Origin of the sequence: Pseudarthrobacter albicanus (assembly GCF_018224015.1) — a bacterium.
GTDB classification, from domain to species: domain Bacteria; phylum Actinomycetota; class Actinomycetes; order Actinomycetales; family Micrococcaceae; genus Arthrobacter; species Arthrobacter albicanus.
Window position 1 is genome coordinate 1 of the sequence record NZ_JAGPOT010000045.1, and the last position, 50618, is coordinate 50618.

Here is a 50618-nt window from a genome sequence, read left to right on the forward strand (position 1 = left end):
TCCTCGGGCGCCAGCGTGACGGTGACCCCGTTGAGTTCCTCTCTGAAGCCGAGCTGGCAGGAAAGCCTTGAGCCGCATTCCTGGTAGCTTTCGGCCTCGACGAGAAGTTCCAGTTCGTCCTCGCTGCGTTCGGCCAGGGTGTCGAAGACTTCCTTCTCGAGGAAGACGTGGCATGTGGCGCAGGACGCGGTGCCGCCGCAGGAGGCCAGGACCGGCAGGTCATTGTCCCGGAGGGCCTCCATCATGGTCTGGTCCGGCTCCCATTCGAGGTCATGGCTCGCGCCGTCGCGGTCGATGACGAGGAGTTTGTTGTTGCTCATGGGAGTTCCTTTGCGTTCGGGGCTGCCGGGATCACGGCGTCAGCCAGGGCGGCGTCAGCCAAACCGGCGTCAGCCAAATCACAGTCAGCCAAAACACAGTCAGCCAGGGCGGTGCCGGGGTCGACGGCGAGCGAGGGGTCTATCCGCGCCCCCTGGGCGATCAGTTTCCTGGCCGGCCGGAAGTCGGACAGGCCTGCGATGGTGTCGACGGCGGCGAGCCGCCCGTTCCGGAGATAGACCACCGAGAACTTGCCGTCCTCCGGGGTGCCGCGGACGATGGCGTCGTCGTCGGGGTGGCGGACACCGGCGGTCTGCAGCCGGACGCCATGCTGCACGGTCCAGAACCAGGGGATTTCCGCCTCCGCGGGGGCCTGGCCGGTGATGTGTGCGGCGGCCCGGTCCGCCTGGGCCAGCGCGTTCTGGATGCATTCGAGGCGCTGGCTGGCGCCGTCGGTGGCGCTCGTGAAGCGGGTGACGTCGCCGGTGGCGTAGATTCCGGCACCGGAGGTCCGTCCGTCCCCGTCCACGAGGATCCCGTCCTGGCACTGGAGTCCGGCGCCGTCGGCCAGCTCCTGGTTGGGCACCACGCCGATCCCGGCCAGCACGACGTCGGCCGGGTGAACGGTGCCGTCGGCGGTGACGACGCGTTCGGCCCGTTCCGCTCCTTCGACGGCGGTGACCGCGGCGCCAAAGACGAAGCGGACCCCGTTCTGTTCATGGAGCTGTTCGAAGAAGCGGGACACCGGTTCCGAGGTCACGCGGCTCATCACGCGGTCCTGGAACTCGAGGACCGTGACCTCGCAACCCTTCGCGGCAGCGGCGGCCGCGACTTCCAGTCCGATGTACCCGGCCCCGATGATGACGACCCGGGCGCCGGGGACGAGGACGCGTTTGAGGTCGAGGGCATCGTCGCGGGTCCGCAGCGCCTGGACCCCGGGGAGGCCGGCGCCGGGAACGGTCAGGGCCCTGGCACGCGAACCGGTCGCGATCACGAGCCGGTGGTAGCCGTGGCGGCTGCCGTCGGACAGGAGCACCGTCCGGCCCGGCCGGTCGATGGCGTCGACGGTGAGACCGGCCAGCCGGTCAATGCGCTTGTCCTGGTAGAACTTCTCCTTGCGCAGCACGGTGGACTGGTCCGGCGCGCTGGCCTTCAGCAGTTCCTTGGACAGCGGCGGGCGTTCGTAGGGTGTCTCCTTCTCGGCCTCGAGCAGGAGAATGCCTCCCTCCCAGCCGCGGGTCCGCAGTCCCGCTGCGACGGCGACGCCGGAGTGGCCGGCACCGATGATGACGATCGGATGCTGGGCTTCCGTGGGCTGCTTCTCAGGCATTGAACTTCTCCAGTTCCACGTGCAGGTGTTCCGGTCCCGAGTTGGTCAGGTTGTTGCCGCGGACGTATTCGATCGGCTTGTCCGGGTGGAGGGTCAGGGAGCCCAGCTTGGCGGCGAGGAGTTCCACCGTGACTACAGTTTCGAGCCGGGCCAGCGGGGCGCCGAGGCAGCTGTGAACGCCGTGGCCGAAGCCGAGGTGTCCGTCGGTGTTCCGGTCGATGTCGAAGGTCTCGCCGTCGGGGTACTTGTTGCTGTCCCTGTTCGCGGCGGCGGGCAGCAGCCGGACGATGGCGCCGGCAGGAATTCCCACCCCGGCAACCTCGACTTCCTCGGTGGTTTTGCGGCTGACGCGCTGCACCGTGCCGCGGAAGCGGGCCAGTTCCTCGACGAAAAGGTTCGCGTCCGCCGGGTTCTGCCGGATCCGCTCCAGCAGTCCGGGCTGTTCGCTGAAGACGCGGAAGGCGTTGGCGAGCAGGATGGTGGTGGTGTCATGGCCGGCGACGAAAACGAAGGCGCACAGTTCCTTGGCTTCCTTCTCGCTGAGCAGGCCGTCCTTCCACATCCGGGCGATGTGGCCGCCCACGGACTCGTTTTCCTCGCGGTAGAGGCGCTCCATGTTGTCCAGCAGGTACGCGAAGAACTCGAAGGTGCTCTGTTCGTCGGTTCCCGTCCCCTGGGCGTTGCGGGCCAGCCTGCCGAAGTAGCTGAAGGTCTCGTCGGACCAGAACTTCATCTTTTCGAAGTCCGACGCCGGCACGTCGAGCAGGGCGCTGATGGTGGACATGCTCAGCGGAATGGCGTAGTCATCGACGGCGTCGCCGCCACCGGCCGCGATCATCGGGTCAAGGTACTTGTGGGCGTTTTCCCGGACCCGCTCCTCGAAGCGGGCGATCGCCTTCGGCGTGAAGGCCTGCGCGACGACCTGGCGAAGGCGGGTGTGGTTCGGGGCATCGAACAGGGTCAGGAAGGTCAGCGGCACCGGGTCCACCACCTGGGAGGAGAAGACCTTGGGGGCCCGCATGGCCTTGCGGACGTCGTCATAGCGGGAGATGAACCAGACATCCGATACCGGCGATGCGGCGCGCAGGACCGGGGCGTGTTCCCGCATCCATTCGTAGTGCGCGTACGGGTCGCCCTGCGTTCCGTCGTCGACGACCTTGAACGGCGCCATTCCCTCGGGCCAGGCCAGTTCATGGGAGTACGCGGGCAGCCCTACTGCCTGGGTCGGGCGTTCTGTGGTGGCGGCAGACATCATTGTCCTTCTTTCGGAGCACGGGGACGGTGGACAGGGATTGAGCGGAGGAGACAGATCCTCCGGCCCGGCGGGGTGGGAACTCCCGCCGGCCTGGACGGTGATCTATGTCTCAACCCAGAATGCCGGTTGCTCCCCTGCGGCCCCATAGGGCTTCCGTTCAACGGTTGTGAAAGTCCGGAGTGGGCCGTTGCGCACGTCGACGCCGGTACCGGCACGTGTCGACGCCGGTTATCGGCGGGGCACTGCCCCGGCGGCTTTGAGCGCCCGGGAGATGCCGTGGGCCGCGGTCAGCAGCGCCGGGACGGTGAAGGGCACGTCCGCTTCATCCCGCGGGACAATGGCGTTCAGGGCGGCGGCGATCGTATCCCCCGGGCCGAAGACCGGCACGGCGATCCCGGTCCATTCAGTGACGCCGATACCCGGGATGGCGACATAGCCGCGCTGCCGGATCTCCGCGAGGTGTTTCCGGATCAGCGCCGGATCCGTGATCGTGTCCGGCGCCACCTGCTCCAGGGGGCGGGAGAGAACCTGGTCCTGGAACCCGCGGGAAGAGAAGGCGAGCAGCACCAGCCCGGAGGATGCCGCATGGATCGGCATCCTCTGGGCGATGTGCGCCGCGTTCAGCCGGGAGTCCGGCGAAGACAGCCGCTCCACATAGAGCACCGTGCCGTGGTCCACCACGGCCAGCGTGGTGTGCTGGTGCACGGTGGCCTGGACGTCTTCCATATATGGCAGCGCCACTTCGCGGAGGTTCAGGGCCCTCGACCCCCGCGCGGCAAGTTCCCACATCCGCATCCCTGACCGCAGGTTCCCGTCCGGGAGCCGCTCGATCAGGCCATGCGCGACGAGGTCGTCCACCAGCCGGTGGGCGGTGGTCAGGGGGAGGTCCGCGCGCCGGGCGAGGCCGGAAAGCGTCATCGTGGGCAGGTCCCGGTCGAAGGCACTCATCAGCCGCACGACGCGGCTGATCACTGATTCACCCGTGGGGGAATTAGCCACGGTGACGCCCCCTGCGCTGCCTGCTCAGACGCCCGCCTCAGGCACCGGCCGCGCGCGTGATCCCGCGTTCGGCGGCGAGCCTGGCGACGTCGCGTCCGGCACGGTAGCCGAACACGAGGGCCGGGCCGATGTGTGAGCCGTAGCCCGGGTAGCCGCCGCCGAACACGCTGACGGCTGCCGCACCGACGGCAATCAGGCCGGGAACCGCGGCTCCCTCTTCGGTGATGACCTCGGAGCGTTCGTTGATGCCGATGCCGGCGAAGGTGCCCAGATCGCCCATCTGGATCTTCGCCGCGTAGTACGGGCCCGTGCCGACCGGGGCGAGGTTCGGGTTCGGCTTGTGCTCCATATCGCCGCGGAAGTGGTTGTACAGCGTGGAGCCGCGGCCGAAGGCCGGGTCCTCGCCGCGTTCGGCCGACGGGTTGAACCCGGCGACGGTCGCCTTAAGGCCCTCGGCGTCGATGCCGAGCTTGCCGGCGAGTTCCTCGAGGGTGTCCCCCTTGACGAGGTAGCCGGTCTTGTAGAAGTAGCCGCGCGGCATCGGCCAGGGCTTGGCATAGCCGATCCCGTACTTGTGCATCGTCCTGGCGTCGCCGATCACATACCCGAAGGTCTTGGCCTCGTCCTTGTTGTGCCCGATCATCGTCCCGCCGAAGTCGTGGTAGCTCAGGGCCTCGTTGCCGAATCGCCGGCCGTGGCGGTCGACGGCGATCAGGCCCGGAAGGCCGATGGCCCGCAGGTGCGGGAAGAGGCGCTGCTTGCCGTTGAGGTATTTGAAGACGGTCACCGGCGCCCAGGAACCCACGCTGAAGACCGAATTGTCGATGTGCCCGCCGGCGCTGATCGCCAGGTTGGCGGCGTCGCCGCCGTGGCCCAGCGTCGGGGTGAAGTGGTCGTCGCCGTCGGCGTCGTGCGGGAAGTACTGCTTCCGCAGTTCCTTGTTCCCGGAGAAACCGCCGGCGGCGAGGATGACGCCGAGGCGTGCCGTCACGGTGGCGGCATGGTCTCCCCCGATAACCGCCCCCGTGATGGTGCCGGCGTCGTCGCGGGTCAGCGACAGGGCCGGCGAGGAATTCCAGAGGCGCACACCCAGGTCGTCGGCACTCTTGACCATCCGGGTCATCAGCGCGTTGCCGTTGGAACGCAGCACGGGGCGCTGGTAGCGGGCCGCGTCGACCCACGTCCGGAGCAGCTTCCTGGCCACATAGACGAACGACTTGACCGACTGGTTGACATGGAAGAACTCGTTGATGTCCGGGCCGACCTGCGGCATGTAGCCGAAGACCGTGTAGGAGCTCATGTACGGCTGCATCAAAAGCCGCTTGTCCCCGAGCACCCGCGCGTCGACGTCCTGCGGCAGGATCGCCCGTCCCGAGAGCTTTGCCCCGGGCAGGTCCATCTTGTAGTCCGGCGACTTCTCCGGGTAGGTGAACTTCACCTCGGTCTCGTTTTCGAAGAAGGAGATGGCTTCCGGCACGGTGTCCAGGAAGTTCCGGACGCCGGCCTCGTTGAACGTCTCCGGGGCCAGGTTTTTCAGGTACGTTTCCGCTTCCTCGCGGGTATCGCCCTGCTCCACACCCTGCTTGTTGCCGGGGACCCAGGCCCAGCCGGCGGAAATCGCCGTCGTGCCGCCGAAGTACTGGTCCTTCTCGGCAACGATCACGCTCAATCCCTGCGAAGCGGCTTTCAACGCTGCGGCCATGCCGGCCACACCGGAACCGATGACGAGGACATCACAGACAGTCCCGCTCGTGGTCTTACTCATGCTTTTTGCTCCGTTCAGTCGGCCGCACGCATCAGCGCCGCAACCGGGGTGGAATGCTAAACCCCCAGTACAGCCGGTGACCGGGTCCGGCGTGAGCAGGATTACCATTGAGTGGGAATCCGGAGGAGGATGTTTGGCCAACTCTGCATCGGGCGAGTCGATCATCGGACGCTTCGTGAAAATCGTCAGCGCCTTCGATAACCGGCACAAGTCCATGAGCGTCGCCGAACTCGGCCGCCGCACGGGCCTTCCTGTCACCACCACGTACCGGCTGGTCAATGACCTGCTGCTCGAGCGCCTCCTCGAGCGCGAACCCGGCGGGGACGTGCACATCGGCACCCGGATGTGGGAGCTGGTGTCCCGCGGATCCAAGATGCTGGGCGTGCGGGAGGCCGCGCTGCCGTTCATGGAGGACGTCCAGGCCGTCGTGCAGCACTCCACCACCCTGGGCATCCTGGATTCCGATGAGGTCCTGTACATCGAGCGGATCGGCTCCGCCGGGACCATCGTGGACATCACCAAGATCGCCGGCCGCCTCCCGGTGCATGCGACATCCTCCGGCCTGGTGCTGCTGGCCAATTCCCCGGCGGCCTACCAGGAGATAATCCTGTCCCGGCCCCTGACGAAATACACGGAAACCACCCTGACCGATCCCGCCGTGCTGCGCCGCCACCTGGCCGAGATCAGGCAGCGGGGCTTCGCCGCCATGCCCGGGGTGATCGTGCCGGAATCCAGCGGCATTGCCGTGCCGGTCTTCGGTCCCGACAACACCGTCGTCGCGGCACTGAGTGTCGTGGTGCCGCGGAACGAGGACAACACTGCCGCCCGCGTGCCGGTCCTGATGGCGGCCGCCCGCGGTATCTCCAGGGCCCTGGGCTGGCGCGGCGAGCTCAAGGGCGCCCTCCGGCAGAGCCACTGAGAGTTTCTGTTCCCGTTCATCGGTAATCGTGTGTGACCGGTCACAGCTCCACTGCCACTCTGGCTAAGACGCAGCAACGGGCTGCAGGAGTCATGAGGAGCAGAGAACATGAACAACGCACACAGCCGGGTCGCCGGCAAGACCGCCGTCGTCACCGGCGGCCGGGGCGACCTCGGCAGTGCCACCGCAGCCCTGCTTGCCGAACACGGCGCAAAGGTCGCGAGTCTTGACGTGGCAGGCATTCCTGCCGCCGTCACCCACGGAAACATCAGCGAGTACGACGTCGATGTGACCAGCGAGGAGAGCGTCGCGGACGCCATCCGCCGTGTCACCGGCGACCTCGGCGCCCCCGACATCCTGGTCAACGCGGCCGGAATCATCGGCCCGGCCGGAGCCTCCCACACCGCCTCCGTCTCGGACTTCGACACGATCTTCAACGTCAACGTCAAGGGCGTCTGGCTGATGACCAAGTACGTCGTCCCCGGCATGATCGAGAAGGGCGCCGGCAGCATCGTCAACTTCTCCTCGATCCACGGAATCACGGGCGGCAGGAACGTCCCGCTCTACCACGCCACCAAGGGCGCCGTCCGGCTGCTGAGCAAATCGGATGCTGCGGCGTACGGCGCCCACGGCATCCGGGTGAACTCCATCCACCCCGGTTCCATGAACACCAGGATGAGCCGCCGCTCCGCAGAACAGTCCGACATCGGCTCCGATGAGTACTACAAGCAGCTCGTCGGCTCGAACCCGCTGCCCCGGCAGGGCGAACCGGACGAGATCGCCTACGGCGTGCTGTACCTGGCCTCGGACGAATCCCGCTTCACCACCGGCTCCGAACTCGTGATCGACGGCGGCTACACCGCCGTCTGATGCAGGCTGATCCAGCCCGCACAGCTGCAGCCGCACGGCGGACATGTCGAACGCACACTTCCTGAAAGGCAACACCTTGAAATTCGTTAATGGATCCGCATCCGGGAGCTACGACGTCGTCGTTGTCGGCTCCGGGGCAGGCGCCCTCACCGCGGCCGCCACCGCCGCGCGCGCCGGCAAGTCCGTCGTCGTCCTCGAGAAAAGCGGGCTGCTGGGCGGAACCTCGGCCGTCTCCGGCGGCATGCTGTGGGTGGCCGACAACCACCACGCCCGTGAAGCAGGAATCAGAGACTCGAAGGAAGCGGCCGCCGGATATGTGCGCGCCGTGGCCCGTGGCCGCGGCCGTGCGGAACTCCTCGACGCAGCCCTGGACTACGGGGACCAGATGCTCCGGTTCGTGGAAGAGGAATGCGGCGTCCGTTTCATCTTCCTGGACAACTTCCCGGACTACCGCCAGGACCTGCCGGGCGCCATGCAGGGCGGCCGCACGGTGGAACCCGAACTGTTCAACAGCAAGGAAGCCCTGGGCGGGCTCACTCCCCACGTCCGCACCGACGGCCGTGCCCCGTTCACCATGCAGGAATACGAGACCTGGGGCGCGTTCACCAAGTTCCCCTGGGATGATTTGAACCGGCGCCAGGCCGACGGTCTTGTGGCCAAGGGCCAGGCCCTCGTGTCCATGCTCCTGGCCAGCCTGGTCCGCGACGGCGCCGCCCTCGTCACCGGGGCACGCGGACACCGCCTCGTCACCAACGGGAGCCGGGTGGCCGGCGTCGAACTGGAAACCGGGGAGGTCATCCGGGCGAACGACGGCGTCGTGCTGGCCACCGGCGGCTTCGAATGGGACAAGGCACTCGCCGGCTCGCTGCTGGCGTCGCGGCTGTACACGATGTGCTCGCCGCCCTCGAACACCGGCGACGGGCTGCGGATGTCCCAGCGCATTGGCGGCCAGACCCGCGGCACCCGTGAAGCCTGGTGGGCCCCGATGTCCATCACCGGCGACACCCGCGACGGGCAGCCCGTGGGTACCCTGCTCCGCTTCGAGCGCCAGGGCCCGGGATCGCTGATGGTGAACCGGCACGGCCGGCGCTTCGCCAACGAATCGCAGAACTACAACGACCTGGCCCGCTCCCTGCAGTCCTGGGACTCCGCCGGGAACCAGACCCTGAACACGCCGGCCCACGTGATCGTCGACCACACCTACCTGGAGCGCTACGGCATCCTGGCCCACCGCGCCGGCCAGCCCACGCCCGGCTACCTGACTGAGGCGGCGACGCTTGAGGAGCTCGCCGCGAAGATTAATGTTCCCGCGGAGAACCTCGCCGCGACGGTGTCCCGGTTCAACGAGTTCGCGGTCAAGGGCGAGGATCCCGACTTCGGCCGCGGTGAAAGCGCGTACGACAAGTACTGGGGGGACGACGGGAACCCGTTCCCGAACCCGTCCCTGGGGCCGCTGCAGAGCGGGCCGTTCTACGCCATGGAGGTGGTCAACGGCGCGTTCGGAACCAACGGCGGCGTCGCCACTGACGGGCGCGCCCGCGTCCTGGACGTGGACAACCAGCCCATCGAAGGCCTCTACGCGGCCGGCAACACGACCGAGAACGCCTACGCCGCGGGGTACCCCGGCGCCGGCGCCACCCTCGGCCCCATCATGACCATGGGCTACCTCGCCGGACGCACCATCGCCGGCCAGGATCCGGCCTATGTCTCCGGCTCCGCGGCCGGCGCCCGGTCAGCCGAGTCAGACGCCGAACTGGTGGGTGCCTGAGATGATCCGCCACACCGTACTCTTCAAGTTCAAACCGGACTTCCCGCCCGCCGACAAGCAGGCCTGGATCGCCGGACTCAACAAAATGACCGGCAATATCCCCGGCATGGTCAACCTGACCCACGGCCCGGACGTCCTCGACACCGGGCGCTCCTTCGACTACGCCATCGTGGCGGACTTCGACAAGGTCGAGGACATCGCGGTGTACAACACGCACCCGCTGCACGAGCCGCTCAAGGCTTACTCATTCCCCAACAGCCAGCAGATCCTCTCGGTGGACTTCCACCTCCAGGCTCCGTAACCGGCTTCCACCAAGACACCGCAGTCTTAAGGAGAACCCCATGCAAAGCGCACTCAATGCCTCCGTGGCCCCGCGCAAGACTCCCGGGAAGGCAGCCCTGGCATCATTCCTGGGCAGCACCCTGGAATACTACGACTTCTTCATCTACGGAACCGCGGCCGCCCTCGTCTTCCCGCACCTGTTCTTCCCGTCCGCCGACCCCGCCATCGGCCTGATCGGCGCCTTTGCCACCTTCGGCGTCGCCTACGTGGCGCGGCCGGTCGGCGGGCTGGTCATGGGCCACTTCGGCGACAGGCTGGGCCGCAAGAAAATCCTCCTGCTCACGCTGGGCATCATGGGCCTGGCCTCACTCGGCATCGGCTTCCTGCCAAGCTACGGGCAGGTCGGTGTCTGGGCCCCGGTCCTGCTGGTGGCCGGCCGGCTGGCCCAGGGCTTCTCCGCCGGAGCCGAATCTGCCGGCGCCTCCACGCTCACCCTGGAGCACTCGCCCGAAGGCAGGCGCGGATTTTTCACCAGCTTCGTCATGACCGGCTACGCCTCCGGCATGGTCCTGGCCACTCTCGTCTTCATTCCGGTCACGGCCATGCCGCAGGAAGCCATGATGAGCTGGGGCTGGCGCATCCCGTTCTGGCTCTCCATCGTGGTCCTCGCCATCGCCTACTGGGTCCGGACCCACCTGGATGAAACCCCGGTCTTCGAGGAAGCCCAGGAGCGCCGGCAGGTCGCTCCGATGCCGGTCAAGGAAGTGCTCAAGTTCCAGGGCCCGGACGTGCTGCGCGTCGTGGGAACGTCCATCATGTCCGTGATGCAGACCATCTTCACCGTCTTCGGCCTGGCCTACGCCACGTCCACCGCAGGCTTTGACCGGGCTTCCATCCTGACCGTCAACGCCGTCGCGATCGGCCTGTCGATGTTCGCCATGCCGCTCGCCGCGAAGCTGTCGGACCGGATCGGCCGGCGTCCCGTGCTGCTGGCCTCCGCGATCGGCTGCTCCATCACGATCTTCCTGTACTTCCTGGCCCTGTCCTCGGGCAACATCATGCTCGTCTTCTTGGCCGCGTTCCTGAACATGACGGTGCTGTACTCGGGATTCAACGGCATCTGGCCCTCGTTCTTCGCCGAGCAGTTCGCCGCCCCGGTGCGCTACACCGGCATGGCGATGGGCAACCAGCTCGGTCTGGTCCTGGCCGGATTCGCCCCGTTGATCGCCGGCCTGCTGCTGGCCCCCGGTGTGACAGGCTGGATTCCCGTCGCAATCTTCGCCACGGTCTGCATGCTCATCGCAGCCGTATCGGTCTTCTACTCCCGGGAGACGTTCAAGACGCCGATCCAGGAACTGGGCGCACCGTATCTGGAAGGCACCGCCCGGCGCCGGAACCTGCTCGAAGAGCAAGAACGAGCGCAAGATCCAGAGCAAGAGCTGGCGCGGCCGGCCATCCAGCTTCCCTGAATCAGCCGGCCTATCGAAGGAGATGCACGTGTTCATGCCCAGCAGACCTCAGACCTCTTACCCTCGCCACTGGCCGATCCACGTGGCCGGCATGCAGGGGGCAGCAGTCTGCCAGCCCACGGCTGATCCTTCCGACGGCGGGGAACTGACCGCCTCGCCCTGGCTCGGCCTCCACTATGAGGCCGAAGGCGCCTGAGGCACACTGCCAAACTGCGCCAGGCTGCCCGACGGCGCCTGCCGCCCCCGACTCGCCCGGGTGCGGCCGGCGCCGTCGGCGTTTCCTCACGGCTCCGGTGCTCAGCAGCCGGTCAGATGCCGCTTGGGCCGCTCCTGCCGGTAGAGGTACCGGCCCGCTTCGCGGAACCCGGCCCGCGCGTACAGCTCCCGGGCACCGGCGCTGGAGGCCATCACCAGCAGCCAGTAGCCGGCCAGGCCGCGGACTGTGCCTGCGCGCAGCAGGGCCCCCATGACCCGGGCGGCGTAGCCCCGCCGCCGGGCATCCGGCCGGGTCGCCAGGCAGTACAGCCCGCCCCAGCCGGGCTCCATGGGGGGAAGAGCGAGCCGTGCGACGGCGGCCGGCACGCCGTCGTCGTCCCGGATCAGGGCGTACAGCGCGGGGCAGCCGGCCAGGATCCCGCGGGCGACGGCGAGCTCCGCGTCGCCGCCGCGGCCGTCGATGCTCCACCAGAGCCGCAGCCATTCCTCCGAAGGATGGTCGGAGACCTCAACGCCCCCGGCTGGTGCTTCCTCCGGAGCCGGTGCGGCGTCACGGACCAGCACCAGTGTTTCCGACTGCCGGGTGAACCCTTCCTCATCCAGGAGGGCATTCAGCGCTTCGTAGCGTGGGTCATCGAAGACCTGGAAGATCAGCGGAAGACGGCGGGTCCGGTACCAGAGCCGGGCGCCGCGCAGGGCAGCGTGCCGCCCGTGCGGGGCAGCTCCGGGCTCGTGGCGCGGCCACACCGAATTGGCGCGCTGCGTCACCCCGGAGGCGGCGCGGAGCACCCAGCCGCCGTCGTCCTGCCGCTCGGCGGCCGGCCAGGCGGCGTCCATCAGCGCCTCGAGGCCCGCTGCCGGATCCGCCATGTCATCCTTCCTTCCAACGCCGAAGGCTCCCCGGTTTCCCGGGCAGCCTCCTGGTGCCCAGCCGTGAGGGCTACTCGGCCTTCTGGACTGCCGGTTCGGCCTTCCTGGCTTCCGGTTTGAAGTCGACGCCGGCTTCCTTGCGCTGCTGGGCCGTGATCGGCGCCGGCGCCTGGGTCAGCGGGTCGTAGCCGCCGCCGGACTTCGGGAAGGCGATGACGTCGCGGATGGACTCGACACCGGCCAGCAGCGCGACCACGCGGTCCCAGCCGAAGGCGATGCCGCCGTGGGGAGGGGCGCCGAACTTGAAGCCTTCGAGGAGGAAGCCGAACTTGGTCTGGGCATCTGCCTTGTCCAGGCCCATCAGCTCGAAGACCCGCTCCTGGATCTCCCGCTCGTGGATACGGATGGAGCCGCCGCCGATTTCGTTGCCGTTGCAGACGATGTCGTAGGCGTAGGACAGCGCGGACTCGGGATCCTTGTCGAAGCTGTCCATGAACTCGGGCTTCGGCGAGGTGAACGCGTGGTGCACGGCGGTCCACTGGCCGGCGCCGACGGCGACGTCGCCGGACGCCACGGCTGCCGCAGCCGGTTCGAACATGGGCGCGTCCACGACCCACACGAAGGCCCAGTCCGCGGGGTTGATCAGGCCGGTGCGGTGGCCGATCTCGACGCGGGCGGCCCCCAGCAGGGCGCGGGAGGGGGACTTCTCGCCGGCGGCGAAGAAGATGCAGTCGCCCGGCTTGGCGCCGACGGCACCGGCCAGGCCGGCGCGCTCGGTGTCGGTCAGGTTCTTGGCCACGGGACCGGCCAGTTCGCCGTCTTCCTTGTACAGGACGTAGGCCAGGCCCTTGGCGCCGCGCTGCTTGGCCCATTCCTGCCAGGCGTCGAGGGCGCGGCGTGCCTGCGAGGCGCCGCCCGGCATGACGACGGCGCCGACGTAGGGTGCCTTGAAGACGCCGAAGTTGGTGTCCTTGAAGAATTCGGTGAGCTCGGTCAGCTCCAGGCCGAAGCGCAGGTCCGGCTTGTCCGAGCCGTAGCGGGCCATGGCGTCGGCGTAGGTGATGCGCTGGATCGGCGTCGGGATCTCGACGTCGATCAGCTTCCACAGCGCCTTGACGATGCTTTCGCCGAGGCGGATGATGTCGTCCTGCTCCACGAAGCTGGCTTCGATGTCGAGCTGGGTGAATTCCGGCTGGCGGTCGGCGCGGAAGTCCTCATCGCGGTAGCAGCGGGCGATCTGGTAGTACTTCTCGAAGCCGCCCACCTGCAGGAGCTGCTTGAACAGCTGTGGGGACTGCGGCAGCGCGTACCAGGAGCCGGGTGCGAGGCGTGCGGGAACGACGAAGTCACGGGCGCCTTCCGGCGTCGAACGCGTCAGCGTGGGGGTTTCGATTTCGACGAAACCGTCCTGGTGGAGCAGTTCGCGGGCCACCCGGTTGGCCTCGGAGCGCAGCCGCAGGTTGCGGGCGGGGCCGGGGCGGCGCAGGTCCAGGTAACGGTGCTTGAGGCGGGCTTCCTCGCCGACCTCAACGTGCTCGTCGATCTGGAACGGCAGCGGCTCGGAGGTGTTGAGGATGGTGACCTTCTCGGCCATGACCTCGATCTCGCCGGTGGCCAGCGCGGGGTTCCCGTTGCCCTCGGGGCGCCGGGAGACCGTGCCGATGACCTGCAGCACGTACTCGTTGCGCAGGCCGTGGAAGACTTCCTCTTCACGGACGACGACCTGGGCGACGCCGGAAGCGTCGCGGAGGTCAACGAATGCGACACCACCGTGGTCACGACGCCGGCCGACCCAGCCGGCGAGGGTTACGGTTTGTCCAATGTGCTCGGAGCGAAGGGATCCGAGGTCATGTGTGCGCAGCACAGCACGCCTTTCTGAAGAAGACAGAGGGAAATCAGAACTCATGTTCAATAGGATCGCTGCGGGAACGATCCCGTTCGAGTTTACCCGCTGGACAGGCCCCTCCCGCCTCCCCCGCCTCAGGCCTTCAGGACGCGGACGTGCAGGTCTTCCTCCGCGGGAGTCCAGCTGGCCGGATCGGCGTCGGTCTGCTCGCCCGAGCGGATGTCCTTGACCTGGTGCTTGCCGTCGTCGTCCGTGAACCAGACGAAGGGGATGCCCCGGCGGTCGGCGAACTTGATCTGCTTGCCGAACTTCTCCGCCTTGGCCGCGACCTCGGTGGCGATGCCCCGGCCGCGCAGCGCCGCCGCGACGTCCTGCGCGGCGCCCCAGCTGTCATCGTTGGTGAGCGCCACGAGCACGGCGGTGGGGACGGAGCGTGAGGCCGTGGCGAGGTCCTGGCTGAGGATCCGGGAGACCAGGCGGGTCACGCCGATCGAGAGTCCGACGCCGGGGAACTTGCGGCTGCCCTTGCTGGCCAGGGCGTCGTAGCGCCCGCCGGAGCAGATCGAGCCGAGCTGTTCGTGGCCCACCAGCACGGTTTCCACAACTGTTCCGGTGTAGTAGTCCAGGCCGCGGGCGATGCTCAGGTCCGCGACCACCTTGCCGGGGGCCCGTTGGACGGCCGCGGCGATGACCTGCTCCAGTTCGTTCAGGCCTTCCTCCAGCTGCCCGTTGCTGACGCCCAGGGCGCGGACCTGCGCCACGAAGGAGGTGTCCCCGGTGCGGATCGAGGCGAGCTTCAGTGCGGCCTGCGCCTGCTCGTCCGTGGCGCCCAGCTCGGACTTGAGCAGCTCGGCGACCCTGGCCGGGCCGATCTTCTCGAGCTTGTCGATGCTGCGCAGCACCCCGGCCGTGTCCGTGAGCCCGATGCCGGTATAGAACCCCTCGGCCAGTTTGCGGTTGTTGATCCGGAGCAGGAAGTCGGGGATCGGCAGGGCGTTCAGGGCTTCGGCGATCACGAGCGCAATCTCGACGTCGTAGCGGAACGGCAGTTCGCCGTCGCCGACGACGTCGATGTCCGCCTGGGTGAACTCGCGGGCGCGGCCCTCCTGCGGGCGCTCGCCGCGCCAGACTTTCTGGATCTGGTAGCGGCGGAACGGGAAGGCGAGGTAGCCCGCGTTCTCCACGACGTAGCGGGCGAACGGCACGGTGAGGTCGAAGTGCAGGGCCAGGGCGTGCGGATCGGCTTTCCCCCCCGTGCGTACATCGCCGGCCGCTTCCTCTTCGTCATCCTGGAGCCGGCTCAGCCCATAGACCTCTTTGTCGATTTCGCCCTTGCGCAGCAGCTGGCCCACCGTTTCCACGGCCCGGGTTTCGATCGAGGAGAAGCCATGGAGTTCAAAGATCCGACGCAGCGTGTCCAGCACATGCAGCTCCACCAGCCGTTCCTCGGGAAGCCACTCGGGGAATCCTGACAGTGAGGCTGTGCGTGCCATGGGGGATTTTCTCCTAAGGTAACAACGGCGGTTCCGGCTGCGTCCCGCACCGCACTCCTTCCGGCACGAAGTGTCGATAAAGAAGTGTCCGAAACGAAGCGTACGAAACGGAGACAGAACGGCGGCAGACCGGCCAGTCGTGCATAAACTGTGTGCGGCAGTCAGTTTATGCGTTCGGCGCCTGCATCTCTAATGCGGGGCCGCGCTGCGCTGCTGCCGGCAGCTATGCAGCTGTTCCGCGACGGCGCCCCCGGGCCCGCCACGGGTTCAGCCTTACAACCAGGAGGACTTTTGGCGGCCAGTTCAAGGAGCGCCCGCGACGCCAAGCGGCGCATCCAGCAGATGGAGGCAAAACGTGAGCTGCGCAAGGAGCAGGACAAACGCCGGAAGCGCGACAACGTCCTCGCCGCCGGCGCCGGCACGGCGGCCATAGCCCTCGCCCTCGTGCTCCAGCTGACGGTCTTCTCCGCCAACCCCACCGAAGAGCAATTCGCGGCCGCCCAGGCGGACCTGGCGGCCCCTTCCGCGTCGGCCACGCCGTCGGCCACCCCCGCGGCCGCCAACGGGGAGAACATCCCCAAGCCGGAAACCGCTGCGGGCAAGACGTTCACCGGCGAGCTCAGGCTGAACAGCGGGACGCTCGGCGTCGAACTGGACGGCACCAAGGCCCCGCAGGCAGCCGCCGTCTTCAAGTCCCTGGCGGACCAGAATTTCTACAACGGCGTCAGCTGCCACCGCCTGACCACGGCCGAGAACTTCGGCGTCCTGCAGTGCGGTTCCAAGGCCGGCGACGGCAGTTCCGATCCGTCCTACACCTGGGGTCCGCTGGAAAACACGCCGCCGGACAATAACTACCCGGCCGGAACCATCGCCGTCGCCAGGACCGGCGGAAACGCCAACGGCAACGGCACCCAGTTCTTCATCGTGTACAAGGACACCGTCATTCCGGCTGACGCGGCCGGCGGCTACACGGTGGTGGGCAAGGTCACGGCCGGGCTCGACGTCGTCACCGGTATCGCCGCGGCCGGCCTGAAGCCGGGCGGTAGCGCCACAGACGGCGCACCTGTGGAACCAGTCACGATAGACTCGTTCTCTCTGAAGTAACCAAACGGGGGCCCTGGTGGCCACGGTCCCGGTATTTCCCTCCAAGCGAAAGACTTCTAGCGGTGACAGACAGTCAGAAATCCGACGAAACATTGGCAGCAGCAGTTGCCAACGAGACCGAAGCCGACGTGGCGGCAGTCGAAGGCGAGGCCGCAGGCAGTGCCGCGGGCAGTGCAGCAGGCAGTGCAGCAGGCACACTTGCCGCCGCGGCGCCCACGGCGGCACCCGACGTCGCACCTGAGGGCGCACCTGCGGCCCAGGGCGGCGCCAGGGCTACGGCGGAGGCTGTGACAGCAGCGGCCGGGTCTCCCGAGCCGGCTGAACCGGCCGCAGAAGCGGCCCCCGCTCCCACGCCGGCGCCCGCCCCTGTACCGGCTCCCACTCCCGCGAGCCGCCCCGCGCCGTCACCGGCAGCCTTCGCGGCCCGGCCCAAGGCCGGCCCGTCAGCGGCCGCCCCGGCCCCGGCAACGGTGTCCTCCGCGGCCTCGCTGGCCGAAGCTGCCCGCTGGGGTCGCGTCGAAGGCGACGGCCACGTGTTCCTGACCGTTGACGGCACGGAGCACTCCGTCGGCCAGTACCCGGGCGTCAGCAATGACGAGGCCCTGGGCTACTTCGCCCGCAAGTACGACGACGTCGTCGCACAGATCGTCCTGCTCGAACAGCGCGTCAACTCCAAGGCGCCCACGACGGACATGCAGAAGACCGTCACGCACCTGCGCGAGCAGCTGGCCGAGCGGAACATAGTTGGCGATCTCCGCTCCGCTGAGGCCCGCCTCGATACGCTGGCCACGCAGGTCCGCGATCTTGAAAAAGCAGAAAAGGCCGAACACGACGCCGTCCGTGCCGCCGAACTTGCGGCCCGCGAGGCGATCGTGGCCGAGGCCGAGGAGATCGCCGGCCACGACCCGGCCCAGATCCAGTGGAAGACCTCCAGCGCCCGCATGAACGAGCTGTTCGAGAGCTGGAAGACCGCGCAGAAAAGCGGAGTCCGACTGGGCCGCAGCAACGAGGACACCCTCTGGAAGCGCTTCCGCGCCGCCCGCACGGTCTTCGACCGGCACCGCCGCGCGTATTTCTCGCAGCTGGACAGCAACAACTCGACAGCAAAGGCTGCCAAGGAGAAGCTGATCGCGGAGGCGGAGGCCCTGTCCGCCTCGACCGACTGGGGCTTCGCCGCCGGCGAGTACCGCCGCCTGATGGATGACTGGAAGGCCTCCCCCCGCGCCAGCCGCAAGGACGACGACGCCCTGTGGGCGCGTTTCCGGGCAGCCCAGGATGTCTTCTTCACCCACCGCCAGGCCGCCAACGACGAGATCGACCAGGAGTACGGTGCCAACCTGACGGTCAAGGAGGCCCTGCTGGTGGAAGCGAACGAACTGCTGCCCATCAAGGACCTCGCCGCCGCCAAGAAGGCCCTCCAGTCCATCCGCGACCGCTGGGAAGAAGCCGGGAAGGTTCCACGCGCCGACATGGGCCGGATCGAGGCCGGGCTGCGGAAGGTGGAGGACGCCGTCCGCCACGCCGAGGATGAAAACTGGAAGCGCTCGAACCCGGAGACGAAGGCCCGCACCAACAGCGCCCTGACGCAGCTGGAGTCGGCCATTGCCGGGCTCCAGGAGGACCTGGCCAAGGCCGAGAAGGCCGGCGACCAGCGCAAGATCAAGGCAGCCCAGGAAGCCCTTGAGGCACGCCAGGCCTGGCTGGAGCAGCTGGAGAAGTCGGCAAGCGAGCTCGCGTAGCGGGAAACAATCCGCAGGAACCAACAGCAGGCCCCGCCCCGGTTATCCACATGACCGGGGCGGGGCCTGTTCCCTTCTCCGGGGACGCGGCACGATGGCGGAATGGTCCTCCTGTCCGGCACACCTGCTCCCCGCACCCCTCCTCCGCGTGAATCTGTCCGGCCCGGGCCTGTTACGCTCACGCCGGTTCCGTCGCCGCCTGACCCGTCCCCGCACGAGCTCTACTCCCCCGGCGCGCTCTTCTCCTGGCCGGAGCTGCAGGCCATGGCGTCCGACGGCGTGCTGACGCAGCTGTATCAGCGCGGGTACCTGCCGCCCGGAACGCGCCCGACGCCGCAGCTCCGGGCCCGCGCCGCAGCCTGCGCCATTCCCGTGACCATCCGGCAGCGCATCGTGGCCGGAAGGATGACGGCTGCCTGGATCTACGGCTGCGCCCATGAGCCGGACCGCCTGGCCCTGCTGGTGGATGCCAACCGGAGGATTTCCAGCCTCAGGTCAACCCGCGGGTGCACCTTCCACGAGGTGCGGCTGGGGCCCTTCGACGTCGTGAGCCTGGGCGGACTGATGGTATCCAGCCCGCTGCGGACGGCGCTGGACATCGCCCTGCATGTGGAAGCCGAGCGTGCCCTGCCGGTGCTCGGTGCCATGCTCGCGAGGCCTGAGCTGGACGTGCGGGTGCGCCTGCTGCAGCTGGCCGTGGAGGCGAGCCCGCGGGTGCCGCACAAGAAAGCCGCGCTCGAGAAACTCGCCGCGCTGTTTCCGGGGGTCGAGGGCCATTCCGCGGAAAGTAGCGCTGAGGATCAATCGATCGCAACGATTGCCAGCGTCGATCGTTGAGAGAGCATGGCTGGTGAGCATTTAACGGCTCCCGAAGAGGCGGCGTACGGGCGGTATGCGCATGAAGCTCCGGACCGGCCGGTCCTGGCGCGGTTTTTCTTCCTCGATGATTTGGATCGCGAGCTGGTGGCGAACCGGAGGGGCGACCACAACCGGCTCGGGTTCGGACTCCAGCTTGTGACTGTTCGTCATCTGGGTGTTTTCCTGGATGATCCCGTGGATGTTCCAACCGCTGTGGTTTTTTGCGGTGCAGGTAGGTGTGGCGGATCCGTCGTGTGTGAAGCGGTACGTGGAACGGAAGCAGACTCGGTTCGAGCACCAGTGGGCGATCGCCGACGGCATCGGCGAGCCAGCCAGACGACGAGCGCCAGTACAGCGACGGCGCCGAGCGCGACAGGACCAAAACGGCGCACCAGTATCGGCCACACGGTCGAGCCAAGGTCCAATTCGGCCGACGGCGCGGACTGGGGTTTGAACGGAGGAATGACACCACCGGCGGGAACATGAGCTGGACCGGAGTCGCGCCCAGGGCCGCACGCACAGCCGCGTCGCCCACCGAAGCCACTGCGTCCGGCAGGGCCACGGTGGCGGGGAGTGGCCATCATGGTCAGGCTCAGCGTGAGCACGGCGGGCGGCACCACCAGTCCGATGGCGGTGTAGCAGGACGCGGCAGTCCGGCCGTTTGCAGTGGTCAGGCCGGTGGCTGCCAGGATGACGAGGCTGGCATCGAGCCCCATCCAGCCGACGCCGCCGGCGATGTGCAGGACCAGTACGGTCTTGCGCCAGATCGGGGTCAGCCGGGGAATCCTAGTCATTTCGCGCCGGTACCTTTGTGCCTTCGGCAGAGCTGCCCACGTTATGCTGCAGGACTGCCAGCAGCCGCCGCAGGGTGGCAATGTCGCCCTCATCCAGTCCGTCGCGCAGCCGCTTGTCGAAAGCAGTAACGGTACCGAGGAGCTGCAAGAACATGGCGTGCCCGGCCTCGGTCAGCTCCACGATGTGCACCCGGCGGTTGTGCGGGTCCCGGCGCCGGCTCAGCAGCCCCGAAGATTCCATCGCGTTGAGGTGATGCGTCAGGGTGGCACCCTGGATGCCTACTTTTTGGGCAATTTCGCGCTGGTTGGCCGTGGCGTGCTGTTTGAGCGCCATCAGCACCAGCCAGACCGGTCGGGATCCCCCCGCGGACTGCAGTGCGGCATCGAAGGCCCTGCTCGCATCCCGGGCGGCGGCGGCGAGGGTGATGCCCAGCGTCTCCTGCGTCGGTTTCATAGTCACAGAATAGCAGAACGTTAGTCTTCTAATCGATTGACATCTAACGATTCGAATTCTAACCTTAACGTATTGGCGCCGATTGAACGCATTGTTGCGGGAAGAACGGAGCCGGCCGGAGGCTCTGGCTTCCGGCCGGACAAGAATGGAAGGACTTGATGATGGACACGACTCAAAAGCAGCTGGACAGCCTCGTGGCAGCCATATCGCGGGCCGAAGCCGGCGGAGACGTTGAGCAACTCGACACGATGCTGGCCCCGGATTTCGCCGGCGTGGGACCGGCGGGTTTTGTGCTGCGGCGGGACCAGTGGATGGAACGCTTTGCCAATGGCCTGGTCAACGAGAGCTTCGAGTTGGCCGAGCTGGACTGGCGTATCCACGATGGGGTCGCTGTGGGGATCGGCATCCAGCGCCAGCGGACTACGTACCAGGGCCACCGCAACGACGGGAATTTCAGGGTGTCGCTGATTGCCGTCCCGTCCGCGCCTTCCGGGCAGCCAGATGGCGGCTGGCTCCTGTTGGGAGTGCACCTGAGCCCGATCATGGCGCGGCCACCCCAGGCGTAGGGCATCGGGCTGAGGACCCCACCGCCGCCCTGCCCCGCCCGGGCAGCGTCCTGGACGGAACGGCCGGGTGCCGCCTCCTGTTCAGGTGTCACTTGGGGGCGCATCTTTTTGGGAAAGTACTGACGTGGCAGTCCGTTGACGTTCCCGTTGTGCGATTGTCAATCCGGCTGGAGTCCACTTGGGCTGAAAATCGCAGGGCGGATTCCTGCCAAAGTGGGGCCACTTAGACTTGCCATTATCTGGCCGGCGCGTTTGAGGGCCAACGCGGCGGTCAGCCCGGCGATGCCGGGGCCGGTGACCGCCGCGTCGACCTCGATACCCCCGCGCAGGACGGGGTAGCCGGTGATTCCGGCGGCGGGGACCCAGAGTGAGACGGGGTCACCTTCGGGCCGTTCACTGTTCGACCCGGCATTCATTGCGTCATCTCCGGATCACCCGGTAATACCCGGCCGTGTGCGGGCTGCCTCAGGAGCCGCCGATGCCCAGGTTGGTCAGCAACACCAGTACAACGGTGGTGACGGCGAACAGGCCATGTCCGTACACGACGGCGACCGGGAACCGGACCTCCGGGGTGCCTTCTTTCCGGCTGTGCCTCCAGCGCAGGAACATCACATCACCGAGGATCACGACGAGGACCAGAAGCCCGAAAGCGATCCAGCCCAGGATGCCATTGTTGATGATGACGTATGTGATCCACAGCACCAAGCCGGCCGCGTCGCTTCGGGCGGGGCGCAGACCGCCCTTGCTCAGCCACACTCAAGGCCCCTGACGGAACCGTGGTGGCCGTGTCCCGATCCTTTCCGACAAGCCGGCTGCGGTGTCCGGCATCAGTGCCGTGCGCGAGTATGCCGGAATGGGCCTGAACACCGACCCGTGCCCGGAGGTCCCCGCCCACGGATCCGCCGCGCCTCCGGCTCCCGGTACCCTGCACGGCCAGCGGTCCTCGGCTGACCGTCCCCCGGGGCGCCGCGGCGTGCCACGGCCACGGGATCTCACCGGCCGGCAGCTCCAGGCCGGGTGCCTGTCGGGTTGCCTGAGGCGCAGACCCAAGGTGAGGCGCTCCCCCGCCGGACTCCGGCGGTGGTATCGGGGCATCCGTAATTCCGGGGCTTCGGCTTTCGGGCCGGCTCCGGGGCCGGCGTTTCCTGTCGGCGAGGCGGCTCGGCCCGGTAGGGGCGTTCCTCGTGGACTAGCCTGATGTACGCGGTGCAGCTGGCGTGCAGCCAGCGTCGTACAGCTAGCGCGGTGCAGCTAATTCCGCCGCCGGTTCCCGGTGGTGCGGTAGACATCGAAGACTCCGTCAATTCGGCGGACGGCGCTGAGCACGTGGTTCAGGTACCTCGGATCACCCATCTCGAACGCGAACCTGGAAATCGCCACCCGGTCTGTGGAGGTATGCACGCTGGCGGCAAGGATATTCACGTGGTTCTCCGAAAGCACCCTCGTGACGTCGGACAGCAGGGACTTGCGGTCCAGCGCTTCGACCTGGATCTCCACCAGGAACACGCTCGACTGGGTGGGGGCCCAGTCAACTTCCACGATCCGGTCGGGCTGCTCCCGCAGGCCCGCAACATTCGTGCAGTCGGTCCGGTGCACGGAGACCCCGGAACCGCGGGTGACGAAGCCGAGGATGGGATCGGGCGGCACCGGGGTGCAGCACCGGGCCAGCTTCACCCAGACATCGTCAACCCCCCGGACCACCACACCCGAATCCGAATACTTGGTCTTGCTGACCTGGGTGGGAATGGAGACCTCGGAAAGGTCATCCTCGGGCGCCTCATTCCCGCGGAGGCTCTCCACGAGGCGTTCCATGACGGACTGGGCGGAGGTGTGGCCGTCGCCCACCCCCGCGTAGAGCCCGGAGATGTCCACATACTTGAAGTCCTCTGCGATCGCGGCGAGGGCGTCGTGGGTCATGAGCCGCTGCAGGGGAAGGTTCTGCTTGCGCATGGCCTTGGTAAGCAGTTCCTTGCCCCGGTCAATCGACTCCTCGCGGCGCTCCTTGCTGAACCATTGCCTGATCTTGTTCCGGGCCCGGGCGCTCTTGACGAAGTGCTGCCAGTCCTGGCTGGGGCCGGCGCCTTCGGCCTTGGAGGTGAAGATCTCCACCCAGTCGCCATGGTTCAGTTCACTGTTGAGCGGGACGAGCTTGCCGTTGACCCTCGCCCCGATGGTCCGGTGACCCACCTCGGTGTGGACGGCGTAGGCGAAGTCCACGGGAGTGGAACCGGCCGGGAGGGCCATGACCTCACCCTTGGGGGTGAAGACGAACACCTCCCGGGCATTGATCTCGAAGCGCAGGGAGTCGAGGAATTCGCCCGGATCGGAGGTCTCCTGCTGCCAGTCGACGAGGGAGCGCAGCCAACCCATGTCGCCGTCGCGCGGGCTCCCCGGCCCGGCCGCCGTGCGGTTCGGCTGATCCTTGTACTTCCAGTGCGCGGCAACACCGTATTCGGCGCGCCGGTGCATCTCATGGGTGCGGATCTGGATCTCCACCGGCTTGCCGCCCGGACCGATCACCGTGGTGTGCAGCGACTGGTACATGTTGAACTTCGGCATCGCAATGTAGTCCTTGAACCGGCCCGGAAGCGGGTTCCAGCGCGAATGCATGGCACCCAGCGCCGCGTAACAGTCCCGGACGGAATCGACGAGCACGCGCACGCCCATCAGGTCGTTGATGTCGTCGAAGTCTTTGTCGCGGACGATCATCTTCTGGTAGATCGAGTAGTAATGTTTCGGCCGCCCGGTGATGGTGGCCTTGATTTTGGCGTCCCGCAGGTCTCCGGTGATCTGGTTGCGGATGACGGCGAGATTCTTCTCCCGCTCCGGGGTCCGGTCGCCCACCATGCGTACGATTTCCTCGTACACCTTGGGGTACAGCGCCGCGAAGGAGAGGTCTTCCAGTTCCCACTTGATGGTGTTCATGCCGAGCCGGTGGGCCAGCGGCGCGAAAATCTCCAGGGTTTCCCGGGCCTTGCGTGCCGAGGACTCGGCCGAGACGAAGCGCCACGTGCGGGCGTTGTGCAGCCGGTCCGCGAGCTTGATCATCAGCACGCGGATGTCCTTGGCCATCGCCACGACCATCTTGCGCACGGTTTCGGACTGCGCGGCCTCGCCGAAGCTGACCTTGTCCAGCTTCGTGACACCGTCGACCAGCATCGCCACTTCCGGACCGAACTCCGCCTTGAGATCGGCCAGGGTGTAGGAGGTGTCCTCGACGGTGTCGTGCAGGAGCGCCGCGGCCAGCGTGGTGCCGCTCAGACCCAGTTCGGCGAGGATCGTTGCCACCGCCACCGGGTGCGTGATGTAGGGGTCGCCGCTCTTGCGTTTCTGCCCGCGGTGGCAACGCTCCGCCACCACAAAAGCACGCTGGATGAGGTCGAAGTCCTCCTTGGGATTGTTGGCACGGACGGTGCGCAGCAATGGCTCAAGGATCGGCGAGTACGCCGGGGCTCCCCGGCCCGTCAGCCGGGCCAGCCTGGACCGCGTGCGTTCGCGGCGGCCGGGGAAAGTGGCGCGGGTCCCGGCGTTGTCGACCGGCACGGGGACATCGGGACGTCCGGAAGCCACCACGCCGGTCTGCGAACCCTGGCCGTGACTCTTATCCACCGGCGCCGCTGGCACCGGCGTCGAACGTTCATCCAAAAGGAGCACCCCTCACAACCCGATAATCATTCCAGTGTATTCCCGCAGGAGGATACTCCGATAACCCGCCGGGATACGGCGGCGGGCCGGAGACCGTCACGGATGACGTTCTCCGGCCCGTCGGATCAAGACACGCCGGGCCAGGCCTGCTAGGCGGTGGCGGGCGTTGCCTCCGAGGCGGCCTTGGCGGCAGCCTCCGCACGGCGCTGTTCCACCCGCCTGGCCTGCTTGACCAGGTCCGGTTCGCTTTGGCGGAGCCAGGCGTACAGCGGGGCGGCGACGAAGATCGTTGCGGCCGTTCCGATCAGGATGCCCACGAACAGGGCCAGGGACAGGTCGCGCAGCGTACCGGCGCCGAGGAGGCCGGCCCCGATGAAGAGGATGGCGCCGACCGGGAGGATGGCCACCATCATCGTGTTGATGGACCGGACCAGGGTCTGGTTGACGGCGAGGTTGACTTCCTCGGCAAAGGTCCTGCGGGTGGACGCCTGCAGCTCGGCCGTGTTTTCGCGGATCTTGTCGAAGACCACGACGGTGTCGTACAGCGAATAGCTGAGCACCGTCAGGAAGCCGATAATCGCCGACGGCGTGACCTCGAAGTCGCTCAGCGAGTAGACGCCGGCGGTGATGAACATGGTCACGAGCATGCCCGCGAGGGCCGAGAGTGACATCTTCCAGGTCCGGAAATACAGCGCCATCAGGACGGCGGCCAGCCCGACAAAGACGAGCAGGCCCAGCAGTGCCTGCTTGGTCACGTCGGCACCCCAGGTGGGGCCGACGAACGTCGAGGTGACCTCGTTGTCCGTGACGCCGTAGGCGGTGGTCAGGCCGTCCTTGATCTTCAGCGTTTCGTCGTCGGTGAGCTTGTCCGTCTGGATGCGCATCGTGGTGCCGGCAACGTTGGCGACGCGCGGCACGCTGCCCGGGACGACACCCGTCACGGCCTTCTCGCCGACCGTCGCATCCGTGGTCTTGACGTTGGAGACGGTGAACTCGGAGCCGCCGCGGAACTCGATCCCGAGGTTGAAACCGCCCTTGGCAACCGGGATGAGGATCGAGAGGGCAACGGCGACGGCTGCCACCAGGAACCAGATCTTCTTGGACCCGACGAAGTCGTACGAGCGCTTGCCCGTGTAAAGCTCGTTACCGAATGTGGCGAAGCTGGCCATTTACTTGCCCTCCTTGGCTGCGCTCTTGGCGGAACCGGCAAGCTGTCCTTGTTTGCCCTGTTCCTGTTTTTCCGCGAGGCGGCGTTCTGCAATGGTCATCCGGCGCGCTGCCTCGGCCGTGGCGCCGCTGTTCTTGGCGCGGACGGCGACGGCGGGCCTGTCTTCCGGCGTACGGATCCGCCCCGCGCCCCGGTACAGGGGCACGGCGCCGAGGCGCTTCGGGTCAAGCCCGGAGAACCGGTGGCCTTCACCGAAGAACCTGGTCCGGGACAGGACCTGGAGGGTGGGGTGGGTGAACATGAAGACGACGATGAGGTCGGCGATGGCTGTCAGGCCCAGGGTGAAGGCGAAGCCGCGGACGTTGCCCACCGCCACGAAGTACAGCACGAGGGCGGCGAGGAGGTTCACGGCCTTGGACGCCAGGACGGTGCGCTTGGCCCGCTTCCAGCCGTTCTGCACCGCCGAGACCAGGCCGCGGCCTTCACGGAGCTCATCACGGATGCGTTCGAAGTAGACGATGAACGAGTCCGCCGTCTGGCCGATGGCCACGATGAGGCCCGCTACACCGGCGAGGGAGAGACGGTAGTTCTCGGTCCAGCCCAGGATCGCGATGGCCAGGTAGGTCAGCGAACCGGCCACCACGAGGGAGGCGACGGTGACGAAGCCGAGGGCCCGGTACTGGAAGAGCGAGTAGACGACCACCAGCAGCAGCCCGATCAGGCCCGCCAGCATGCCCATCCGGAGCTGCTCGCCGCCGAGCGTGGCCGAGATCTGCTGTTCGCTCTGGATTTCGAAGCTGATCGGCAGCGCGCCGAACCGCAGCTGGTCCGAAAGAGCCTTGGCGGACTGCTCGGTGAACCCGCCGGTGATCTGCGGGCGGCCGTCGGTGATGACGGCGAGGGAACGCGGCGCGGAGATGACCTGGTCATCGAGCACGATGGCGAACTGGGCCTTCGGGTCGGAGCCGCTCTGGCCGCCTGCGGCCACGAAGAACTGGTAGAGGCGCTCGGTGACTTCCTTGAACTTGGCGGTGCCCTGCTCGTCGAACTGGATGTTCACGGCCCACTCGTTGGTGACGGCGCCCTGGGCACCGCGCTGCAGCTGGAACGAGGAGGTCTTGATGTTCGTGCCCTTGACCTCAACCGGCCCCAGAATGTACTTGATGGCCGGCGACTTGGCGGAAGCCGGCTCGCAGGTGACCAGCGGCTTGGCCGGGTCGGAGCGTTCCTGCTTGTCCTGGGACGGTTTGTCGCAGTCGAGCGTCTCGAATTTCTTGTAGACATCGGCCGTGATCCAGTTCACGTCGCTGCTGTTCGCAGGCGCAGCCGCGGGCTTGGGCAGCTGGTCCTCCGGAGTCAGGGACGCCGTGGGGACCGCCGCGCCGGGGCCGGCCTGCAGGACCGGCCGGAAGTTCATATCCGCGGAGGCCTGGATCAGGGCCCGGGTCTCCTTGGACGGGGTGCCCGGAAGGCTGACGACGACGTTGCGGCCGGACTGCGTGCTGATTTCAGCCTCGGCGACGCCCGAGCCGTCCACGCGCTGGCGGATGATGGACACGGCCTGGTTGAGCTGGTCTTCGGTGATGTCCGAACCGCCCTCGACCTTCGGCGCCAGGATCATCTGCGTGCCGCCTTCGAGGTCCAGGGCAAGCTTGGGAGCCCAGCTCGCCTGCCCGGCCATGGTGCCGCCCGCCAGGACGGCAGTCAAGACGGCGAGAATAACGCCAAGCCAGACCAGCACCCGGAGGGCTGTGTTTTTGGGGCCAGTTCGTGCCATTGTCGATCTTTCTATTAATGATGGAGGAGCCGCCAGCCCGGACCGCGGGGGCCGCACCGGCGCGGCCCCCGGCGGTTGCTTCGCGGGCCAGCTCCGATAGGCAGACTAGCTGTCTTTCTTGCCTTCGTCGTTGAGGCCGCGCAAAGTTTCATCCGGCGTTTCAGTGCGCGGCGATTCGGCGGCGGGGGCGGCACTCCCGGCCTTGTCGATGGTCAGCGGGGAGGAACCGGTCAGCGAGGAGGCGTCGTCGGGAACGACCGTAGGCTCCTGCGGGGCGGCAGCCGGCTCGACGATCTTGGTGACGGCCTGGCGGTGCACGGTGGCGAGGTTTCCCGGCGAGAGTTCAAGAAGGACCTTGTTCTCGTCCTCGTCGATCTCGATGATGCGGCCGAACAGGCCGAAGCTGGTCATGACCTCCACGCCCGGAGCGAACTGCGACTGCAGCTTGACCGCCTGTTCCTTGGTCTTCTTGTTGCGGCGGAACATCATGAAGACGAAGAGTCCGAGCATGACGAACAGCAGGATGTTCATTGGATCCACGGGGAAATTCCATTCTGTACTTGCGTAGCTGGTCATGGCAACGTCCGCTTCGCTCCGGGCCGGCGGAACCTGGGACCAGGCCCAACCAACGGCGGCCGGGGCCGGCCGCGCACAGAAACAAAGACCCGAACGTGCCGAGCGTCTTTCCAGTCTAAAGGGAAAAGGGCAGGCCGGGGCTATTGGGAGTTGCGGATCCGTTCCGGACCGGCTTCTTCACCGAGTTCATCGCCGTGTTCAGCACCGGGGTCGGCTGCCTGGAACAGCTCCAGGGGATCCTGCCCGAAGACCCCGGCAGGTACCGCGAAGCCAAGGTGGGTCCAGGCCGGTGCAAGGGCGATCCGGCCCCGGGGCGTCCGGCCCAGCAGGCCTTCACGGACCAGGTAGGGCTCGGCCACCGTTTCAACCGTTTCCGTCTCTTCGCCGACGGCGATGGCAAGGGTGGACAAGCCCACCGGCCCGCCGCCGAACTTGGTGATCAGCGCCTCGAGGACGGCGCGGTCCAGGCGGTCCAGGCCGCGTTTGTCGACTTCATACATGTCCAGCGCTGCCGAGGCGGCCCGGGCGTCAATCTGCTCGATGCCGTGGACCAGCGCCCAGTCGCGGACGCGGCGCAGGAGCCGGTTGGCGATGCGGGGCGTGCCCCGGGACCGTCCGGCGATCTCGCTGAAGCCGGCGGAGTTGACCTTGAGGTCCAGCAGCCCGGCGGAGCGCCGGAGCACGAGTTCCAGCTCCTCCACCGAATAGAACTCCAGGTGGCCGGTGAAGCCGAACCTGTCCCGCAGGGGTCCGGGAAGGAGCCCTGCGCGGGTGGTGGCGCCGACCAGCGTGAAGGGCGGCAGTTCGAGCGGGATGGCGGTGGCGCCGGCACCCTTGCCGACCACAATGTCGACCCGGAAGTCTTCCATGGCCATGTACAGCATTTCCTCGGCCGGGCGGGACATGCGGTGGATCTCGTCGAGGAAGAGGACTTCGCCCTCGGAGAGCGAGGACAGGATGGCGGCCAGGTCCCCGGCGTGCTGGATCGCCGGGCCGCTGCTGATCCGCAGCGGGGCGTTCATTTCCGCGGCGATGATCATCGACAGCGTGGTCTTGCCCAGTCCGGGCGGACCGGACAGCAGGACGTGGTCCGCACTGCGGCCGCGCATCCGTGAGGCTTCCAGCACGAGGGACAACTGTTTGCGTACCCGGTGCTGGCCGACGAAGTCATGCAGGTTCTTGGGCCTGAGGGCTGCCTCGATGGCCCGTTCCTCCGGCTCCTCTCCCCCGGCCACGAACGACGGCTCAGCCACGGGCGCCTACCCGGTTCCCGGCGCGTGCGCCGTCCTGGCCCAGCCAGCGGAGGGTGGTGCGCAGGATCTCGGCCACGTTGCCCTTCTCTGCCACTTCGGGTGAATCGGCGAGGGACTTGTCGATGCTGGCGGTGGCGTCCTTTTCGGACCAGCCCAGGCTGGTCATGGCGGCGATGACCTGGGGCTTCCAGGCGGCTTCCGCGGAGGCCGCCGGGGCGGTGCCGGTGGCGGTGCTGGCACCGGTCCCGTGCGGGACCAGTTTCCCGGCCAGTTCCAGCACGATCCGGCCCGCCACCTTGGGCCCGATCCCGGGCACCTTGGTGAAGGCCTTGCCGTCGCCCGAGTGCGCGGCGACGCGGATGGCTTCGGGTTCGTGGACGGCCAGGACGGCCAGCGCAAGCCGGGGCCCCACGCCGCTGACGCTGAGCAGGACGTCGAACACCTCGCGTTCGTCGTCGCTGCCGAAGCCGTAGAGGGTCAGGCAGTCCTCCCGCACGATCAGTGAGGTGAAGAGCTTCCCCTCTTCACCCGCCCGGAGGCTGCTGAGGGTCTGCGGCGTGGCGTTCACGCTCATGCCGGCACCGTTGAGGTCGATCACGGCGGAGGCCAGGCCGACGTGCGCTACGGTTCCGCGAAGAAAACTGATCAAAGCCGGGCTCCTGGGTTTACAGCGACAATGCAGCTGACAATATAACTGACAATTTAAACCGGAAAACCGGCTATCCGAACATATCTACGAATAGCCTACCAAGCTCTGCGGCGGCACAGTCGGCCGTTCAGCGCGCACGGCGCGCTTTCGCCTCGGCTTCCGCCCAGGCGCGCTGGGCCGGGGTCAGCGACTGGCTGCCCGGTCCGGTGGTGGCTGCGCCCTCGTTGTAAGCTCCGCTGTAAGCTCCGCTGCCGGCCCGCCAGGCGTGCGTGATAGCCAGGGCCAGGGCGTCGGCGGCGTCGGCGGGGCGGGGCGGGGCATCAAGCCGGAGGATCTTGGTGACCAGTTTGGTGACGGCGTCCTTGTTCGAGGTTCCGCTGCCCGTGACCGCGGCCTTGACCTCCGACGGCGTGTGCAGGGCCACCGGGATGCCGCGGCGCGCCGCGGCGGCAATGACCACTCCCGAGGCCTGCGCCACCCCCATCACGGTGCTGACGTTGAGCTGCGAAAAGACGCGCTCGACGGCCATGACGTGCGGTTCGTACCGGTCCAGCCACTCATCAATGGCGTTGGCAATCACCAGCAGCCGCTGGTCAAGGCCCTGTTCCGGTGAGGTGCCGACGACGCCGAACGCCACCATCGTGGCCCGGCGGTTCTTTTCCACGTCCACGACGCCGATCCCGCAACGGGTGAGGCCCGGGTCGACGCCGAGGACGCGGAGGGTCACTCGGCTTCCAGCGCGGCCTGCACTTCGTCGCTGAGGTCGGCGTTGCTGTAGACGTTCTGGACGTCGTCGAGGTCCTCCAGGGCATCGACGAGCTTCATGAACTTCCTGGCGGCTTCCAGGTCCAGCGGCACCTGCATCGAGGGCACGAATTCGGCCTCGTCGGTGTCGTATTCGATTCCGGCTTCCTTGAGCGCGTCGCGGATTCCCTGCAAGTCGGTCGGCTCGGAGTGGATCTCGAAGCTGTCGCCGTTGTCCTTGACTTCCTCGGCACCGGCGTCGAGGACCGCCATCAGGACGTCATCCTCGGTCAGTCCGTTCTTCGGCAGGGAAACAACGCCCTTGCGGCTGAACAGGTAGCTCACCGAACCGGGGTCGGCGATGGTGCCGCCGTTGCGGGAGATGGCGAGGCGGACTTCCGAGGCGGCACGGTTCTTGTTGTCCGTGAGGCACTCGATCAGCAAAGCGGAACCCTGCGGTCCGCGGGCCTCGTACATGATTTCGGAGTAGTCCACGACCTCGCCGGTGAGGCCGGCGCCGCGCTTGATGGCGCGGTCGATGTTGTCAGCGGGGACCGAGGTCTTCTTGGCCTTGGTGACGGCCAGTTCCAGGCCGGGGTTGCCTGCAAGATCCGGGCCGCCCATCCGCGCGGCGACTTCGATGTTCTTGATCAGCTTGGCGAACGACTTGGCACGGCGGCTGTCGAGGATGGCCTTCTTGTGCTTGGTCGTCGCCCATTTGGAGTGGCCTGACATGCGTTAAACTTCCCCTCTGATCATCCGGATAAACAGTTCATGCACCCGCTTCTCCCCCGTCACTTCCGGGTGGAAGGAGGTGGCCAGCAGCTTGCCGGAACGTACTGCAACAATTCTAGCCGTCCCCTGCAGGGATTCGGGGTGGCCCGCCTCGGACGGTTCCACCTGGGCCAGGACCTCCACGCCCTCGCCCACCCGCTCCACCCACGGTCCACGGATGAACACGGCGTGCACGGGGGCCACGCCGTTCTCGTCGGCGCTGAAATCGAGGCCCTTGAAGTCAAGATCGGTCTCGAAGGATTCGCGCTGCCGGCCAAAGGCGTTGCGGCGCACCGTGATGTCCAGGCCGCCGAAGGTCTGCTGCGGAGCCCCGGAGAGGTCCGTCGCCGGGTCCGTGATCTCATCGGCCAGCAGGATCATGCCGGCGCAGGAGCCGTAGACGGGCAGCCCGGCCCGGATGCGGTCCCGCAGGGGCTCCCGGAGGCCGAAGATCCTCGAGAGCTTGTCGATGGTGGTCGATTCGCCGCCCGGAATGATGAGCCCGTCCAGGCTCTCCAGCTCGGGCGGGCGGCGGACGGCGGTGCCGGTGGCGCCGGCGGCCTCGACGGCGTGCAGGTGTTCACGGAAATCGCCCTGGAGTGCCAGGACGCCGATCCGCAGGCCTGCACCCGCGCGGGATTCAAGCGCAGAAGTGGGGGTGGTCATCGGACCAGCTTAGTGCTCAGGGCTTTCCGGAGCCGCACGCGCCGCCGCCTGACGCCGGACTTCCCTGCCGCCCCGTGGCGGGCCTCCCTGCCGCCGCTGGGATATATTACAAAGCATGTTTTACTTCAGTGTTCCGCTCGGCAAGCTCGTCCGCCGGGTGTCCCGGCTCAGGGGCGGAGGCTCTGCCCTTCCCGGCCTGGTGGTCGAGAAAATCGACCCCGGCTTCATGGCGCGGACGCTGTCCACCCTGCCGCTCGGCGTCGCGGTCGTCAGCGGCACGAACGGCAAGACGACCACCACGAAGATGGTCGTGGAGCTGCTGGAAAGCCAGGGCCTGAGGGTCTTCACCAACCGCACCGGCAGCAACTTCACCCGCGGCGTCGCCGCCGCCCTGCTGGGTGAGGTCGACTGGCGGGGACGGCTCACGGCCGACGTCGCGGTGCTGGAACTGGACGAGGCGCACGCCGTGCACTTCGTCAACCGGGTCCCGCCGCGCTACAGCCTGCTGCTCAACGTCCTGCGCGACCAGCTGGACCGGTTCGGCGAGATCGACAAGACCGCCGAGCTGCTGCAGCACGTTGCCTCCAAAACGACCGGAACCGTCGTCCTGAACCGGGAGGACCCGCGGGTCGCCCGGATCGCGGAAACGCTCAGCGAGGACACGCACAAAACAGGCACGCACAAAACAGGCACCCTGGACGGGCCCGCGGTGCTCTACTTCGGCCTCGACGACTCGCTCCTGAGCACGTTCCCCAACGACGACGAGATGCGGGCTGCCCCCGGCCGCCCGGTGCCGGCGTCCCCGGAAAGGCCGCACGCCGACGTCGTGCTGCGCCGGGTGGGTGTGGACGATGCGGACTTTGAGTACGACGGCGCCACGGTCGCCACGTCCATGAAGCTGCGCGGCGTCTACAACATCTTCAATGCGGCCGCGGCCCTGACCCTGGCCCGCAGCATCGCAGGCAGCAGGAACACCCCGACCGACAACGCCGGCCTGCTGGCGGCCCTGGCCCGGGTGGCCCCGGCATTCGGCCGCGGCGAAAGCCTCGTGGTGGACGGGCTGCCGCTGGAACTGGTCCTGGTCAAGAACCCCAGCGGTTTCCGGCTGGGTCTGAAGTCCTTCCCCGCCGCGGGCTACGCGACCATGATCGCGATCAACGACAACTACGCCGACGGCCGGGACATGTCCTGGCTGTGGGACGTCGAATTCGACACGCTCCGCGACGCCGGGGTGGACCAGCTGACCGGCTCCCGTGCCTATGACATGGCCCTCCGGCTGCAGTACGACGACGTCGCCGTCGGCGCGGTAGACACCGAGATCGCGCCCGCGCTGGCCGCCTTCATCCGCGGCGGCGCGGGCCAGCCGAAGCGGATCTTCTGCACCTACACCGCCATGCTGGCCATCCGCCGCGAGCTGTCCAAAATCACCACAGTGGAGGTGGTCTCATGACCCCGCGTTCCGGACACGAACTGCCCGGGGAGTCCCCCGCGCCGGGCAAGGGAACCATCCGGGTCCTGCAGCTGTACCCGCGGGACATGAACATCTACGGCGACTGGGGCAATGCCCTGGTCCTGGCCCAGCGGCTGCGCTGGCACGGCTACACGCCGGAACTGCTCGAGTACAACCCCGGCGACGACTTCCCCGCGAACGTTGACCTGATCGTGGGCGGCGGCGGGCAGGACAGCGGCCAGCTGGTCATCAAGGACGATCTCCTCTCGCGGGAGTCGACGCTGAAGCAGCTGGCCGAGGACGGCACCCCGATGCTCGTGATCTGCGGGCTGTACCAGCTCTTCGGGAAGTTCTTCAAGACCCGGCTCGGCTCCGTCATTCCGGGCATCGGCATCCTGGACGTGGAGACGCACGGCACCGACCAGCGGCTGATCGGCAACGTCTCCGTGGCCTCGCCGGAGTTCGGCACCATCCTCGGCTACGAGAACCACAGCGGCCAGACCACCCTGGGTCCCGGCGTCGAACCGCTCGGCACGACGGCCAAGGGCGCCGGCAACAACAGCACCGACGGCCAGGAAGGCGCCCGCTACCGGAACATCGTGGCGAGCTACCTGCACGGCTCGCTGCTGCCCAAGAACCCGGCCGTGGCCGATTTCCTGGTCCGGACCGCCGTCGAACGCAAATACGGCGCCTTCACCCCCGGCGCCCCGGACGACTCCTACGCCGTCCTGGCCCGCGAACACGCGGCCCGCCGGCCGCGCTGAGGTTGCGGCTCAGCCGCCCTGCGGCTCCCGGGTGATGAGCAGTTCGTGGGCTCCCGCCGTCGCGGCACCCATCGACTCGACCACGGTCCGGGTGCGCTGGCGGGTGGCGGCGTCGGCCGCGGCACCGGCGCAGGGACCCTGCGGGGCGTCGGACGCGACGGAGCACCAGCGGTAGGGTCCGCGGACAATGACCGACGGCGCCCAGGCCAGGTCCGAGGCGGCCCACTTCCCGGCAGCATCCTGGCTGAACTGGGCCCGGACCAGCAGTCCCTCGTTGTTCACCACATAGCTCGGCGACAGTTCGGTGATGCCGTTGCCCAGGCCGTACACGATCCAGGTCCCCTTGTACTGCTCGATCGGCAGCACCGAGTGCGTGTGGTGCCCGTAGATCATGGTGAACTGCCCGCTGTCCACGAGGGCGTGGGCGACGTCCTGCTGTTCGGCGTTGGGGGCGCTGGAATATTCATCACCGGCGTGCATGACGCCCAGCACGATGTCCGCACCAAGCGCCCGCGCCTTCTTCGCCTTGGCGATCATGACGTCGGGATCAAGCATGTCCACCTGCCACGCCTGCTCCGGGACCTGGCCGTTGAGCCCGTAGGCGGCCTCGATCACGGCGATTTTCGCGGCCGCGGTCTGCAGGACCAGGACGCCCTGTGAGTCGGCCTCGGACCGGTAGGAGCCGGTGTGCTGCAGCCCGGCAGCGTCCAGGGCGTCCAGGGTGCGGACCAGCCCTTCGGTGCCGCGGTCAATGGTGTGGTTGCTGGCCGTGGTGCAGGCCTGGTAGCCCACCTGCCGGGCCGCGAAGATGATCTGCGGCGGAACGTTGAAGGAGGGGTAGGCCGAGAAGGGTCCGGTCGGTCCCGCCACCGGCGTTTCCTGGTGGCAGATCGCGAGGTCGCTCTTCTCGAGGTACTTCCGCTGGCCTTCCAGCAGCGGAAGGAAGTCCAGGCCCTTGGCACCCGCCGCGAGGGCGTCGGTGCGGGCCTGCTCCCAGAGCTGGGCGTGGACCAGCATGTCCCCGGTGACCAGCACCGACGCGCAGCGGACGGCGGGGCACGCGGGCCCCTTCCCCGGCGTAGGCGTCGGGGCAGGCGTCAGGGTCGCCGTCGGGGCAGGCGTGCCCGACGGCGTCCGGTTCTGAACCGCTGCGCTCCCGCCGGCCGTGGTGCCGCCGGCAGCCGGCGTCGGCGTCGGGTTATTGTCCTGCCGGGTGACGATGCCGCAGGATGCCAGCGAAGCCACGAGCGCCGCCGCCGCGGCGGCGGCAAACAATCTGCCGCGCAGACCGCCGTGCAAACCAGTGCGCAGGCGGCGCGGCCGTGCGCGCAGCGTGCTGTTAATCTTCCCCATGCTGCCCATCCTACGGCGCGGGTCCTCCCAACATGCTGGGCAAGCCGTTGAGAACCCGCGCAGCACATGAAAGAGTCATTCATGACCAATCCCCTCCTGAGCCCCAGCCCCCTGCCGTTCGGCCTGCCGCCGTTCGCGGACATTGAGGACGCGCACTACGCGGAAGCCGTCGACGCCGGCCTGGCCGGGCATCTGGCCGAAATCCAGGAGATCGTGGATAACCCGGAAGCCCCTACCTTCGAGAACACAGCCCTCGCCATGGAACGGTCCGGACAGCTGCTGCAGCGTGCGGCCGCGGCGTTCTTCACCCTCGTTTCGGCCGATGCCACGGACACGATCCGGGAGCTCGAGACCGTGCTGTCCCCGCGCTTCTCGGCCCACCAGGATGCCGTCTACCTCAACCGGGGACTCTTCGAGCGCTTCGCCGCGATCACCACCGGGCAGCTGGACTCCGAATCCGCCCGGCTCGTGGAGGAGTACCTCAAGGAGTTCCGCCAGGCCGGCATCGCGCTCGACGATGCCGGCCAGGAGCGGCTCAAGGCCGTCAATGCAGAACTGTCCAGGCTGGGCACCGAATTCGGCCAGCGCGTCAAGGACGGGATGAAGTCCGCGGCCCTGCTGCTGGATGACGCCGCAGACCTCGCGGGCCTCCCCGCGGACGACATCGCCAGCGCCGCGGAAGCGGCCCGCACCGCGGGCCACGACGGCAAGTTCCTGCTCACCCTCATCCAGCCGAGCAACCAGCCCGCCCTGGCCGCCCTGGCGGACCGCGGGGTCCGCCGGCGCCTGTACGAGGCCTCTATCGGCCGCGGCAGCGGCGGCGGCGGCCTCGACGTGCTGGACCTGGTGAAGGGCATGGTCCGGCTGCGCGCCGAGAAGGCCGCCCTGCTCGGCTTCGCCAATTACGCCGAACTCACCGTGGACCGGCAGACGGCGCCGGACTTTGCGGCGGTGCGGACCATGCTGAACCGCCTGGCGCCGGCCGCCGTCCGGAATGCCGACGCCGAGGCGGAAGCGCTGGCGGAAATCGCCGGCCACCCGCTCGAGGCCTGGGACTGGGCCTACTACTCCGCCCGGGTCAAGCGCGAACGGTACGCCGTGGACGAACAGGCCCTCCGCCCCTACTTCGAGCTGGACCGGGTGCTCGACGACGGCGTGTTCTTTGCCGCCAACGCCCTGTACGGCATCACCTTCCATGAACGCGCCGACCTCGCCGGCTACCACCCCGACGTGCGCGTCTGGGAGGTCCGGAATCCCGACGGCACGGAACTGGGCCTGTTCCTGGGCGACTACTACACCCGCGAATCCAAGCGCGGCGGGGCCTGGATGAACTCGCTCGTGGACCAGTCCAGGCTGCTGGACACCCGGACCGTGGTGATCAACAACCTCAACATCTCCAGGCCGCCGGCCGGCGAACCCACCCTGCTGACCCTCGACGAGCTCCGTACCACGTTCCACGAGTTCGGCCACGCCCTGCACGGGCTCTTCTCCTCCGTCAGCTACCCTCGGTTCTCCGGCACGTCGGTGCCGCGGGACTTCGTGGAGTACCCCTCGCAGGTGAATGAAATGTGGATCTTGTGGCCGGAGGTCCTGGCCAACTACGCACGGCACCACGCCACCGGCGAGACGCTGCCCCAGGAGATCGTGGACAAGCTCGACGCCGCCCGGCTCTGGGGGGAAGGCTTCGGCACCACCGAATACCTGGGTGCGGCGCTGCTGGATCTCGCGTGGCACGTGCTGGACGGCACGGACGTGCCCGCGGACGCCCTGGAGTTCGAGGCCAAGGCGCTGGCCGCGGCCGGGGTGGCGCACGCCCTGATCCCGCCGCGCTACCGCACCGGCTACTTCCAGCACATCTTCGCGGGGGACGGCTACGCGGCAGGCTACTACTCCTACATCTGGAGCGAGGTGCTGGACGCGGACACGGTGGAGTGGTTCAGGGAGAACGGCGGGCTCACCCGGACCAACGGGGACTTTTTCCGGGCCGAGGTGCTGTCCCGCGGCAACAGCCGCGATCCGCTGGAATCGTTCCGCGCCTTCCGCGGCCGCGACGCCGTCCTGGAACCGCTGCTCAGGCGCCGCGGCCTCGACTGACCCCTCGGACGGACGACGGCGGCCGGCCACCAAAGGGTGACCGGCCGCCGTCGAACGTTAATGCTTTGTTACCAGCCGCGCTCGGCGAGGCGGTGCGGCTGCGGGATCTCGTCGACGTTGATGCCGACCATCGCTTCGCCCAGGCCGCGGGAGGCCTTGGCGATCTCGTCGGGGTCGTCGAAGAAGGTGGTGGCCTTCACGACCGCGGCGGCACGCTGGGCCGGATTGCCGGACTTGAAGATGCCGGAGCCGACGAACACGCCGTCGGCGCCGAGCTGCATCATCATGGCCGCGTCGGCCGGGGTGGCGATGCCGCCGGCGGTGAACAGGACCACGGGGAGCCTGCCGGACGCGGCAACCTCCTTGACCAGGTCGTACGGGGCCTGCAGTTCCTTGGCGGCGACGTACAGCTCGTCCTCGGCCATGCCGGCAAGCTTCTTGATCTCGGCGCGGATCTGGCGCATGTGCGTGGTGGCGTTGGAGACGTCTCCGGTGCCGGCCTCGCCCTTGGACCGGATCATGGCCGCGCCCTCGTTGATGCGGCGCAGGGCCTCGCCGAGGTTGGTGGCGCCGCAGACGAAGGGAACGGTGAATTTCCACTTGTCGATGTGGTTGGTGTAGTCGGCCGGGGTCAGGACCTCGGACTCGTCGATGTAGTCCACGCCGAGGGACTGCAGGACCTGCGCCTCGACGAAGTGGCCGATCCGGGCCTTCGCCATGACCGGCACGGACACGGCATCGATGATCTTGTCGATCATGTCCGGATCGGACATGCGGGACACGCCGCCCTGCGCGCGGATATCTGCGGGAACGCGTTCCAGCGCCATGACGGCCACGGCGCCGGCATCCTCGGCAATGCGGGCCTGCTCGACGTTGACGACGTCCATGATGACGCCGCCCTTGAGCATCTCGGCCATGCCGCGCTTGACGCGGCTGCTGCCCGTCACGTTCTTGGCGGACGCGCCGGCTTCGCTGCTTACATCAGGTGTAGACACAAAAACCCCTATGGGTAGATAGATGACCTCGCCGGGGCACGGGCGGCACGCGAATGCCTCAACTGCGCGCTCCGGATTACCGGATCCATTGGCCGGTAAGGACAATACTAGTCCCCCGCCGCGACCCGGCGGAATCTTAGGTTACGGCGGCCGGCTGCTGCGCTCAGGCGGCCTTCTCCGAAGCGGTTCCTTCGTTTTCCCCGAGCCACTGGCGGTGCACCGCGATGATCCGCTGCACCACCGTCACGAGGCTGGCCGCGGCCAGGAGGCACAGCGTGCCAAACAGCACCACGGTCGGCAGGCCCAGGCCGGTGAAACCGGTGACCACCAGCACGGACACCAGCCGCTCGGCGCGCTCCGCGATCCCGACGTTGGCCCGGAAGCCCAGGGCCTCGGCCTTCGCCCGCGCATAGGAGACCACCATGCCCAGCACCAGGCAGACGACGGCGGCAATCGCGATCGGCGTGTCGGCGCCTCCGGTGAAGAACCAGACAGCGACGCCGGCGAACAGGGCACCGTCCGCCACCCGGTCCAGGGTGGAGTCGAGGAAGTTGCCCCAGCGGCCGCCGCTTTCCTGCATCCGCGCCATGATGCCGTCGACGACGTCGGAAAAGATGAAGACGGTGATGAACAGCGTTCCCCACCACAGATGGCCCAGCGGGTACAACACGAGGGCGCCGGCCACCACGCCCAGGGTGCCCACAATGGTGACGGCGTCCGGGGAGACGCCGATCCTCAGCAGCCACCGGGCAAGCGGGGTGAACAGCGCGGTGAAAAAGCCGCGGGCGTGCCTATTCAGCATCCGTCGCCCCGGCGGAAGTCCGCCCCGCACCGGATGCCTGGGGCCAGGCCTCCGCGACCTGCTGCCGGACTTCGCCGAGCGTCTGGGTGATGGCCTTGGTCTGGGCAATGATGGGGAAGAAGTTGCCGTCCCCGCCCCAGCGCGGCACCACGTGCTGGTGCAGATGGGCGGCCACCCCTGCGCCGCCCGCCACGCCCTGGTTCATGCCGAGGTTGAAGCCGGAGGGGTTTGCCACCTTGCGCAGCACGCGCATGGCCGTCTGGGTCAGCTCGGCGAATTCCGCGGTCTCCTCCACGGTCAGGTCGGTGTAGTCGGGAATGTGCCGATACGGGCAGACCAGCAGGTGGCCGGGGTTGTACGGGAACAGGTTCAGCACGACGTAGCTGGTCCGGCCCCGGTACACGATCAGCGAATCCTCGTCCTGGCGCTCGGGTGCGACGCAGAACGGGCAGTCGTCCTGGTTCTTGAACTGGTGCTGGCCGCCCTTGATGTACGCCATCCGGTGCGGGGTCCACAGCCGCTGGAACGCGTCCGGGACCCCGGCCAGGCCGAAGTCGTCCGTCACGGCGTCGTCGCCCGGATACTCCGGTCCGGCCCCGGACCTCTCCTGCACGGACCTCTCCTGCACTGTCCTCTCCTGCACGCCTTGCCCTTCCGAATCGCTAGCTGGTCCGGTTGCGGACGGCGTCGACGATCCGCTGGACAGCCTCGGCCACCGGCACGCCGTTGTCCTGGCTTCCGTCGCGGAAGCGGAAGGACACCGCGCCGGCGTCGGCGTCGTCTCCGCCGGCGATCAGCACGAACGGGACTTTGTCCTTGCTGGCCGTGCGGATCTTCTTCGGGAAGCGGTCCGAGGAGATGTCCACCTCGGCACGGATGCCCGCCGCCTTGAGCTGGCCGACGACGTCGAACAGGTAGTCGTTGAACGCCTCTGCCACCGGAATCGCCACCACCTGCACGGGCGCCAGCCAGGCCGGGAAGGCGCCGGCATAGTGCTCCGTCAGGACGCCCATGAATCGCTCCACCGAGCCAAACAAGGCACGGTGGATCATCACCGGGCGCTGGCGCGTGCCGTCGGCCGCCTGGAACTCGAGTTCGAAGCGTTCCGGCAGGTTGAAGTCCAGCTGGATCGTGGACATCTGCCAGGTCCGGCCCAGGGCATCTTTCGTCTGGACGGAGATCTTGGGGCCGTAGAACGCGGCCCCGCCCGGATCCGGGACCAGATCGAGGCCCGAGGCTTCGGCCACTTCCGCCAGGGTGCGCGTGGCTTCTTCCCAGGCAGCGTCCTCGCCCACGAACTTGTCCTCGTTCTTGGTGGAAAGCTCCAGGTAGAAATCGTCCAGGCCGTAGTCCTTGAGCAGGCCCAGCACGAAATTCAGCGTGGTGGTGAGCTCGTCCTTCATCTGCTCGCGGGTGCAGTAGATGTGGGCATCATCCTGGGTCATGCCCCGGACCCGGGTGAGGCCGTGCACCACACCGGACTTCTCGTAGCGGTAGACGGAGCCGAATTCGAACAGCCGCAGGGGCAGCTCACGGTAGGACCGGCCGCGCGAGCGGAAGATCAGGTTGTGCATGGGGCAGTTCATCGGCTTCAGGTAGTAGTCCTGGCCGGGCTTGCGCACGGTGCCGTCCTCGTTGAGTTCCGCGTCGATGTGCATCGGCGGGAACATGCCCTCCTTGTACCAGTCCAGGTGGCCGGAAACCTCGTAGAGGTGCCCCTTGGTGATGTGGGGCGTGTAGACGAAGTCGTAGCCGGCGTCCACGTGGCGCTGGCGGGAGTAGTCCTCCATGGCCTTGCGGATGATGCCGCCCTTGGGGTGGAACACCGGCAGGCCGGAGCCCAGCTCGTCCGGGAAGGAGAACAGGTCCAGCTCGGCGCCTAGCTTGCGGTGGTCGCGGCGCTCGGCCTCGGCGATCCGCTCCTGGTAGGCCTTGAGGGCGTCCTTGGTGGGCCAGGCGGTGCCGTAGATGCGCTGCAGCTGCTGGTTGTTCTGGTTTCCCAGCCAGTAGGCGGCAGACGACCGGGTCAGGGCGAAGGCGTTGGAGATCAGCTTGGTGTTCGGCAGGTGCGGGCCGCGGCACAGATCGCACCAGACGCTGTCCCCGCCCTTGCGGTCCACGTTGTCGTAAATGGTGATGTCTCCGGCGCCCACCTCGACGTTGACGCCTTCCCCGGCGTCGGCGGCGTCGTTCTTCCTGCCCAGGAGCTCGAGCTTGTAGGGCTCGTCCTTCATGGCCTCCCGGGCCTCGTCCTCGCTGACGACGCGGCGGACGAACTTCTGGTTCTGGTTGATGATCTTCTGCATCATCTTTTCCAGCTGCCGGAGGTCTTCCGGGGTGAACGGCTCCTCGACGTCGAAGTCGAAGTAGAAGCCGTCGGTGATGTAGGGGCCGATCCCAAGCTTGGCGTCGGGGCGCAGTTGCTGGACTGCCTGGGCCATGACGTGGGCCGTGGAGTGGCGCAGCACGTTGAGCCCGTCGGGGGAACCGATGGTGACACCCTCGACCGCGGCGTCCTCGGGCAGCGGCTGGTCCAGGTCCTTCAACTCGCCGTTGACACGGGCCACAACGACGTCACGGCGCTCAAAAAAGAGTTCCGCGCCGGTGGTCCCGGTAGCCACCTTGGTCTCTTCGCCGTCGACGAGAAGGGTGATCTGCTGGGCATCTGACACGGGTGTCTCCTATTCAAAGTTTTAGGCTTCATAGCTTGCGGCGTACGGGGACCACAGCCAGCCTCGTCCATGCTATCGGTTTCCGGATAGGCCAACCAACGCGGCGCCGGGGAACGGCAGGGTCCCGGTACGGCTGAGGTCCCAGGCCATGCTGGCACTGATGCTGATCCCCCGGGGCCCGGTCCGGCGGGTGGTGCCCCGGATCAGCAGCAGCCGGGTGCCGAACAGCAGGGACCCGGCCTGTTCCTGGGCCTCATGGAAGAAGACCGAGTCCACGCAGCCGGTCCCGTCGTCGACGCTGATGAACACCACCCGGCGGCCGCCGCGCATGGGCGGCGTCTGGGTGGCGACCCGGACCCCGGCCACCAGCACCTCGGTGCCGTTGCGCAGCCCCAGCAGCTTGTCCGCGGTGGTGACGCCCAGCCTGTCCAGCAGGGGACGGTGGCTGGCCATCAGGTGTTCGCTGACGTCCACGGCCATCAGGTCCAGTTCGGTCCGGACGGTCTCCACCATGCCGGGTGCGGGCAGCTCCGCTTTCAGGTTCCGCAGCTCGATGTCGCCCAGCGGCAGGGCCAGCTGGCCCTCGATGACCTCCACGCCCTTCCGCTGCGGGCGGTGCTGGAGGTCCTGCAGGTGCCGGACCAGGTCCGCACGGTTCGCGGCTCCCCCGGACGCCCGGTGCAGGGAGTCGAAGGCCCCCAGCTGGGCGAGCCGCTTGATGCCCGGCCGGCTCAGCCGGGACCGGGCCCGCAGATCCGCCAGCGAGTCATAGGGCTGGGCCGCGACGATCCGCTTCAGTTCGGCGCCGGACAGCCCGTAGATGCCGCTGAGGCTCAGCCGGATGCCCAGCCTGCCCCGGTCCGGGCCGGCGGCGACCCGCTCCACCCGGTACTCCGCCTGGCTCCTGTTGATGTCCAGCGGCAGGATGGGGATCCCCAGCCGCCGCGCCTCGGCCACCAGGAGCCGTTTGGGGTACATGCCGGGATCGTGTTCCCAGAGCCCGGCGAGGAATGCTTCCGGGTGGTGCGTCTTGAGCCAGGCCGACTGGTAGGTGGGGACGGCAAAGGCAGCCCCGTGGGCCTTGCAGAAGCCAAAGCTGCCGAAGGCCTTCAGCGTGCCCCAGACCTTGTCCACCACCTCGGGGGCGTACCTCCTGGCCCGGGCCTCCTTCCGGAAGAACTCCTCCACCTTTCCCTCGAGCATCTCGTTGCCCAGCGCGCGGCGGAATTCATCGGCCCGCGCCAGCCCGCACCCGGTCATCACGTCGAAGGTCTTCAGGATCTGCTCGTGGAAGACGGTCACCCCGTGGGTCTCCTGAAGCACCGGCACCAGGTCCGGGTGCGGGTACACCTCGGGGGCGAAGCCGTGCCGGTGTTCCAGGAAGGGGCGGACCATGTCCGATTTCATCGGCCCCGGACGGAACAGCGAGATGTCGATGATGAGGTCGTTGAAGTCCCGCGGCGCCAGTTTGCCGACCAGTTCGCGCTGGCCCGGGGATTCAATCTGGAAACAGCCCAGCGTGTGGGTGCTGCGGATCAGCTCGTAGGTGGGTTCGTCATCGAGCGGGACGGCGTTCAGGTCGATGTGCCCGTCCTCGGCGATGTAGTCCGGCCCGTTCCCGTCCGGGCCGGCCGGATGCGCCCCGGCCGCGACCACCTCGGCCTTGGAGGGATGGAGCCGGATCACTTCCCGGACGGCGAAGGCCATGGCGCTCTGCATCCGGACCCCCAGCACATCGAGCTTGAGCATCCCCATGGGGTCCATGTCGTGCTTGTCGAACTGGCTCATGGGCAGGCCCAGGCCGCTGGGCTGGACGGGGGTGCGGTCCAGCAGGGTGGCATCTCCCAGGATGACCCCGCACGGGTGCATGGAGATGTGGCGCGGCAGCCGGTCCAGCCGTTCCGTGAGGTCCACCAGCAGGTCCAGCTGCTGGTTTTCGGTGAAATCGCGCTGCTCCACCCTTCCGGCGAATTCCCGCAGCTCCGGCTTCTCCGCGAGGGCCTCGCGGAAGTTCCGGGCCGGGAACCGCCACAGCTGCTTGGCGATTTCACCGACCTCGCCGTCGTCCATGCCCAGCGCCTGGCCGGCGTCCCGCACGGCACCGCGAGCGCGGTAGCCGTTCTGCATGCTCATCAGCGTGACGCGTTCGGCCCCGAAGCGGGCAAAGATCTTCCGGTAGACGTTGTGCCGTTCGGCGCTTTCGACGTCGATGTCGATGTCCGGCAGGGTGGCGCGGTCCCGGGAGAGGAAGCGCTCGAAGATGAGGTCGTGCTGGAGCGGGTTCACCTGGCTGACGTCGATCAGGTAGTTGACCAGGCTCGAGGCGCCCGAGCCGCGGGCGGCGGCCCGGACCCCCAGGTCCAGGATCATCCGGGCGACCTCGGCGACGGTCAGGAAGTAGGCGGCGAAGCCCAGGCTGCCGATGATCCCCAGTTCGTGGTCCAGCCGGGCGCGCAGCGCTTCGGCGGGTTTCCCGGCGATCCCCGGGAACCGGCGGCCGATTCCGGCCTCGCAGCGGCGGGCCAGCTCCACGAGGGGATCCCCGGCAATCCCGATCACGGAGGCTTCCGGGACCACCGGCTGTTTCCAGCCCATGTCGGTGGCCGGCTCCATCCGGCAGCGGTCCGCGAGCGCCTCGGTCTGGGCCATGAGCCGTTTGAGGTCCGTTCTCCCATACCCGGCGGCATGCATGATCTCCTTGCCCAGCGCCAGCATCTGCGCCGGTGATTTGAGCCAGGCCTGCCCGTTGGGCTGGAGCTGCGGGGCGGCGGAGAGTTCGGGGAGGGATTTCAGGGTCCGGGCGGAGTCCAGCACGTCCGCGGTGGCCGCGCCGTCCTCGGCGGCGTACCGCACGGCGTTGCTCAGCACGGCGGGCACCCCGTGTTCCGCGGCGAGCCTGAGCATCCGCACCGCATGGGCGGTGCTCAGGGGCTCACCGGGCGGGCTCAGCTGCGAGACCACCTCGGCGGCGAGGGTTCCCGGCGGCATGGCGTCCAGCCAGCGTTTGAACAGGGTGCGGGGACGCAGGTAGCGCCGTCCGCGCATGGCGCGTCCGACGTCGGAGTCCGGCCCGAGCAGGACCGTCAGCACCGGGTCCAGGGTTTCCGGGTGCAGGGTGCGGGAGGCCAGTTCCGCCCGGGTCACGGCCACCGGCACCGCGCCCCCGGCCTTGCCCGTGGTGCGGGCATGGGCGTCGGAGATCAGCCGGCACAGCGCCCGGTACCCGGCGCCGTTGTTGTGCCCGTGCGCGAGGACGACGACGCGTCCCCCCGCCTGGGTGCGGAGGTCGCCGTCGTCGTCCAGGACCGCCAGGTCCACCCCGACGACCGCGTCCAGTCCCGCCGCCATGCAGGCCAGCAGGTGCTTGACCGTTCCGTACAGGCCGTCGCGGTCGGTGCAGGCGAGCGCGGTGGCTCCGTCCGCGGCCGCCGCAGCGGCCAGTTCCTCCGGCCAGGAGACCCCGTAGTGGGCGCTGAAGGCGGTGGAGACATGGAGATGCGTGAAGCTCATGCCCTCCTCCGCTTGGGGAGGGTCCGGAGGGCGTCGTGGATCCGCAGCAGCCTCCAGCGGCCGCTGCCGACGTGCCGGGACAGGTCAAGGGTGAGGATCTCCCCCCGGGCCCCGCCCTCCGGGGACGGATCAGACAGGCGCACCTGGACCCGCCAGATCTCGTGGTCCACCAGGCCAGGCCCGCTGCCGAGCGGGGCCCGGCTTTCCTCTGCCCACCACTGGCGCCGCTCATACCAGCGGACCGGCTCCGCGCAGACGGTGTAGTGCCGCCCGGCCCAGCCCAGCTTCAGGGGCTGGCCCGAGGGTGTGCAGACGACGTCGACCGACTCGCTGAACATGCCCATGTTTGCCTCCCGGAACAGCCCGACCGCAGGCTTTCCGGCGCAGCTCAAGCCGGGGACTGCGGTCAGGCCCAAGTTTTCGAAGTAGTGTCAAAGTCATTATTCGAACATATCTTCGAATGATTTCAGTGTAGGCCGGGTGCGGGGCAAAACCTAGGTCAGGGGTGGACGGACGGGGGCGCTGGGGGCAGGATTGAGCCATGAGTTCCCATAACGCACTCCTCAAGCACGTAAGCATCGCCGCCAAGGAAACCGCCCTGGTGGCGAAGTTCGATATAGACGGAAATATTCCGGGAGCGGGGGCCTACGTGGTGGGGCTCGTGGCGGCAACCCCGGACCATTCCCATCAACGCAGGATGGGCATCGAGTTCATGAACGGCGAGGCCGTGTCCTTCTTCTGCTTCTGCCACGACGGGACCGAGGAGAACTTTGACCTCAAGGGCGTCGAGCATTCGGGCAACACCATCACGGGCCACTTTCCCCTGAGCACGGTGCTGGGCCTGCCCAAGGGCCATCTGATGAGCGCTTTCAGCGACGCGGAGGGCCGGGAGTACCAGGCCAATGTCCCGGTGGAGGAGGCCCTGTAGCGGGGAGGCCCTGTAGCGGGCCGGACAGCGTCAGCTGCTGGCTTTGTACACTTCCAGTTCGAGCGTGGTGAACGCCTCGGTCATGGCGCGGTAGGTCTTTTCGACGATGTCGGCGTCGATGTCCTTCTTCTCCGCCACCCCGCGGACATGCTCGATCACGCGCTCCACCCGTCCGGGGGCCCGCACCTGGGCGCTGTCCTCCTTCAGGGTTCCGGCGATCCGGATCAGCCGCTCGCGGCGTCCGATCAGCAGGACGATCTGTTCATCCACCTCGTCAACGGCCACCCGTACCGCCGCGAGCTGTTCCTTGTCGGCCTGGGCGTTTTTGTCGTCTCCGTGATTTGTGGGCATGGGGATGACAGTATCGAATGATGCAGCCACGAGTCGACTTAATTTCATTGGGTGTCCGCAGTGTCGACGCCTCCCGCAGCTTCTACGTTGACGGCCTGGGCTGGCGCGTCCTCCGGGAAGCCCCCGGCGAGGTCGTCTTCCTCCAGGCCAATCATGGACTCGTCCTCTCCCTGTGGGACGCCTCGCAGATGCACGCGGAGGCCGGGACGTCCAGCCCCGACGGGATTCCCTGCATCACCCTGAGCCACAACCTGGGCAGCGCGGCTCAAGTGGACGCGGTGATGGCGGAGGCCGAGGCGGCCGGCGCCAGCATCGTGGCCGCGCCGAAAACCCAGCCCTGGGGCGGCTACACGGGCTACTTCGGCGATCCGGACGGTTTCCGCTGGGAGGTGGCCTTCAACCCCACCTGGGCGGTCGGCGCCGACGGCGCGGTCATGCTCTAAAAAAGGCTCCCGACCGGCTGGATGAGCCCGGCGGAGTCGTTCCTGACGTTGCCGACGGCGGTGCCGACGGCGTCGATCCTCCAGCCCTGTGCGGCCCCGTGCGCCCCGGCCCGGACCAGCCCCACGAGGGCGGCGGGGTCGGCGGCGTGCGGGTCAAGCCAGGCCTGGATGGCCGCGCTGTCCATCGCCACCGGCAGCCGGTCATGCAGGGCGGTGAGTCCGGCGAGCCTTCCGCCGGCGTAGCCTTCCGGTGGCGAATCCGTGGTCAGGATCGAGGCCGAGAGCAGCCAGCGCTGCGGATCCCCCGCCGCCTTGGACGGGTCCCGCCACCATTCGTACAGGCCGGCGAACATCATGGGGGAACCGTCCCTGGGGTGCACGTAGTACGGCTGCTTGCTGCGCCCTTCCCCGGCTTTCCATTCGTAGTAGCCGTCCGCGGGTACCGCGCAGCGCCGGGACCGGACGGCCTTCCGGAACGCCGGCTTCGCCAGCACGCTCTCGCTGCGGGCGTTGATCATCCTGGGGCCGACGCCCGGGTCCCTGGCCCAGGGCGGCACGAGGCCCCAGCGCGCCAGATGGAGCTGGCGGACCGCCCCGCCGTCCACCAGCCGTTCCAGCAGGATCGGCACGTCCGCCGTCGGGGCGACATTCCAGGACGGCGGAATCACGATCTCTGCCTCGAGCCCGGCGTCGAACTCCGCCAGCAGATCTCCGACGGCCCGGGCCATCACGTAGCGTCCACACATGGCACCAGCATGCCATCTGGGGATCCGCCACCCGGGAATAGCCGGCTGCGGGTTACGGTTGAAGCGAACGACACCCTGGCGACGAAACACGCCTAAGACGAGCACCGAGGAGAAACTTCGTGGACTTCACCCCCGAATCCGGCACCATCACCATGTTTTCGACCACCTGGTGCGGCTACTGCAACCGGCTGAAGAAGCAGCTGGACGCCCAGGGCATCGGTTACACCGAGATCAACATCGAAGAAGTCGAAGGCACCGCCGACCTCGTGGAGAAGCTCAACGGCGGCAACCGCACCGTCCCGACCGTGCTGTTCCCGGACGGCACCGCGGCCACCAACCCGTCCGCGGCAGAGGTCAGGACCCGGCTCGCCGCCTGAGGCCACACCCAGACAATCCAGACTTCAACGACGACGGCGCGGCCCCCACGGGACCGCGCCTTACCGCGTGTTGCGACGTGCAGCGAGGGAGATTTTTCATGGTCCACAAAGTCAAAGGCGCAGTAGCCCGCTCCAAGGGAGCACCCGTCACGGTCGAGACCATCCTGGTCCCGGACCCCGGACCCGGCGAGGCGCTGGTGGACATCCTCACCAGCGGGGTGTGCCACACCGATCTGCACTACAAGCTCGGCGCGATCAACGACGACTTCCCCTTCCTGCTGGGCCATGAGGCCACCGGCGTCGTCAGCGCCGTGGGCCCGGACGTCACCGAGGTGGCCCCCGGGGACCGCGTGGTGCTGAACTGGCGTGCAGTCTGCGGCGAGTGCCGGGCCTGCCGCCGCGGCCAGGCGCAGTACTGCTTCAACACCCACAACGCCACCCAGAAGATGACCCTCGAGGACGGCACCGAGCTCACCGCGGCCCTGGGCATCGGCGCCTTCGCCGAGAAGACCCTCGTCGCTGCCGGCCAGTGCACCAAGGTCGATCCCGACGCCGACGCCGCCGCCGTCGGCCTGCTGGGCTGCGGCGTGATGGCGGGCCTCGGCGCCGCCATCAACACCGGCGGCGTGAAGCGCGGGGACTCGGTCGCCGTGATCGGCTGCGGCGGAGTGGGCGTGGCCGCCGTCGCCGGTGCCGCGCTCGCCGGTGCCACCACCATCATCGCCGTCGACATCGACGCCAAGAAGCTCGAACGCGCCACGGAACTCGGCGCCACCCACACGGTGGATTCCTCCGCCGTCGATCCGGTCGAGGCGATCCGCGAACTCACCGGCGGCTTCGGCGCCGACGTGGTGATCGATGCCGTCGGGCGGCCCGAAACGTACAAGCAGGCGTTCTACGCCCGCGACCTCGCCGGCACCGTGGTCCTGGTGGGTGTCCCGAGCCCGGAGATGACCCTGGACCTGCCGCTGCTGGACGTCTTCGGCCGCGGCGGCTCGCTCAAGTCCTCCTGGTACGGGGACTGCCTGCCCTCCCGGGACTTCCCGATGCTGATCAGCCTGTACCGGCAGGGCAGGCTGGACCTGGACGCCTTCGTCACCGAACGCATCTCGATCAACGACATCGAAGCGGCCTTCGACAAGATGCACGCCGGATCGGTCCTGCGGTCTGTCGTGGAACTGTGAACGGTTCAACGGCCAGCGGCGGTGCCGTGAACGGCCTCCGGATCGACCGGCTGGTCACGTCGGGCACGTTCTCGCTGGACGGCGGCACCTGGGACGTGGACAACAACGTCTGGATCGTCGGCAACGACGAGGAATGCCTCGTCATCGACCCGGCGCATGATCCCGCCGCGGTCGAGGCCGCCGTTGCGGGCCGGAAAGTCACGGCGATCCTGCTCACGCACGGGCACGATGACCACATCGGCGCCGCCGGGCAGGTCCGCGGGCGCCTCAGCGCCCCGGTCTACCTGAACCGGGACGACTGGATGCTGTGGGAGCGCGTTTTCCCGGGAACCGAACCGGACCACGCCATCGCACACGGGGACACGTTCGACGTCGCCGGCGCCCGGCTCACGGCCCTGCACACCCCGGGCCATTCGCCGGGTTCCATGTGCTTCTATGTCGAAAGCGAAGGCACCGTCTTCAGCGGCGACACGCTGTTCCAGGGCGGCCCGGGCGCGACCGGCCGGTCCTTCAGCGACTTCCCGACCATCATCGAGTCCATCCGGACGCGTCTGCTGGCGCTCCCGGCGGACACGGTGGTCCGGACCGGGCACGGCGATCCGACGACGGTCGGCGCCGAAGCGCCGCAGCTTCAGGATTGGATCACCCTATTGGGAGACACGCACTAGTGGGCATTTTCGTTAGTTCGTCGGGGGTCAGGCGGCCAGTTCGTGGTCGTGTTTGTTCAGGCGGTGCAGGTAGTCGTTGAGGTCGGCGCGGGTGTATTTCCAGTCGAACGGTTC

General features: G+C 67.9%; 47 protein-coding genes. 19 read left to right on the forward strand and 28 right to left on the reverse strand.

From position 1 onward, the window contains the following. The 5 genes from J9611_RS11340 to chcC2 form a co-directional block, all read right to left on the reverse strand. On the reverse strand, nt 1-320 hold a 320-nt coding region (locus J9611_RS11340; protein WP_211880224.1), incomplete at its 3' end, for a 2Fe-2S iron-sulfur cluster-binding protein. Beyond that, on the reverse strand, nt 317-1648 hold the full coding sequence (locus J9611_RS11345) for an NAD(P)/FAD-dependent oxidoreductase (RefSeq protein WP_211880226.1): 1332 nt from the start codon (nt 1646-1648) through the stop codon (nt 317-319). The genes J9611_RS11345 and J9611_RS11340, both read right to left, overlap by 4 nt. Then, nucleotides 1641-2903 carry a cytochrome P450 gene (locus J9611_RS11350; RefSeq protein ID WP_211880227.1) on the reverse strand — a complete coding sequence of 421 codons (1263 nt, stop codon included), beginning with the start codon at nt 2901-2903 and terminating at the stop codon, nt 1641-1643. Before J9611_RS11350 ends, J9611_RS11345 begins: the two co-directional genes overlap by 8 nt. 228 nt (nt 2904-3131) lie before the next feature. Beyond that, nucleotides 3132-3902 (reverse strand): IclR family transcriptional regulator, encoded by a 771-nt coding sequence (locus tag J9611_RS22495; RefSeq protein ID WP_211880229.1) that lies wholly within the window; start codon nt 3900-3902, stop codon nt 3132-3134. 37 nt (nt 3903-3939) lie between these two features. Then, nucleotides 3940-5667 (reverse strand): 4-oxocyclohex-2-ene-1-carboxylate 5-dehydrogenase, encoded by a 1728-nt coding sequence (chcC2, locus tag J9611_RS11360; RefSeq protein WP_211880231.1) that lies wholly within the window; start codon nt 5665-5667, stop codon nt 3940-3942. Nucleotides 5668-5800: 133 nt separating this feature from the next. Here chcC2 and J9611_RS11365 point away from each other — a divergent pair, with 133 nt between their 5' ends. From J9611_RS11365 to J9611_RS11390, 6 genes are all read left to right on the forward strand, one after another. Beyond that, nucleotides 5801-6586, forward strand: a complete 786-nt coding sequence (locus J9611_RS11365) for an IclR family transcriptional regulator (RefSeq protein WP_211880233.1) — start codon at nt 5801-5803, stop codon at nt 6584-6586. A 108-nt stretch (nt 6587-6694) separates the two neighbouring features. Next, complete coding sequence (locus tag J9611_RS11370; RefSeq protein WP_211880234.1) at nt 6695-7456, forward strand: SDR family NAD(P)-dependent oxidoreductase; 762 nt, start codon at nt 6695-6697, stop codon at nt 7454-7456. Nucleotides 7457-7532: 76 nt separating this feature from the next. Beyond that, entirely contained in the window at nt 7533-9224 is a 1692-nt protein-coding gene (chcC1, locus tag J9611_RS11375; protein WP_211880235.1) for a 4-oxocyclohexanecarboxylate 2-dehydrogenase, read from the forward strand. A 1-nt stretch (nt 9225) separates the two neighbouring features. After that, entirely contained in the window at nt 9226-9525 is a 300-nt protein-coding gene (locus tag J9611_RS11380) for a Dabb family protein (RefSeq protein ID WP_211880291.1), read from the forward strand. Between the two features lie 40 nt (nt 9526-9565). Further along, the gene (locus tag J9611_RS11385; protein WP_246527680.1) at nt 9566-10975 is read left to right on the forward strand and encodes an MFS transporter; all 1410 of its coding nucleotides are present in this window, start codon (nt 9566-9568) and stop codon (nt 10973-10975) included. A gap of 34 nt (nt 10976-11009) precedes the next feature. Then, nucleotides 11010-11171 (forward strand): hypothetical protein, encoded by a 162-nt coding sequence (locus J9611_RS11390; RefSeq protein WP_211880236.1) that lies wholly within the window; start codon nt 11010-11012, stop codon nt 11169-11171. Nucleotides 11172-11272: 101 nt separating this feature from the next. On the opposite strand, the gene J9611_RS11395 is transcribed toward J9611_RS11390, so the two are convergent. From J9611_RS11395 to hisS, 3 genes are all read right to left on the reverse strand, one after another. Continuing rightward, nucleotides 11273-12061, reverse strand: coding sequence for a GNAT family N-acetyltransferase (locus J9611_RS11395; protein ID WP_211880237.1), 789 nt, complete (start codon nt 12059-12061; stop codon nt 11273-11275). A 70-nt stretch (nt 12062-12131) separates the two neighbouring features. Continuing rightward, nucleotides 12132-13925, reverse strand: a complete 1794-nt coding sequence (gene aspS, locus J9611_RS11400; RefSeq protein ID WP_211880238.1) for an aspartate--tRNA ligase — start codon at nt 13923-13925, stop codon at nt 12132-12134. A 116-nt stretch (nt 13926-14041) separates the two neighbouring features. After that, nucleotides 14042-15400 carry a histidine--tRNA ligase gene (gene hisS / locus J9611_RS11405; RefSeq protein ID WP_211880239.1) on the reverse strand — a complete coding sequence of 453 codons (1359 nt, stop codon included), beginning with the start codon at nt 15398-15400 and terminating at the stop codon, nt 14042-14044. A gap of 291 nt (nt 15401-15691) precedes the next feature. Between hisS and J9611_RS11410 the strand changes: the two genes are divergently transcribed. The 4 genes from J9611_RS11410 (at nt 15692) to J9611_RS22745 (ending at nt 19587) form a co-directional block, all read left to right on the forward strand. Then, nucleotides 15692-16504: a peptidylprolyl isomerase gene (locus J9611_RS11410; protein ID WP_211880240.1), complete on the forward strand. Its 813-nt coding sequence runs from the start codon at nt 15692-15694 to the stop codon at nt 16502-16504. Nucleotides 16505-16566: 62 nt separating this feature from the next. Continuing rightward, on the forward strand, nt 16567-18243 hold the full coding sequence (locus J9611_RS11415) for a DUF349 domain-containing protein (RefSeq protein ID WP_211880242.1): 1677 nt from the start codon (nt 16567-16569) through the stop codon (nt 18241-18243). Nucleotides 18244-18345: 102 nt separating this feature from the next. After that, the gene (locus J9611_RS11420; protein WP_211880243.1) at nt 18346-19080 is read left to right on the forward strand and encodes a type IV toxin-antitoxin system AbiEi family antitoxin; all 735 of its coding nucleotides are present in this window, start codon (nt 18346-18348) and stop codon (nt 19078-19080) included. Between the two features lie 6 nt (nt 19081-19086). Continuing rightward, complete coding sequence (locus tag J9611_RS22745) at nt 19087-19587, forward strand: DUF4158 domain-containing protein (RefSeq protein WP_211880245.1); 501 nt, start codon at nt 19087-19089, stop codon at nt 19585-19587. Between the two features lie 300 nt (nt 19588-19887). Here J9611_RS22745 and J9611_RS11430 read toward each other — a convergent pair whose 3' ends face one another. Beyond that, nucleotides 19888-20349, reverse strand: a complete 462-nt coding sequence (locus tag J9611_RS11430; protein ID WP_211880247.1) for a MarR family winged helix-turn-helix transcriptional regulator — start codon at nt 20347-20349, stop codon at nt 19888-19890. A 158-nt stretch (nt 20350-20507) separates the two neighbouring features. Between J9611_RS11430 and J9611_RS11435 the strand changes: the two genes are divergently transcribed. Continuing rightward, on the forward strand, nt 20508-20915 hold the full coding sequence (locus tag J9611_RS11435; RefSeq protein WP_211880250.1) for a nuclear transport factor 2 family protein: 408 nt from the start codon (nt 20508-20510) through the stop codon (nt 20913-20915). A 465-nt stretch (nt 20916-21380) separates the two neighbouring features. Here the strand turns inward: J9611_RS11435 and J9611_RS11440 are convergent, their stop codons facing one another. The 10 genes from J9611_RS11440 to pdxT form a co-directional block, all read right to left on the reverse strand. Continuing rightward, nucleotides 21381-21617, reverse strand: coding sequence for a hypothetical protein (locus tag J9611_RS11440; protein ID WP_211880252.1), 237 nt, complete (start codon nt 21615-21617; stop codon nt 21381-21383). A 549-nt stretch (nt 21618-22166) separates the two neighbouring features. Further along, nucleotides 22167-24560 carry a RelA/SpoT family protein gene (locus tag J9611_RS11445; protein WP_372447783.1) on the reverse strand — a complete coding sequence of 798 codons (2394 nt, stop codon included), beginning with the start codon at nt 24558-24560 and terminating at the stop codon, nt 22167-22169. Nucleotides 24561-24709: 149 nt separating this feature from the next. Continuing rightward, on the reverse strand, nt 24710-25729 hold the full coding sequence (gene secF / locus J9611_RS11450) for a protein translocase subunit SecF (protein WP_211880254.1): 1020 nt from the start codon (nt 25727-25729) through the stop codon (nt 24710-24712). Then, complete coding sequence (gene secD, locus J9611_RS11455; RefSeq protein ID WP_211880256.1) at nt 25730-27505, reverse strand: protein translocase subunit SecD; 1776 nt, start codon at nt 27503-27505, stop codon at nt 25730-25732. Between the two features lie 105 nt (nt 27506-27610). Then, nucleotides 27611-28081, reverse strand: a complete 471-nt coding sequence (gene yajC, locus J9611_RS11460; protein ID WP_372447784.1) for a preprotein translocase subunit YajC — start codon at nt 28079-28081, stop codon at nt 27611-27613. Between the two features lie 140 nt (nt 28082-28221). Continuing rightward, nucleotides 28222-29334, reverse strand: a complete 1113-nt coding sequence (ruvB, locus tag J9611_RS11465; protein WP_211880258.1) for a Holliday junction branch migration DNA helicase RuvB — start codon at nt 29332-29334, stop codon at nt 28222-28224. Next, complete coding sequence (ruvA, locus tag J9611_RS11470) at nt 29327-29983, reverse strand: Holliday junction branch migration protein RuvA (protein WP_211880260.1); 657 nt, start codon at nt 29981-29983, stop codon at nt 29327-29329. The genes ruvB and ruvA overlap by 8 nt, the downstream gene beginning before the upstream one ends. A gap of 127 nt (nt 29984-30110) precedes the next feature. Then, the gene (gene ruvC / locus J9611_RS11475) at nt 30111-30710 is read right to left on the reverse strand and encodes a crossover junction endodeoxyribonuclease RuvC (protein WP_211880261.1); all 600 of its coding nucleotides are present in this window, start codon (nt 30708-30710) and stop codon (nt 30111-30113) included. Continuing rightward, nucleotides 30707-31462: a YebC/PmpR family DNA-binding transcriptional regulator gene (locus tag J9611_RS11480; RefSeq protein ID WP_211880262.1), complete on the reverse strand. Its 756-nt coding sequence runs from the start codon at nt 31460-31462 to the stop codon at nt 30707-30709. The genes ruvC and J9611_RS11480 overlap by 4 nt, the downstream gene beginning before the upstream one ends. Before the next feature lie 3 nt (nt 31463-31465). Continuing rightward, on the reverse strand, nt 31466-32167 hold the full coding sequence (pdxT, locus tag J9611_RS11485) for a pyridoxal 5'-phosphate synthase glutaminase subunit PdxT (RefSeq protein WP_211880263.1): 702 nt from the start codon (nt 32165-32167) through the stop codon (nt 31466-31468). A 115-nt stretch (nt 32168-32282) separates the two neighbouring features. Between pdxT and J9611_RS11490 the strand changes: the two genes are divergently transcribed. Both J9611_RS11490 and J9611_RS11495 read left to right on the forward strand, forming a co-directional pair. After that, nucleotides 32283-33617, forward strand: a complete 1335-nt coding sequence (locus J9611_RS11490) for a Mur ligase family protein (RefSeq protein WP_211880264.1) — start codon at nt 32283-32285, stop codon at nt 33615-33617. After that, on the forward strand, nt 33614-34381 hold the full coding sequence (locus J9611_RS11495; protein ID WP_211880265.1) for a type 1 glutamine amidotransferase: 768 nt from the start codon (nt 33614-33616) through the stop codon (nt 34379-34381). Before J9611_RS11490 ends, J9611_RS11495 begins: the two co-directional genes overlap by 4 nt. Nucleotides 34382-34390: 9 nt before the next feature. Here the strand turns inward: J9611_RS11495 and J9611_RS11500 are convergent, their stop codons facing one another. Next, entirely contained in the window at nt 34391-35743 is a 1353-nt protein-coding gene (locus tag J9611_RS11500) for a CapA family protein (RefSeq protein WP_211880266.1), read from the reverse strand. Nucleotides 35744-35815: 72 nt separating this feature from the next. Here J9611_RS11500 and J9611_RS11505 point away from each other — a divergent pair, with 72 nt between their 5' ends. Beyond that, nucleotides 35816-37828 (forward strand): M3 family metallopeptidase, encoded by a 2013-nt coding sequence (locus J9611_RS11505; protein WP_211880267.1) that lies wholly within the window; start codon nt 35816-35818, stop codon nt 37826-37828. Nucleotides 37829-37896: 68 nt separating this feature from the next. Here the strand turns inward: J9611_RS11505 and pdxS are convergent, their stop codons facing one another. From pdxS to J9611_RS11535, 6 genes are all read right to left on the reverse strand, one after another. Continuing rightward, on the reverse strand, nt 37897-38823 hold the full coding sequence (pdxS, locus tag J9611_RS11510) for a pyridoxal 5'-phosphate synthase lyase subunit PdxS (RefSeq protein WP_211880269.1): 927 nt from the start codon (nt 38821-38823) through the stop codon (nt 37897-37899). A 163-nt stretch (nt 38824-38986) separates the two neighbouring features. Continuing rightward, nucleotides 38987-39625 carry a phosphatidylinositol phosphate synthase gene (gene pgsA, locus J9611_RS11515; RefSeq protein WP_211880271.1) on the reverse strand — a complete coding sequence of 213 codons (639 nt, stop codon included), beginning with the start codon at nt 39623-39625 and terminating at the stop codon, nt 38987-38989. Continuing rightward, on the reverse strand, nt 39615-40238 hold the full coding sequence (locus J9611_RS11520) for an HIT family protein (protein ID WP_211880273.1): 624 nt from the start codon (nt 40236-40238) through the stop codon (nt 39615-39617). The genes pgsA and J9611_RS11520 overlap by 11 nt, the downstream gene beginning before the upstream one ends. Before the next feature lie 49 nt (nt 40239-40287). Next, nucleotides 40288-42297 (reverse strand): threonine--tRNA ligase, encoded by a 2010-nt coding sequence (thrS, locus tag J9611_RS11525; protein ID WP_211880275.1) that lies wholly within the window; start codon nt 42295-42297, stop codon nt 40288-40290. A 72-nt stretch (nt 42298-42369) separates the two neighbouring features. Then, entirely contained in the window at nt 42370-45807 is a 3438-nt protein-coding gene (locus J9611_RS11530) for a DNA polymerase III subunit alpha (RefSeq protein WP_211880277.1), read from the reverse strand. Further along, on the reverse strand, nt 45804-46151 hold the full coding sequence (locus tag J9611_RS11535) for a DUF6504 family protein (RefSeq protein ID WP_211880280.1): 348 nt from the start codon (nt 46149-46151) through the stop codon (nt 45804-45806). The genes J9611_RS11530 and J9611_RS11535 overlap by 4 nt, the downstream gene beginning before the upstream one ends. 197 nt (nt 46152-46348) lie before the next feature. On the opposite strand from J9611_RS11535, the gene J9611_RS11540 reads away from it, so the two are divergent. Further along, entirely contained in the window at nt 46349-46735 is a 387-nt protein-coding gene (locus J9611_RS11540) for a hypothetical protein (protein ID WP_211880282.1), read from the forward strand. A gap of 30 nt (nt 46736-46765) precedes the next feature. On the opposite strand, the gene J9611_RS11545 is transcribed toward J9611_RS11540, so the two are convergent. Beyond that, the gene (locus tag J9611_RS11545; RefSeq protein WP_211880283.1) at nt 46766-47086 is read right to left on the reverse strand and encodes a chorismate mutase; all 321 of its coding nucleotides are present in this window, start codon (nt 47084-47086) and stop codon (nt 46766-46768) included. A gap of 20 nt (nt 47087-47106) precedes the next feature. Here J9611_RS11545 and J9611_RS11550 point away from each other — a divergent pair, with 20 nt between their 5' ends. Continuing rightward, on the forward strand, nt 47107-47529 hold the full coding sequence (locus tag J9611_RS11550) for a VOC family protein (protein ID WP_211880297.1): 423 nt from the start codon (nt 47107-47109) through the stop codon (nt 47527-47529). Here J9611_RS11550 and J9611_RS11555 read toward each other — a convergent pair. Beyond that, complete coding sequence (locus tag J9611_RS11555; protein WP_211880285.1) at nt 47526-48275, reverse strand: SOS response-associated peptidase; 750 nt, start codon at nt 48273-48275, stop codon at nt 47526-47528. The two genes, J9611_RS11550 and J9611_RS11555, sit on opposite strands and share 4 nt — an antisense overlap. Nucleotides 48276-48394: 119 nt before the next feature. On the opposite strand from J9611_RS11555, the gene J9611_RS11560 reads away from it, so the two are divergent. From J9611_RS11560 to J9611_RS11570, 3 genes are all read left to right on the forward strand, one after another. Next, a complete protein-coding gene (locus J9611_RS11560) occupies nt 48395-48652 on the forward strand; it encodes a mycoredoxin (RefSeq protein ID WP_211880287.1) in 258 nt (85 codons plus the stop codon). A 98-nt stretch (nt 48653-48750) separates the two neighbouring features. Next, nucleotides 48751-49836 carry an S-(hydroxymethyl)mycothiol dehydrogenase gene (locus J9611_RS11565; protein WP_211880289.1) on the forward strand — a complete coding sequence of 362 codons (1086 nt, stop codon included), beginning with the start codon at nt 48751-48753 and terminating at the stop codon, nt 49834-49836. Beyond that, entirely contained in the window at nt 49833-50504 is a 672-nt protein-coding gene (locus J9611_RS11570) for an MBL fold metallo-hydrolase (RefSeq protein ID WP_307857078.1), read from the forward strand. Before J9611_RS11565 ends, J9611_RS11570 begins: the two co-directional genes overlap by 4 nt. The last annotated feature ends 114 nt before the right edge of the window (nt 50505-50618 follow it).

Bases quoted from the DNA above. Each gene is read 5' to 3' on its own strand.
- J9611_RS11345 (WP_211880226.1), bottom strand. From the start codon at position 1,648: ATGCCTGAGAAGCAGCCCACGGAAGCCCAGCATCCGATCGTCATCATC.
- J9611_RS11350 (WP_211880227.1), bottom strand. From the start codon at position 2,903: ATGATGTCTGCCGCCACCACAGAACGCCCGACCCAGGCAGTAGGGCTG.
- chcC2 (WP_211880231.1), bottom strand. From the start codon at position 5,667: ATGAGTAAGACCACGAGCGGGACTGTCTGTGATGTCCTCGTCATCGGT.
- J9611_RS11370 (WP_211880234.1), top strand. From the start codon at position 6,695: ATGAACAACGCACACAGCCGGGTCGCCGGCAAGACCGCCGTCGTCACC.
- J9611_RS11380 (WP_211880291.1), top strand. From the start codon at position 9,226: ATGATCCGCCACACCGTACTCTTCAAGTTCAAACCGGACTTCCCGCCC.
- J9611_RS11385 (WP_246527680.1), top strand. From the start codon at position 9,566: ATGCAAAGCGCACTCAATGCCTCCGTGGCCCCGCGCAAGACTCCCGGG.
- J9611_RS11390 (WP_211880236.1), top strand. From the start codon at position 11,010: ATGCCCAGCAGACCTCAGACCTCTTACCCTCGCCACTGGCCGATCCAC.
- J9611_RS11395 (WP_211880237.1), bottom strand. From the start codon at position 12,061: ATGGCGGATCCGGCAGCGGGCCTCGAGGCGCTGATGGACGCCGCCTGG.
- hisS (WP_211880239.1), bottom strand. From the start codon at position 15,400: ATGGCACGCACAGCCTCACTGTCAGGATTCCCCGAGTGGCTTCCCGAG.
- J9611_RS11420 (WP_211880243.1), top strand. From the start codon at position 18,346: ATGGTCCTCCTGTCCGGCACACCTGCTCCCCGCACCCCTCCTCCGCGT.
- J9611_RS22745 (WP_211880245.1), top strand. From the start codon at position 19,087: ATGGCTGGTGAGCATTTAACGGCTCCCGAAGAGGCGGCGTACGGGCGG.
- J9611_RS11430 (WP_211880247.1), bottom strand. From the start codon at position 20,349: ATGAAACCGACGCAGGAGACGCTGGGCATCACCCTCGCCGCCGCCGCC.
- J9611_RS11435 (WP_211880250.1), top strand. From the start codon at position 20,508: ATGATGGACACGACTCAAAAGCAGCTGGACAGCCTCGTGGCAGCCATA.
- secF (WP_211880254.1), bottom strand. From the start codon at position 25,729: ATGGCCAGCTTCGCCACATTCGGTAACGAGCTTTACACGGGCAAGCGC.
- secD (WP_211880256.1), bottom strand. From the start codon at position 27,505: ATGGCACGAACTGGCCCCAAAAACACAGCCCTCCGGGTGCTGGTCTGG.
- yajC (WP_372447784.1), bottom strand. From the start codon at position 28,081: ATGACCAGCTACGCAAGTACAGAATGGAATTTCCCCGTGGATCCAATG.
- J9611_RS11480 (WP_211880262.1), bottom strand. From the start codon at position 31,462: ATGTCAGGCCACTCCAAATGGGCGACGACCAAGCACAAGAAGGCCATC.
- pdxT (WP_211880263.1), bottom strand. From the start codon at position 32,167: ATGACCACCCCCACTTCTGCGCTTGAATCCCGCGCGGGTGCAGGCCTG.
- J9611_RS11490 (WP_211880264.1), top strand. From the start codon at position 32,283: ATGTTTTACTTCAGTGTTCCGCTCGGCAAGCTCGTCCGCCGGGTGTCC.
- J9611_RS11495 (WP_211880265.1), top strand. From the start codon at position 33,614: ATGACCCCGCGTTCCGGACACGAACTGCCCGGGGAGTCCCCCGCGCCG.
- J9611_RS11500 (WP_211880266.1), bottom strand. From the start codon at position 35,743: ATGGGCAGCATGGGGAAGATTAACAGCACGCTGCGCGCACGGCCGCGC.
- J9611_RS11505 (WP_211880267.1), top strand. From the start codon at position 35,816: ATGACCAATCCCCTCCTGAGCCCCAGCCCCCTGCCGTTCGGCCTGCCG.
- pgsA (WP_211880271.1), bottom strand. From the start codon at position 39,625: ATGCTGAATAGGCACGCCCGCGGCTTTTTCACCGCGCTGTTCACCCCG.
- J9611_RS11530 (WP_211880277.1), bottom strand. From the start codon at position 45,807: ATGAGCTTCACGCATCTCCATGTCTCCACCGCCTTCAGCGCCCACTAC.
- J9611_RS11535 (WP_211880280.1), bottom strand. From the start codon at position 46,151: ATGGGCATGTTCAGCGAGTCGGTCGACGTCGTCTGCACACCCTCGGGC.
- J9611_RS11540 (WP_211880282.1), top strand. From the start codon at position 46,349: ATGAGTTCCCATAACGCACTCCTCAAGCACGTAAGCATCGCCGCCAAG.
- J9611_RS11545 (WP_211880283.1), bottom strand. From the start codon at position 47,086: ATGCCCACAAATCACGGAGACGACAAAAACGCCCAGGCCGACAAGGAA.
- J9611_RS11550 (WP_211880297.1), top strand. From the start codon at position 47,107: ATGCAGCCACGAGTCGACTTAATTTCATTGGGTGTCCGCAGTGTCGAC.
- J9611_RS11555 (WP_211880285.1), bottom strand. From the start codon at position 48,275: ATGTGTGGACGCTACGTGATGGCCCGGGCCGTCGGAGATCTGCTGGCG.
- J9611_RS11565 (WP_211880289.1), top strand. From the start codon at position 48,751: ATGGTCCACAAAGTCAAAGGCGCAGTAGCCCGCTCCAAGGGAGCACCC.